Raw genomic sequence first — 40,451 nt, 5'->3', positions numbered from 1 at the left:
GGCTTAATACATTACTACGTTGATTTATAAATGGAAGAAAAGGGCTCTACAATAAATGTTGGGGTTTTAAAACCATTTCGTGCTAAAAAACACGCAAACTCCTTTATACTTGAATTGTCCAGAAACAAGAAAGGGCAGGAGTTGCGTGTCTATGCATTTTACCATGAATGTACCCGGTTTAGAAGAATTCAACGTGATGAAAACGGAGACGGTGGGCTCTAGGTATTATATCCATGTGGAAAAGGAACGAAAAGCGCATAGATGCCCGGCATGCGGGGAAAGGACCAACCGTGTTCATGATTACCGTATACAGAAAATCCAACATCTGAAGATGTTGGAACGGACGTCGTACTTCATGTATCGCAAGCGGCGCTATGCCTGTTCCTGTGGTAAGAAGTTTCCGGAAAAGACCCGTGTGGTGGAGCGTTATCAACGTCACACGGTGGAATGGAATCAAGCGTTAGGTCTTCGCACCATTCAGGGTAAGAATTTTAAAGATACCGCAGATCCGTTTCATACATCCCCTTCAACAGCTATGCGGCGGTTTGACCGTCTGGCGGGGCCCATGATCCAGGAAGTGAAAGAACTACCCGAGGTCATTGCCATCGATGAGTATAAAGGAGATACAGATCAAGGGAAGTATCAAGTCCTTATCGCAGATGGTCGGACCGGGGAACCTCTTGATATTCTGCCGGATCGCACCGCCGCCGCTATCAAACCGTATTTACGGGAAAAAGGGGCGAAGGTGGAGATCGTGGTGATGGATAGGAGCCCTTCCTTTAAATCCGCTTTCCAGCAGGCATTAGGATCTCCGATTATCATCGCGGACCGCTTTCATTTCTGCCATTATATTTACTGGGCCCTGGATCTGGTTCGCCGGAACGTCCAGAAAGACTTTCATGAATACGACCGCAGACGGGGGGGGTTATGAAAAAATATCACTTGTGCAACAGAGGACTTCTAAGGGCGGTAGGCTAATCTCCCGGAGGGGAGGTTGAGCCTATGGACATGTATCAGACATTATCCTTGATGGTGATGTTTGGGACGTTAATCGTGCTGCTTATGCCGCAAAAGAAATAGACCGCCCCTCGGCTTAGGTGTGCGGTCTATTTCCGTAACGGAAACCGGGCAGAGCCCATCCGCTCTTAAAGCGGCTGCTGTGCAAGGCCGCAGGTGTACCAGCACCTGCGGTTCCTTTTCGTTTTATGCTGCTGCTCAAAAAGTATGCATGTTTAATCAAATCATACCACAGGAGCCCCAAACGTAAACATTGAGACGGTATAATATTAATCGGAGAGAGTTTTGAACCACGGAAAGCAAAAACAGGATCCAGGAAGACTATAACTACTACTCACGATAATCATTCTGTTCAGAGTGACAGATCACCGCCGGTTCATCCCCGGCAGTTATAAATGGCCGCATCCTGATTCATGATCATTTTATCTGCCTGTATTTGAAAAGCTGTGCCCGGTTTCTTTTCTGGGGACGGCTTTTTGGTTGGTGGTTATTCGATGGTTTCTCCGCATTGGAAACGTTATAACGACGTTTACACCTGCTCGGGAGGGTGCAAACGTAACCATGAATCAGCCATAGTGACGTTTCTTCCTTCTCCGGTCTTCGTAAACGTCATTATGAACCTGTCTATGTTGCGTTTGTCTCTTTTACTCCGGGATAAACGTAACGTAGAGGTGTTAAACGCTGTTTTTAGGCGGTGCTTCAGCTCCTGGATCAGGGATGTGATCCTCTCCAGACACTTATTCTACAATAATGCCGGGCTCTTGAAACACTTTGATATATCCTGCAGCCGATACCGAAGTCATAACCATTTGGTAAAACAAAACGAAAAGAATCTTCTTCCTGTATTCTCATTATCAATAATTCAATGAGTCAACATGTGAGAATTTTTTTAGTATAAGTAGAAAAATTCTCGATCGTGCCGATAAAAGATACATATAGTTCGAAAGTCATTGAATGATGAGGGGATAGAGGGATGATGAACAAGTTGAAGGCCAAAAGAATGGTAATGGGGGGTATACTGCTTACTGGTCTGTTATTAAGCAGCAACACGGAGGCAGCGGAAACATTCATGGATGTACGCACGGATTACTGGGCAGAAAGTGCGATTGAATGGGGTAGTCAAGAAGAACTGATCACGGGTTATGATGATCATACTTTCCGCCCGAGTGAGAACCTGACCGAAGCCCAGTTCGCCAAGGTCATTCTGGCCTATTATGGTGCTGATCTGGGAAGCGCCGACGAAGCATCAGGCGGTCACTGGGCGGATGGTATTTATGAGACGCTCGAGAACTATGCAGTGCCGCTGCAGGGCTATGAAAACAATACTGTACGGAATGAGCCGGCAACACGAGGTACCATTGCGCAGGTGATTGCTTATTTGAATGGAGACAGTCCGAAAGAAGATGCGGCCATTGATTATTTATTTGAAGAAGGGTTAACGACGGGAAAAGTAGAGGGGGCAACGAAACAGGAGCAGTATGCTCCGGAATTAGGACTGAGCCGTGCGGAAGCGGTGACGTTTTTACACCGGGTGGACAAGCAGGGGAGAAACTATGTGGATGTCGATGGTTTAAGATATGAGGAAGCCTATAATGAAATGCAGAGATTGAATGATAATCTTACCGTGGACGATAAACCGTGGAAAAATGAGATGGATCATACCGGTGAAGCAGACGCAATTGGGAGCAGTAAAGATAACAAGGCAGAAGAACAAACAAATGAGCAGTTAAGCAGCAAAGAAGCTGAGCTGGCCCGCTTAATCAATGACTACCGCACATCGTCAGGGCTCGATCCGATGCCCGTTTCAAAATCATTAACGAAGGTTGCGCGTACTCACGTAGAGGATTCCAATCAATACGTGCCGGAAGACGGAACGGATGACCGCGGCATGGAATGCAACCTTCACAGCTGGTCGGATAACGGGAGCTGGTCTCCGGTTTGTTATACAGGGGATCACAAGTACAGTGAAAGAATGTGGGAGAAACCAAAGGAGCTGACAGAGTACACCGGAAACGGTTTTGAGATTTCCTACATGAACACTCTGGGACCCAAACCAGCACAAACTCTGGAAGCCTGGAAGAACTCGCCGGGCCATAATACCGTTATTATTGGAGAAGACAGCTGGTCCGACTTAAAAGTGATGGGAGTTGGTATAAAAGGAAACTATGCCCACGTCTGGTTTGGCAAGAAAGAAGACCCGGCCGGATATTACATGGAACCTTAAGATTCTGTCTGCCAGAATGAATCTAAAGCTTTCTATGGAAAGAAGTTATTTAATAAGCATTACGGGCTCAAAACAGCCTCAGAAATTTCTGCGGCTGTTTAAGTGCTTTTCCACCAATGTTTCATTTCTGCATCCCCCTTACATATATTGAATATTTATATATTGTTTCGGAAGACTTATGTCATTGTTAACATTTTGTATCTGTTATTCTTCTTGTAAAACTTCAAGATGTCCTGTTTCATAATAAAAAGGAATATGGTACCCTCATTTTATGATGCTAAGGTCTTAATTCAAAGCATATTACTATATCCGCTGATAGGAAATGAGTGGGTATAACTGTGTTCAATGATGTTATTTTTTATAACTTTTTTTAAAAAAAGTAAAACAATAAGCGGTATTGAAACTTTTATGTATGAACGGAATGTGGGGGAAGAGAACGTATGAAGCATTGTCCATCATGTGGAACAAAGGCCAGGCAGGAAGCACTTTTTTGCCCTTCCTGCGGAACATCGATGTCTTCAGAGAAGAAGCCGGCGAAATCACTGAAAGAAAAGTGGGGAGATATTCCGAAGATGTATCAAATCGGAATCTACTCCGCGGCGGCTGTTATTATTATTGTATTCGCATTCTTTCAAATTGCAGGTATGCTGTTCAGTCCGGAGAGAACGGTTTCTGCTTTTGAAGAGGCATTGGAGGGAAAAGATGCTGAGCGTCTCAGCAGTATGCTTACAGCAGAAGATGAACGTATGGAGGTGAAGACTGAGGATATAGAATCTATCTTGACTTTTTTGAATGACAATCCTTCTGCTTCCAAGGAGATTATATCTTCACTGGAAGCCGAATCAGCAGCGCTTCAGGAAGATAATCAAACGGAAGAAACAGTTTCTGGAGAAGGTTGGTTGGAATCAGGAGATGGATCGATGTTTTCTTTAGTAGAGGACAAGGGGACATTCTTTGATCAATATAAGGTGCAGATGCCTTCGTATTACATAGAACTTTCAACGAATATGCCTGGAGCTGAATTACTGGTAGATGGAGAATCAGCAGGGGTCGTGGAAGAAAGCGGGGAAACGATAGAATATGGTCCTGTTCCGCCTGGAGAGTATGAGGTATCGGCTGTTTTTGAAGGGGATTATGCCAACCTTGAGACGGTGGAAGAACTTTCTACCACGAATAGAGAAGAGCGGACAGTGAAGGAGCATGTAAATCTGGAAGGCGGCGAAACGACTATCACGTATGAGGATGTCTGGCAGAAAACAGAATCTGTCTCGCCTGTAATGAAAGTGAATGGAGAAGTTGTCGAAACAAATGAATCCATGGAGAAAGATATCTTCCCTGTATCTATGGATGGCTCTACTACTGCCTCTATGGAAGTGGCATTCCCATGGGGGACAAGGGAATCGGAACCGGTCGCGATTGACAGCCGGAGCACAGAACTGACGCTGGATCCTGTTGGGGAAAAAACACAACAAGGACTGGCGGATCAGGCTTACAGCGTTCTTTCTGCATTTGAAGGGTCCGCAGAGGCAGAGAACATAGGCAGTATCGAACATGTATCTGAAGCCGCGGTCAGCGATATGAAAGAAGCATTTGAGGATTCCACTAAGGTACAGCAGATACAGGTGAATGCCTTGGCTTATGAAGATACTTTTAACTTGATTGAAAATAATAATGGGGAGACAGCGCTGGCAGCGCGATTCGAGATGGATTATGATCAAACCCATTTGGAAGATGAGAAGGAATACCAGGATAACTTAACGGATTACTACACCCTTTACTACGTTTACAACAAAGATACGGATTCATGGGAAATTGATGAATTCACGAAAGAAAATAGTTTCTTTAACCAACTGGACAATCCAATCGAATATAAAGAGGGGGACGAAATATGAAATGTCAATCATGTGGAAGCGAGTGGGAAGAAGGTGCCGTCTTTTGTGTGTATTGCGGAACCAGAGAAGGTGAAGAACAAGAGAAAGAAGTATCTCAGGAACAGTCAGCTGCCACGGTTGCAGGTGCTGTCGGTAAAGAAACAGCAGCATCCTTTGGGAAAGGGTATCTGGATTTTGTGAAACATGGACTCCAGACACCCGTGAAAATGGCTGCGGGATTGACGGAGAAAGAATGGGTCTACGGACTCGTCTCATTGCTTCTATTCATTATTTTTCTTCCGTTAACATTTTTTGTTCATCTAAGCAGTATACCTATGGGAATGATTCAAATTTCCTTTGGCAGTGGTTTCATGCAGCCTGCATTTATTCTTCTCCTGCTATTTGCAGTGATGCTGGCTGTGATATTCGGTGCACTTAAGCTGATGCATTCCGGTACGTCGTTTCAGCAGATCATTGCTGTTTACGGCAGTTTAGTAACAGCAGGTGCAGTTTTAACAGCTGCCAGCCTCCTGCTGGCCTTGATCCATGTCGTTAGTCTGTCATTTTTGTTTTTATTCGTAAGTTTAAGCGTTACAGCAACAGCGCTTGTCACCACCTATTATCTTTTGAACAAAACCCAAAGCGGTCTGGATTCTTTCTATGCGTCCCTGGGTACGTTCTGCGTTATGGGTGCTGTAACATACTTTATTGCAGAAAGTATTGTCCGGAACATACTAAATCAAATGAACGGCATGAATATGTTTTTCTAATGAGTAGAAGGGGGATCAATCACCAGCAGGGAGACAAACCGATTGTCTCGTGCCGGGCTGTTTCCGTCGGGGTCATGTAGAGACGGGGGCCTATCTTGGCGATCATAAAATCGACCTGGATTCTCCCGTCCGCCTCGCCGGCCGGAGACAGCGCCCCTTTTTGTAATGGCAGTATTGATATAGTGAAACATTTGGAACGTAAACATCCGGATGAGTATCCGAAGAGCCCTGCGCGGCCGTCGGTACCGTCCGGATTTTTGTGTTTATCGCGGTGTGCATGTGCGGGGTTTGTTCGGTGGGCTGGGTGTTACCAGCGGACTTTTGTCGAATACATGCCAAACCGCATGCTTTACCAGCTAAGTGCACCGTAATACAAGCGGAGGCCGCCGGTACAGGCCAAATAGGCTGGAATACAGGCCGAATCAGCACAAATACATGCCAAACAACCGCCTTTACCGGCCAAACCTTGAAGCACCTGCCGACGTTAAAAGGCACAATTTTCTGTGTCGATAGACAAACCGGTCCAGTTAATGCGGCAAAGAAAATATAGATTAGTTTGGATATGGGTTTATTGCTGAGAAATATTATTATATAGTAAGATAATTGAAAAATAGGAAAAGGAGATAGAAACATGTATAAGTGGATGTTTCTTATGGTGAGCGTAATGCTTCTTCTGGGAGCATCTCCTGTCTCTGCTGAAAAAGGTGAAGAGCCGAAAGTACTGCTCATATACTCATCCAGCAGTCAGGAACAGATGAAAGAAGTGAGAATGCTCGATGCGCTGATTGGTCAGTTCAGCTCTGATATAACATGGACAACAGACGAAAATATGCAGCAAAAAGATGTGGATTCCTACAGCCATCTTGTGTACTACGGCGGTGTTCAAAAGCAGCTGCCTCAAAGAACGATACATACTCTGAATAACTATCAGGGAAAGATTTATGCGGCCGGACACAATGCAGATCAATTGATGAAACAGTTTTCTTTCCTGCAATGGCAGGGGGAAAAATTGATTCAACGTGTTTCTTTAAGCGGGACGGGAACAACACTTTCTCTGCCGGAAGAACGGATTGTTTACGCGGTTAAAACGAATAGGAATGCATCCGTCACGGCGGAAAGCGGGGACTCGCCGGTAGCGGTACACTCCGGGAATAGTTACTACTTTTCGGGAGAAACAATTTCTCCGCCTTTCGAACAGGTAGTCAGTGAGTCATTGACATCGTTTTTTGACGACCAACATAAAAATGTAGTGAAATATATGAGACTTGAAGACATTGATCCGCTCTCAGATCCGGAAATGCTCCGAAAACAGGCAGAATATCTGGCGGAAAAGAATATTCCTTATTTAGTGGCTCTTATCCCGGTGTATTCCAATGAAGAAGGGGAGACCATTCATTTATCGGACTCGCCCCAATTGGTTGAAACCCTGCAGTACATGCAGGATAACGGAGCAAGTATCGTTCTGCATGGGTATAAGCATCAGTACAGACGTTCAGAGACTGGAGAAGGTTTTGAGTTTTGGGATGTTAAACATGACAGACCGATATTCCAGCCTGCTGAGGAAAAAGGAAACGTAAGGGGGGACTTTGAATCAGAGAAAGCGTACCGGGCGTATATGGAAGAGGGGACGGCCTTTGAACGGCAGTATATAAAAGACGCCTTAACCAGCGGTATCCGGGAGCTGACTGCCCACAACTTATATCCATTAGCGTTTGAAGCCCCCACTATGCCATGTCGCAGCAGGGATATGAGATGGTGTCCCATCATTTCAGTTCCTATGTGGGACAGCTTCAGTTAATAGTTGACACGTGGCAGAGCCAGGACGCCCCGACCTATGAATCTCAGCCATCTTTTCTCCATGGCATGACAGTTTATCCGGAAACACTGGGATATATCGAAAAGGGGGAGCAGGCTTCCTTCGAGCGTATGAAAGAGGAAATAGGAAAGCGGTCTACTCTTACAAAATCCTATTTGTCTGCTTTCTATCATCCATATTTAGGACTTGAAGGTTTGAAAAAAGTTGTGCAGAACCTTGAAGCCGTGGAAGGCGCAGCCTGGTTGAACTTGAAAGACCGCCATAACACGGTTCGCGCAGGAGATATCAGAATTACTTCGGACAACGGAAAGATAGAAGTCGACAAGCCGGTCGTAACCGGACAGTATGAACGAAAATTAGTCCGGAACAGCGCGCTTCGATACGGAACAGTACCGGTTCTCGTATTAGTCATTGCCGCGGCAATCTTTATAAGAAAAAGAACGGCTAAACGACGAAAAGAGCCCCGGTAATATACCGAGGCTCCTTTTTACGATATTAGGTCATATATTTTGTAATCTCTTCGACAATCCGCCGGGAAGCGCTGCCGTCCCCATAGGGATTCGCGGCATTTGCCATTCTTTGATACAGTTGCTGATCCGTCAGCAGTTGATGCGCACTTTCGAAAATATCTTCTTCCCTCGTGCCTGTGAGCTTTAAGGTCCCGGCTTCGACGCCTTCCGGTCGTTCTGTGGTATTGCGTAATACAAGAACGGGAACACCGAGGGAAGGAGCTTCTTCCTGCACACCGCCGGAGTCTGTCAAAATGAGATGGGTGCGGGCGGCGAAATTGTGGAAGTCGATGACATCGAGTGGTTCAATTAAACGGATTCGGTCCATATCACCAAGAACGTCGTTTGATAACTTCTGAATGGCGGGATTCAGGTGTACAGGAAAAAGAACATGAATATCAGGGTGTGTGGCGACGAGCCGGCGGACCGCCTGAAAAATGCGGTACATGTTCTCTCCCAGGTTTTCCCGGCGGTGGGTCGTCATCAGAATGATTCTTTTGTCCGTTAGTTCATGCAGCACAGAGCTTGCGTATGTGCTGCTGACTGTTGTGTGTAAAGCATCGATAGCGGTATTGCCGGTGACAGTAATCTGTTCCGGACGTTTATTTTCACGTAGAAGATTATTTCTGGACATTTCTGTAGGGGCAAAGTGGAAATCTGCCATCACTCCGGTGAGCTCCCGGTTCATTTCCTCCGGGAAAGGGGAATATTTATTGCTTGTGCGCAGCCCTGCTTCGACATGCCCGATCTGGATATGGTTGTAGAAGGCGGTGAGAGAAGCAGCCATGGACGTAGTGGTATCACCATGAACGAGCACAATATCCGGTTCTGTTTCCTTGAAAATCCGGTCCATTCCCTCCATGACTCTGCTTGTGATTTGAGAAAGTGTTTGTCCGGCTGTCATCATATTCAGGTCAAAGTACGGATGAATGTCAAAAATGTTGAGTACCTGATCGAGCATTTCGCGGTGCTGGGCTGTCACAGCAACCACCGTCTCAAAAGAATCGGAATGTCTTTCCAATTCCTGCACGACCGGCGCCATTTTAATGGCTTCCGGCCTGGTGCCAAAAACAGTCATTACTTTTATTTTACGATTCATTGCGGTTTCCTTTCTTTTTCATAATGGCCGGCCAGTTTATCATATATATAATCAAAAAAATGGAGATTGTCCGGATTCATTTCGTCTTTAAGCGCCTGCATTCTTTCTTCCACTTCCTGCGCTTTGCCTGGTGCATTCGACTCCTGCAGGTACATGACAAACAGGGCGTATACAGCGAGTGCCTCGTATTCCACAGCTGGATCCAGGGTATCCCGGTCATACCTTCCGTACAGGCGGTTCTGCTGCCATTCCTGTATGATCCATTTATGGAATGCGGGAGAAGAGGCGCCGGCATGCAGACGGTTCAGGGCAATAAGCAGCTGATCGATCATGTTGACTTCATCCTGCCTGTGATACGACTTCGTGCCGGTATCATAATATTTCGGGAAGAAAACGCCGGAGCGGTCCAGATTTGTCAGTATATGTTCCGTTTTCCTGGTATCCGGAAGGACGGAAGTCAGTTCAGGAGTGATGTAGCTGAGTGTAATCCGGGAAGCTGCATTATCCCGCTTCCAATCGTAGTAGTCTACATAAATCCCGTTTTGCTGCTGGGTATCTGCGAGAACGCCGGTCCATTGATCGGCAAGATCCTTATATGCCGGGGTTTCAAATAAGGAAGCGGCCGTTACCATGGCGTCTATGATACGGACATCATCGATGAGGGCGTTGGCGGTGGTGTTCTCCAGACGCCATTTGATGTGCTGCTGTTCGGTGTCTTGTGTGACAAAATACTGTGATACAAGATCAGCCTGCTCGGCGAAAGCTTTTTTGTTTTTGGTCTGATTGAGATACTGCATATAGAGACCGGCACTTTCTGAAAGATAAGAGGAGGCGGGATCATCCGGGTATGCATGAATCATTCCATAGTCATTGGTATAGTGTTTTTCCACCGTATCAACTGCCTTCTCTGAATCCTTCGGTGCATAGATCAGACCCACCGCCGTAACAAAAAGCAGCACAGTCCACAGCGTTATCCTTTTTTTCGTCATGTCTCGTCCCCTTTGCTTTTATAACGCTGTGTTTTGTCCCAGGCGATTGTTTTGTTTCGGATACGCCCCCAAAGATAAACAAATAGACTTCTTGTCAAAAGAATAAGGAAAATCTGTGCATACGTAAAATACATAATAAGTATATATCCGACGTTTTTCAGCGAAATATTTTCATCCATGACAATGGCGCTGAAAAAGTGGGAAATATATACGACGTAACTGATGAACCAGATTAAAAGCAGAGGAGCTGCGAACTCAGGAAGCGGGAAGCCGGCCAGCCCCATGACAAAGAAAATGTCGGAAAACAAAAGCAGCAGGATAAATACTAAATACGTAAGAACATGCTGTATGGAAAGGAAGAAGGTCCTGCCTTTCCAGTGAGTGAGCTCGTGAAATGATTTTTCCATGATATAAATATTTCCGGTGAGCCAGCGGGTTCTTTGTTTAATAAATGCACGAAGCTGCTCGGGCTCCTGTTCCCACGTACGTGATCCGGGTACGACCGGAAGCATGTAGCCGGATGAGGAAACCCGGACCGTCAGCTCGGCATCTTCTGCAAGGGCCTGCTCATCATATCCTCCAACTTCCTCCAGCACCGAACGTTTCAACAGCATGTTCGTACCGGCAAGCGAGCCCAGTTTAAACAGTGTCCACCGGCCGCTTTGCATGAGAAGCTGGAATACCTGGAATTCCAGACCAATCATCCGGGTGAGCCAGTTATTGAACATGTTTTTTGTTTTGACGTAGCCGACCGCTCCGGCTGCGTTCTCCGTCTGCTCCGCCTGTTCCACGAGTTTACGGACGGCATCCGGTTCTGGTTCGTTATCTGCATCGAACACAACAAAGTAATCAGAGTCGGAAATATGCAGCCCGTAGTTTAACACTCTCGATTTACCCTTATATTTACCAGCAGGTACTGTGATGTGATGAATAGACGAAAATACGCGGGTGAACCGGCGTACCACTTCCGCGGTGTCGTCCGTTGATTGATCATCGAGCACATAAATATTGAGTTTTCCCGGATAATGGAGCCGCTGCATGGCGCGAAGTGTATCTGCCATGACGACTTCTTCATTAAACGCCGGAATCAGTACAGCGACGCTTGGGTACGAAGAAAGCGGCGGCGCGGAGCTCAAATCCGACCGCTGTTTGACTCCTGCAATAGTGACGATAGAATAATACAAGAGTAACAGCCAGAACATCAAAGTGGATAAGTAGAGTAATGTGGTCATAACTGTTCTTCTCCTATCTTTTCAAGAAATGTCTCGTTTTCAATGATAGACATAGAAGCAGAGAACGGATGCTCAACGAGATTCAGTCTGTTCCGGGAATGTTGTTTGATACGTTCCAGTACAATTTCTGTTCCTTTTTCATGTGTATCTTTAAGCAAAATATAAATATGATTCCGCGAGGACGTTACTAAGTCAAAGCGGCTTCTGATAGCTTCCAGTGCAATGGATTCCATTGTTTCCTGTAAGTTCTGCTGCACAAGCTTGTCCACATTGCCAATCTGCAGTTCAATGAGCCATGCTTGTGTCTGGTTTCTGCGAACGGAGGTAAGTGCCCACCGTGCCTGTTCCTGAAATTCAGGAATTGTTAGTATGTTCGTATATTCGGTATAACGCTGGAGTTTTTGAACCTGTTCATGAAGTTTTTCATTGGCATCACCGATAGATTTGCTGTAACTGAACAGAATCCATGTACAAATAATAATGCACGAAAACAGGAGGTGCACATAAATGTAATCGATTTGGTCATATCGGGATGTCTGCACCATCAGAAACGCATGTACAATCAAAAATAGTCCAAAGCCCAGAATGAGCGTTACAGCCAGAAAGTAAACGAGCCGGCGGCGGATTAGACTCATTGTTGCAATGACAACGAATGTATTGAAATAGAGGAGCTGTTTGAAGGGAAAATCGCCCTTGTGCATCATCCAAAATAGTCCAACAATAAGTAGAATCAATATTCCTATAATAAAATTTTTGTTCATTGCTTTCACCTTGTTTTAGTTTAGAATGATAGTAAACCAATATAATAGTTTACAAGCCGAAGAGCGTTTTGTCACCTTACAGCAAATAAGTAATAAAAAAGTTATGGTCCAAATTTATAATAAGTTGATATTTTTAATAATTTATTCTGAGATTGCGTATGATCAGGGTACTGATTTAACACTCCATTTTCGTGCAGTGTTGAGGGTGGTTGTTTCAAAAGATGAAATAGTAGAGTTAATCAATCACTGCAGTGGTTATGCAGGATTTCCTTAAGCCATGACAGTGTTATCTGTTTTTAAAGAGATATATGAGAGTAGTAAATAAAATTTCTGCCTGTATGTTAAAATATAATTACTTTTTGTAGTTTCATTATTTAAGCTGGCGTTTTTTATTCGCTGGCTTTTTTCGTGAATTTAATTTTATCTAAAGCTGCTTTTTTATTTACAATATGATGAGGCTGAGCGTGGTGTGGGATATCAACTATTGATAATGGATGAACAGCACTATCGGAATATTAGTCGAAGCTCTGCTTTTTGCCATTATTAGAACTATAGAGCTTTTCCCCCTCTTGTTCCTATGATGTATAGAAAAGCATTTCCCGCTCGTGTCCAACGAACCGTTAAAAGGAGTACGACAACCTTGACATCAACCCGAAACAAATCGAAAAGTATCATTATATTAATCGTAATCATGTTGGTTTTAACAGGATTTCGTTTGTTATGGGCTGAGTATCATATCCCCTCAGAGAAGCCTGCAGTCGAAAAAGGGGTATTGGACCTTCGGGAATACAATGTGAAGAGTGAATCTCCTGTCTCCTTTGAGGGGGGATGGGTGTTTTTCCCCGGAACATTGGCCCAAAATCCTCAAGAGCTTCCTTTTGATGCAGGTACACACAGCGATAATACAGCGAAGGAATCAAGTGAAGACTCTTCTACTAAATTTGGAACTTATCATTTAAAGATTCTTATTGATAAAACTATTGATTCAGAGCAATCGTTTTCCCTAAGCATTCCGTCGACAGATACAGCTTCCTCTCTGTTTGTGAACGGGGATTTAAAAGGATATTCGGGTCATGCCGCGAAAGAAACAGATCAACATCTAGGCAAGGGCAATCCCTACACTGTAACATTCACCTCTGAAAAACAGAAAATCGACATTATGCTGCAGGTTTCCAATTTCGATACCCCTGGTGGTGCTGCAGTAAGCAGTCCGATAACATTTGGTGCCGCGGAGCAGGTGACGCAGGATAGAAACTTTGAACATACGTTGTTAATCAGCTTAGTCGTTATTCTTCTCCTGCATAGTATTTACAGTTTGCTTATTTATCTTTTTGTCTCCCGGACGAAAATCATGCTTTTCTTTGCTGTTGGTTTTGTGTTTCCGGCTGTAGATGAACTGCTTACCTACAATAGCAGCTTTATGGAGTGGCTTCATTTTAATTTTGAATGGTCGTTTAAGTTTAAAGAATTTATTTACCTTGGAGCGGCGTTTTTTCTTGTGCAAATCATGCGGAATCTATTGAAAAATGCACAGAAATATAAACGCTTTCGTTGGTTTACGATGCTGTACGGATTTTGTACCCTGCTTATTTTCATTCTCCCGCTTGACTATTTAACGCGGGTGAACAGCCTGTTTTTTATTCTTTATTTTGTATCTTTTATTGGCGTTGTGCCATTAGCTTTAAAGGACTACTTCCAATATAAAGATGAATCTATATTTATCGCTATCGTTGTTGTGAGTACGACATCTGGTATATTGTGGGGGTTTATTAAAGAAGTCACAGGGATAAACATACCATTTTATCCGTTTGATTATCTATGTGCTTTTTTCAGTTTTGCTATTTTTTGGTTCAAACGTTTTTACAGACAGAATCAGCAGGTAGTAGAGCTTGTGGAGGAACTGGAGCAAGCTGATAAGAAAAAAGATGAATTCCTGGCAAATACCTCTCATGAATTGCGTAACCCTCTTCACGGGGTGATTAATATCGCCCAAACGATACTGGAGGATAATCAAGAGCCCTTAACAAACAGGAGTAAAGAAAAACTGGAGCTGCTTGTTAATGTTGGCAGGCGGATGACCCATACCCTGAATGACCTGATGGACGTGACTCGACTGCAAGAACAGCGGATTCGTCTCTATAAGAAGAATATAGATCTTCATCCCGTGGCTGTTGGTGTTATTGACATGATTCGCTTTATGACGGCAGAAAAAGATTTGCGGTTATCTATAAACATCCCGGAAACTTTTCCTATGGTAGAAGCGGATGAGGATCGCGTGGTGCAAATTTTATTTAATCTTCTTCATAATGCAGTGAAGTTTACAGAGAAAGGGACTGTGATCATAGAGGCCGAACATCATTATGGTAAGGCAGCCATTTCTATTACAGATACGGGTGTCGGCATGAGTGAAGACTTACAGGATCGTATTTTCAAAGCTTATGAACAAGTGGATGCCAATGCAGCGGAAAATGGCATTGGGCTGGGGCTTACGGTTTGTAAACAACTTGTCGAACTGCATGGGGGGGATATCACTGTAAGCTCTGTTGTCGGAGAAGGTTCTGTTGTCACATTCACACTTCCACTGGCTGAGGACGCTCCAAATGAACGAGAAGACAGTCAGGAGGTCGCCGTTACGAAGGAAGAAAAAATAGAATCGTTTCATCCTTCGTTACCTCTCATCAAAGCAAACGTTGGGGATCAAACAGAAAACAAAGGGAAAATACTAGCCGTAGAAGATGACCCGGTTAACCTGAATATATTGGAAATGATACTTGCTGCTGAGTATGAGGTCACCGCAGCCAAAAGCGGACAGGAAGCATTGGAAATGATAGATACACAAGATTGGGATTTAGTTGTTACAGACGTCATTATGCCCCGCATGTCAGGGTATGAACTGACAAAAAGAATCCGGAAACAGTTTAAAATCTCGGAGTTACCTATATTGCTTCTTACGGCACGTAATCAGCAGGAAGATATATATACCGGATTCGACGCCGGCGCCAACGACTACATCGCAAAACCTGTAGATGCTAAAGAATTGAAAGTCCGTGTTGAGGCCCTTGTCAAACTGAAACAGTCCATTAGAGAACAACTGCGTGTGGAGGCTGCTTGGCTGCAAGCGCAAATACAACCACACTTTTTATTTAATACATTAAACACCATTGTCTCATTAAGTGAAGTGGATACCGACAGAATGGTTACACTGATCAGTGAGTTTGGCAACTATCTCCAAAGAAGTTTTCACATTCATAACACGGAATCTCTCGTATCGCTCGATGTAGAATTTAAATTGATAAACTCCTATTTGTATATTGAGAAAGAGCGATTTGGCGAAAGGTTACAAGTTAAATGGGACATTGAAGACGGTTTGAACATCACAGTTCCACCCCTGTCTATCCAAACCCTCATCGAAAATGCCGTCAGACATGGCATACTTCAACGAGTGGGTGGAGGTACGGTCTGTATAAAAGCGGTAGAGCATCAAAATGATTACGAAATAGCCGTTATCGATGACGGCGCAGGTATGGATAACCAAGCTGCGCAGCAAATGCTGAACATACATTCGAATCGGCAGAGTGTCGGCATCCCCAATACAAATAAAAGGTTGAAAGAACTCTACGGAAAAGGGTTGGATATTGAAAGTATGCCGGGGAAAGGAACGACAGTAACATTTAAAATACCGAAATAAAGAAATGGAAGCTGGTGACTTATTCCAAGTCACCAGCTTCCATTTCTTTAAGTTTTAAGTACTGTTGATTTGAAGAATAATGGTCTCCTTTTTTCTCGTATAAATGCATCAGCTTGTAATAGCTGTCTTCCATAAAAGGATAGCGTTTTTGTATCGTGTGGAACATGGTGATAGCAGGAGTGTAGTTTCCTTTGCTGATTAAGAAATCAGTGATTTGTGCTGCAAGATTCAGCCATAGAGACCGCAGCCTTTCTCTTTCTGCTTCCACCCAGATATAATCCACTTCTGCCAAGTAATCACCATGATACATGTCGAAGTACTTCTGATATTCAGAGAGCGTGTCGTCGGATATTACGGGTAATGCTAATACTCCTTTTTCCCACTCATCGACATCTACTTTCGTTCCATTCAGATTAAGTATGTAACTGTCTTCGTGACTATTTACTTTTATATCAATATCATTCGATTTTAACGTTTTTCGAACCTGATAAATGGTAGAATATAGTAAGTCCATACCTTTTTCGCTATCGTGTCCAGGCCAAAGCGTTTCTATGAGCACATCTTTTCGAACGGGTACCTGTCTATAATGCAGCAGCAGCATAAACAATTCTTTGGCTTTTGATGTTCTCCAGTGTATTTCAGTGGTTGGAAATTTTGCTTTCGATCTTTTGAATTGCAAGCATTTTAAACAATATACGAAAGAATCACCATTTTTACCTGAAATTGCAAATGGTAAGAACTGCTTAATACGCTGAATGGTTTTATTTAACCGTTCACGTTGAATTGGTTTTACAAGGTAATCAACGGCATTCAATTCGAAGGCGTCTACGGCATATTGGCTGTATGCTGTAACAAAAACGATTTGTGTTTCAGGGGAGCCCTCCTGAATTTTCCCGGCAAGTTCTATCCCTTGTATGTCAGGCATTTCAATATCAAGAAAAGCAACTTCAGGTTTATATTTCAGCGCTTCCTCTATAGCTTGATACGAATTGAAGTATTTACCGACGACCTCTACACCCTTTTTTTCTTCTAACAGTCTTTCTAAATAATGAAGGACGTGAGGTTCGTCATCAACCAGCATAATTCTCAAATTCAATATCCCCCTTTAAAAAAATAGCAGATGACAAACATATTATAACTTTTATTTGAGTTTTTTGATAAGCTTGGATGATGACATCCAATGTTCAGAATTTGTTTAGATTGTTTATTTAGAATCAACATAAATGGATAAAAAAAGGAGGAAGAGGTATCTGCGGTGCAAAAGTCCCATAGCTTCCTAAAAGAGATAATGAATTTTTCGATGAGCTTTGTGCAGTCTTCCATGGTAGCTTTAACAGATGCAAATGGAAATCTTTTATCAGCCAATGATGTGTTTTTGGATATAGTGTATGGATCAAAAAATGACTTAATGTCAGCAAATATTACAAATATCCTGAGGCAGGACGTGCCTTGGTGGAATCAAGTAATCTCCAACGTCAAACAAAATGGCTTATGGTTTGATTATATATATCTAAAGGATAAAAACGAACAAAAAGTTGAAACATTTTTTCAAATGTCAGATTACAGTGAAGATAGAGATATTTATATGATACTACTTACACCGATACAAACCTTCCATGAATGTGAGGAGCTGCAGCGTTTAGTTTATATAGATGAACTTACTGGAGTCCCTAATTTAAGAAGCTTTAGGGAACTTTTAGCGGAAAAGATGAAACAAAGCAAATCGAAAATAGGTATATTATTTATTGACATTGATAATTTCAAGAAAATAAATGATCAATTTGGTCATGTAGTAGGAGACAGTTTATTACAGAAGTGTGCCGAAATAGTAGTGAATGCCTGTAAGGGAAAAGGAAAAGTTTTTCGAAAAAGCGGAGATGAATTTCTCATGATCATCGATCAAACTATGGATATCGATGCGGTCAAAGATAGTATTGATCTCCAGTTTAGTAAAGAAGTAATGGTTGGCCATCAATCTTTTATGGTTGACATAAGCATGGGATACAGCGTGTACCCAGACGATGGGGAAGCAGAGGAAGATTTATTAAGATTCGCAGATATGGCGATGTATAAGGAGAAGAATAGAAATAAGCTTAATAGGGACGAATGAGATATATCGGAACAACACCAAAGAAACAATAATAATCGTTAAATTTGAGGTGAAAATACCTGCAAATAACCTGGAAGCCCAAGGGTGGTACGGGTGCTCACAATACTTGACGAACGGTTTTGTTACATTCCCGGGTCCAATCCTGACCACCATAAACCCTGATTCTGTCATGGGACCATTTATGGAAATGAGTCTCCGATAAAACGGGTCAGTTGATAACATCGTTATACTACTATTTGGATACAAGGGGAGATGCCAGTGACAATATCCAACTCAAATCATACTAAAGTAAATGAACTTATTTCGATTCTATCAGACATGACAGGTCTCGCTGCTGGGTATTATTCGAGTGCATGCCATGAGAAATCTGCATTCCAGTTTGCAGCACCTTTCTCCAAAGGACAGTCCATTTTTGAGTTTTTGTACAATCGGGTGGAGAACGTGGAATGTTTTTTGTACGATGAAGGAGAGGGGTGCTACTTTTTCTCTGTGTGGATGGAGACGCTGCAGGGATTTTTCATAACAGGTCCGTACCGGGCGGCTGACGCGGTTCCTGATGAATGTCTGGTATATCTGCCTGACGGGCTGCAGGCCGAGGAAGCACACGCACCTTATAAGTACAGGCATCACTATGTACGTACGATGGTCAACAGTATGATCCGCCATTATTTCTACTATTATCCCGGCATCGCGTACGAATATGACTGGATCACGCAAGGGATGAATGAAGCGGGTATGGACTATGTCTATCATCCATATGAACAGGAAAAAAAGTTTCTGGAATACTTTAAAAACACAGATCCCGAAGGATTTGAAATGCTTAAAAATCTGGAGCAGGAGACAGACATGACATTTGGTTCAGAAGCTCCTGTCAGAGAATTAAAAAACTACCTCATTGTTTTATGCGCCATTTTGACCAGGCCGCTGATTGAAATCGGGGTGACTTCTACTGAAGTGATGACAATGAACCGAAGCTTGTTATCAAAGATAGAAAACAGCGATACGTTGAATCAGCTGAATGAACAGAAAACGGAGATACTGAACTCTTTTTACTATATTATGAAAAAAGAACGCAACAAGGGGTACAGTCCGTTTACCCGGCAGGTACGTGAGTTTATTCAGAGTCATCTTCGGAAACCGGTGGATGTCAAAACAGTTGCTGATTATATGAATCTCACACCTGGGTACGTCTCCACGATGTTCAAAGAAGAATGCGGCGTGACTCTTAAAAGGTACATACTGGAGTCAAAAATAAGAGAAGCGGAGAGGCTGGTTATTTATTCTGATATGCCGCTGTCCGATATCGCGCTGATGCTGTGTTTTAATGATCAAACGTATTTTACAAAGGCCTTTAAGCGGATTACCGGACGTACTCCGATGCAGTACCGGAAACAGGGTTCATAGATTTTATTAAGAAAACCGGGAGCTTTGCCTCCCGGTTTTTTTATGTATATAATCCATATATTTTTAATTGTTAATTACCGCAAATTAATAATGATTATCACCATACAACGGCAGTACATTTTAAGATACTGAAAAAAGTGGTGTGCTTCTTATACTAAAAGCACAGGCATAGGGTAACCACGGGGACCATGCCCGATTAGTGGTGTTTTTAAACGTTCATCGAAGGGATTGAACGATTTTTGTATGTTTAGAGGAGGAAGGATTTTGGTTAGGAAACTCAATATTTCTGCTATCATCTTTATTTTGATCTTTCAGTTGGTAGGGAGTGGAGCAGGACTCACGTCGTCTGTCATGGCGCAGGAGTCCGGTGATGCGGACGTGACTGCTGCCGCCGAACAATCGGGAACCGATGATACGCAGACCGAGAGCAGCGGAACGGACAACCAAACAACAGAGCCGGACACCAGTACTGAAACCAGCGGTGACACATCCGGTACAAATGACACTCAGGACAGCACTGACAGTACAGATGGTTCCAGTGGTGGAGATGACACTACCCAGGAAACCAACACGGACGAACAGACCCAAGATGGAAATGGAAGTAACGATTCTACCGATAATCAAGACACAACAGACGATGGAAAAAATAGTTCCGGAAGTACCGACGGATCCACGGACGGCACAGGAAGTACGGATGGATCTAAAGACGACTCATCAGGAAGCAGTACAGATGAAACCGCGGATCAGTCGCCTGACAGTGGAGAACAAAACAGTGATACTACCGTTGATGATGGAAGCACCACTGGCAGCGAAGGGGACGAAACGACAACGGATAAAACTGGTGTCCAAGATGGGAAAGGAAGCTCTGCAGGAAGTGAAATGAATGAGCAGCAAGCCATTGAGCCATACGCTGCCGATATCAAAGACAAAGTTGACAATCCAAGTCAGTACTTAGACTCGTTCAATATGATGACTGATGAAGGCGAAGATGTTTTGGAAAACGGCATAGATTCGGATTCAGAATACGAGGCTCAATATCAGTTTAGTTTCGGCAGCGATCACAGTTACGGGGAAGGGACCACTTTAACATTTAATGTACCTGAAGAATTCGAAGTTTATGAACAAATTACTGAGGTACCCATCTCTTTCGGCGAGCAGGAAATAGGATCCTTTACCGTCACTGAAGGCGGGGAAGTCACAGTAACATTTACGGATAATATAGAAGGAAACTCTGTAGACTGGAATATCAAGTTTCAGTCTGGTATATCCTCAGACCAGGAAGTGAACAAAAACAATGAAATCGAGGTTACACCAATTGAAGGTGGGGACCCAATATTTGTCCCGGTAAACTTAGGGGATGTAAACACTGAGATGAGTAAAACAGGCGAGGCCTCATCCAATTATAACGCTGATACTGCAGATTGGACGGTACGGTTTAACAAAAGCCGGGCCGAAATAACCAATCCCGTATTTAAAGATACGTTAGGCGACAATATGAGTCTTCAAGAAGATACGCTGCAAGTGAATTATCTTAATCTCAATGCAGATGGAACATGGAGTATTGGTGATGCAGTTAACGTTTCTTCACCAGTGAATGAAAATGGTGAAATAGAAATGAACTTAGGTGCTGACACAAGCAGAGCCTATCAAGTAACTTATACAACCAATCTCGAGGGACAGAATGCAACAGAATATGAAAACAATGCAACGCTATCCGGAAATTCGGGAGCTATAGAAGAAAAATCCGGAACAGTCACTACCAAACGCGGCAAGCCGCTTGAAAAAGTAAGTTCAAATTACGATTCAAGTACTCAAACCATCGAATGGACAATTCGGTACAACTACAACCAACAGGATATTCCGGCAAATGAAGCTTCTATCTCAGATACACTTAGTCATGAAGGAAACACAGACAATTTTGTCATGCCTGATAATGTAACAGTCGAACAGGTGGACTCCTTCGATAACAGCGATGGAAGCGCAGCCGAAACAACTGAAGTTTCATCTTATAAGTACTCGTCTGATACTACATCGTTCAACTTGGACCTCGCCGGCTTGACTGAAGATGACACTGTATCGGATGCGTACAAAATAACATATACTACTGAGGCATCAGACCGAGTTATTAATAGTAAAACCGTAACCAACAGTGTTTCCAGTAATTATTCAGGGCACACGGAAGGGGATGAAGCTACGGTAGGCGTTGAACAGGGCATTATCGGCAAGAGCAATCCTGATGAAAACGTCAATTATCAAAACAAAACCGTTGATTGGACTATCACTCTCAATAAAGACGACAGGACAATGACAGCTCCAACCATCACCGATACCATGCAGGGAGGATTCACACTCCAAGAAGATAGTATTGAAGTAAGTGGTTATGACGACAATCAATATAGTCTCACGACCGATAGTAGTAGTTTCACTATCAAATTTAACGACGGTGTTACGGTTAATCAAAATACAACAATCGAGTACACTACCGACTTTGAATTTAATCCTGGCAATAATGAATCGTTTGAAAATGATGCAAATGTAAAATGGTCCGGTGGAAACCAATCCGTAAGCCGTGAGTTTAATCCAAACAATAATACGAAAGATAACGGATTTAAAAACGGCAGTTACAATGCGGAGAATCAAACGATTACTTGGAACATAGGTGTCAACTACGATACCAGATCACTAAACAACGTCGAGGTAACGGACACCGTCAAAGGCAATCAACAACTGCAGGAAGGTACTATCGAAGTATATAATGTTGATCCGGGAGTAACCAGTGTTGATGAAATAAGTAAGAAGCCTGTCGCTACTCTTGATAGTGGGGATATAGACATTAATGCTTCAGAAGATGAGTTCACAGCTGACTTTGGAGAACGTGAAATCACAGATTTCTACTTGATTACGTACAAAACAAGTTTAGATGGTTTGAACTATGTTCAGGACACTTATTCAAATGATGTGACTGTTACCACAAATGACACTGAACATTTTAATACTACCGCTACGGAAGATATTAATTACGGCGGAGGATATGCAGCCAAAAGTGGTAATCAGCCAGAAGACAGCAAAATTGTTGACTGGAAAGTAGTTGTTAACGGGGCGCAGGCTGATATTAATAACGTTCAAGTAGAAGACAGTTTGACTGGTCCGCAAATGCTTTTAACGGATACTATCAAAGTTTATAACACTAATGTAGCTGCAGATGGAACAGTCACCAAAGACTCAGAAATAACCGAAGATGAAACGTACGAGATGCTTTCGGAAAGCGAAGCTGGCTTCAAGCTTGACTTCATTGGTGATAAAAACAATATCAGCAGTCCATACATCATTGAGTATCAATCTTACATCCAGACCAATCAGGAAACAGAACTGACCAATGATTTAACAGTCTCTGGCGAAGAAGTAGAAGAAGACTCCAACAATTCAGGAACATCAGTTCAAACGAGATGGAGTTCCGGCGAAGGTTCCGGATCAATTGGTGATGGCAGCGGAGATCCTGCAACGTTAACTATAAACAAGCAGGATGTTGGAACCGAAGAAAATAATCCTGCAACCGGCGGTCCTATTAATGGTGTTGAGTTCACACTTATTGATCCGGATAGCGGCGTAGAACTTATGTCTGGTGTAACAGGAGAAGGTGAGAATCAAGACGGCCAAATTGTATTCAATGACGTTGTTCAAGGGACTTATGAATTACGGGAAGACAGTGCCCCTGAACGTTATAAGGAAAGTGACAGCCCTCGTACTATAAACGTGGAGGGGACAGAACAGTCTATAACGATAGAGAATGAATTGAAAAATCCGAAATCAATTAAATTAGAAAAAGTCGATGCTGATACTGAAGAAATAATCAAGAGAAATGCCGTTTTCAACGTAGAAAAGCAAAACGGAGATCTTATACGTGAGGGTGTGAAAACGGGAGAAGACGGTACGGTAACCGTAGAGAACCTTACTCCTGGTAATTACCAGTTCGTTGAAACCACCCCTCCAACAACCTACCAAAAGGCTGAAGACCCGGTGGAATTCACGATAGAAGACAGTCAAGAAGGGACTAAAACAGTCGAGGTAGCAAACAGTCTGATACAGGGATCGGTTCAACTAACGAAAGTTGATACTGACACCCCGGACATTACTCTTGCGGGAGCAGTGTTTGAGATTTACAAAGAGGGAGCGGAAGAACCGCTTGAGATTAATGGCAAAGACGAATTTGAGACAGGTGAAAATGGAAAGATCGTTGTAGAAAACCTGGATGCCGGGACATACGAGTTTGTTGAAACGGAATCTCCGGAAGGATATAAACCAAATGAAGAACCAGAAGTCTTTACTATTAAGCAATACGAAACAGTAGAAGGTGTCGAGCAGGAGACTGTTACAGTTGAAAATGAGCTGTATCCGGGAAGTGTCCAGCTCATAAAGACGGAGCAGAACAATCCTGACAATTACCTTGAAGGTGCTGTGTTTGAACTCCAGACAGGAGACGGTGAAACCCTTGAGGAAGGGCTCACAACAAATGAGAACGGCCGCTTGACGGTTAACGAACTGGCTCCGGGTCAGTACCAGTTCATTGAAACGGAAGCTCCATATGATTACTGGAGAAACACAGATACTTTTTCTTTTGAAATTGAAGAAGGCGGCAATGAATCAGCTGTGGTAAGGGTGGAAAACAGCCCGCTTCCTGATACGTCCAATCCTTCTCCGAACCCTGACCCAGAGGAAGAAGAAGGATCGGTTGTCTTAACAAAAACAGCGGAAGATACAGATGAAGCACTCGAGGGTGCTGCGTTTGATCTGGAAGATTCCGGCGGCGACGTCATCGAGGAAGATTTGACTACAGATGCAGACGGTGAAATTGAAGTAACCGGACTGGAGCCCGGTGATTATGAGTTCGTAGAAACCGAGGCACCGGAAGGATATATTCTGGATGATTCACCGGTGGATGTTGAGATCCAGAACGATGAAGAAACCACTGTCACGGTGACGAACGAGCCCGCTAATGAACAAACGGAGGGATCGGTTCTACTGACGAAAACAAATTCCAGTGAACAGCCTTCCACCCTTCAGGGAGCTGTATTTAACCTTGAGAACGACGAAGGGGAAGTTGTGCAGGAAGGTCTTACTACCAATGAAGACGGCGAGATATCGGTAACTGGTTTGGAGCCGGGAGATTATCAGTTTGTAGAAACCGAGGCTCCGAATGGATATGAACAAAGTGATGATCCTCTGGACTTCACTATTGTGGAAGGTCAGCAGGAAGCAGTGACGCTTACGGCTGAAAATGAAGCACAGCCGGGTACGGTTCAATTGACAAAGACAGCGGCCGATGACAGCAGTACACTGCTTGAAGACGCAGTGTTTACCCTTGAGCAGCAGGACGGTACGGTTGTGGAAGAAGGGCTGACAACCGGTGCGGCTGGAACAGTCACGGTTTCAAATCTTGAACCGGGAGACTATCAGTTTATTGAAACAAAAGCCCCGGAAGGGTACGAACAAACTTCCGACCCTGCAGCGTTCACCATGGAAGCTGGCAGTACAGGACTGGTGGAAGTAACGGTGGAAAATGAAAAATCGCAGCAGGATGAAACCACACCGCCTGAAGAAGCGGAAGGATCGGTTGCGCTGACGAAAGTGGATGAAACGGATGGAGATGAACTGCTCGAAGGAGCGGTGTTCACGCTTCAGACCGAAGAAGGAACCGTTGTGGAAGAAGGACTTACCACGAACAGCTCCGGTAAGATTTTCGTGAACAATCTGGAGCCGGGTACGTACGAGTTTGTCGAAACAAAAGCGCCGGAAGGATATAAACGGAATAACAGTCCTGTCAGCTTCACTATAGAAGCTGATCAGAGCGAGGCAGTAAGCGTGCTCGCGGAGAACGTACCATCATCAAATGATACATCTTCTGATGAGAACCCATCGGATGAGAATGTGGATACCCCAACCAGTCCGGGAGATGACAAAGAGGCGGGAGACTCCGCAGATGGCCGGGAGGAAGACAACAATGCTGAGAAAGGGCAGGCGCTCCCTGACACATCAACGTCTACTTTCAATTACGGCCTTGCGGGTATCATCGCCCTTCTGGCAGGATTGTTTATCCGGCGTAGAAGAAAAGTATAATACAGATTCAATGAAAGCTGCCGGTATAGTGGATATGCTCCGGCAGCTTTGCTTTCCATTGCCGATTAATTAGACATTATGAGAGAAGGAGGTTGGCATGAAAGTAATAGGCAATCTACTCATTGTGACTGGTATTGTTTGTATCGGCATATTCGGCTATCAATTCTGGGACCATCATCAATCCCGCAATGAAGCTATGATAGAAGCGGAAGAAAAAGTGCAGGATGGAAGAGAGGATTCGTCCTCCATAGATAACGGCCAAGAACGACAGCAGAAGATTAATCAATATGAGCCCGAAGATCAAGAAGCGTTTGGAACGCTTGAGATTCCAAAGTTAAACCGTACAATCCCTATCGTGGAAGGGGCAGACGAAGAATCGTTGAAAAGCGGGGTCGGTCATGTGGCTCAGACTACATTCCCCGGGCAGGGGAATCAAATTGTATTATCCGGACATAGGGACACCGTTTTTCGAGACTTTGGTAAACTTGAAATCGGCGATCGTTATATTATAAGAATGCCGTACGGCACCTATGAGTATGAAATTAAAAAAGAAGAAATCGTTTCTGCAGATAATACCTCTGTTATCGGACAAACCCGTGAAGAAAAACTGGTAGTAAGCACATGTTATCCCTTTGATTACGTAGGATTTGCCCCGGAACGCTATGTGACATACGCCTCTCCAGTGCAATAGTGCATCATAACATGCCGGAGACACCTTCCCTATGGTCAGCTGGTAAAGTACTTCGGTTATAGTAGATGGCTCCGCAGAGCAGGGTAAGGAAAAGGTCGGAGTAAAAAATTTGATGCAGATAATTCACCCTCTATTATATACGGCGGGGAAGGGTCTATTTATTGAAAAAGTCCGGAAGTAGTCTCCGGACTTTTTGTAATAGGTATAAAAAGTACATATATTAAGTTGTGAATTATCACCAAATTATCAATATTAGTACCATACAAAACATGTATGAATTAAGACAATGAGTAATTAATATGTACATTTTTTAAAATCTTTGTTTACACTGTATAACGTAGAGATTCCCTCTGATACTACCAATGACTTGAAGTCGGCTGATTTACGTGAATTTAGAAAACCACGATAGACGTAATGAAAAAGTTGGACAATTTGCTTTTCTTCCTATTTCGTTACAATTTTTATAATAGGTTCAATAATATGACATCATATGATAAAATATTCAGTGAATTCATGAAATTTAAACTACGAATTCTAAAAACAAGGAGGGCAGTGAAACGAACCATTTTTGAAGCAAAACCACGATTAACCCTGAGTAGAGGAGGCTTCTGAATGAGAAAAGTGTTCTCAATTTTAGTATTATTTGTTATGGTATTCTCTCAGTTTGGGCAGTCTGCGCTTTTTGTCCAACCCGCTGATGCTGAAAAGAAATATTTTAGTGTTTCAATGACAGAGAACATTAACGAGAACCGGGCATCTATCGACGTTTCAACACAAACAGAAATGAAAAGTATGGTAGCAGATCTTCCTGAACATGCTTCTTTTGATAAACAGGCTTCGAAGGCAGAGCAGGGAGAACTACATTATGATAAAGAGAATCATCAGGTAACGGTAACAGGAATAGACAAACCTTCAACGTTACAGGCGGATCTTGTAATGACAGATTTTTCGGAAAAGAACGAAAACATATCTCTCCGTGGTGAGATGGACGGAAGTATGACAGAATCTGAAACATATTCTATTACTGTTTCGGACGAACTGGTTGGACAAGCTGAAACAAATAGTACAGAGAAAAAACAGAAGGCAGATGAAACCCAAGCAACAAATGACAATGGCACAACGAGCGATGTGGAAGATACAAACAATGAGACACAAAATGACGATCAAATCACTCCGTTTGCGGGAAATTTGAATGTCGATGTCGATATTTCTCCTCATACAGATACAACGATTTCAGGGGAAGCCGCCGCTTATGAACTGGCTGTGAAAGTAACTGGTTCGAAAGCGGAATATACGAATGCAGGAATAACTATCGATCTTCCGATAAAGGACTATACGAGTTTTACCCAGGATACAAGTGAATTAGCCATTGCAGGCGTGAGCCCGGTCTATGAAGAAAGCACGGACCAATTAATCTATCAGTTTGATTCCATTGAAACGGGGCAGACATATGAAACGATGCTGGAGGTGGACACTGAAAACGGCACCTCGCCGAATAATGCAGAACTGGAAGCGTCGGCGTCTTTTTCTGCCGACCAGCAGTCTTCTATTACGGATAACGCAGTAGTAAACATTACGACATCAAGTGCGGTTGACGTATCCAAAAGCTTTTTGGAAGTGGAGAACAACGACTTAAATATACCATCCCCTGGAGCCAGAACGTTATGGGAAATTCAGGTTGACCTGCCGAAAAACGAAGACGGACAGATGTACATGAAAGAAGGATCACAGGTTGTTCTGGAAGATACCATACCTGACGGACTGAGCTTCGATGGCATGGAAACAGGGCCTGCTCCGCAGCAAAACGGCAAAACATTAACGTGGAATTTCGATGCACCGACATTGAATGAACAGCAGAATGCGGACACGGAGCTTTTTTCCGAGGCGGTCAGAGTATGGCTGACCGTAGATGATGGTACAACTGGTACGACACAACAGAACAATGTTTCTGCCAGTGCTACGTTTATTGACGATTCGACACAAACATCGAATGGTTCCGACCAGGTACAAATATCGAGTTCAGAAGCAGCCGATGGCGAACTGGAAGGAAATTATTATGTGCCGGCTCATATCGGACCGGTCGATGGATCAGGGGACCAGGGAAGCTTCAATAATAAAAATCCCAATCCTACGGTATATGACGATGCGCTACTCGGATTCCGTCATGGGATTGCCCCTCTGTCAGAAAGCCAGGAAGGAGACTTCGATGGCTACAATACCCTTTACAGAGTGGACGAAAACCTGACGTTTGATGAACTCATCACACCGGACAATTTTAAATACCGGCCGAGTGCCGATTATCCAAATAATATTCCATTGGATGAAGAACCGGTATTCAACATTCTTGTCAGAACCGAAAGTGCTTCAAGTGCAAGCACGGTGGTAACGGATGCAGAAAAAGGGGAAGTCTACACGCGGGAAGAGCTAGGTTTGGATCCCGGAGACAAGGTGGACAGGATAAGATATCAGTTTACTAATGCGCCATCTGGTATGCTGAATGGCAGTATGGCAAAATACTATTTTAATGTTGAACCCGGCTATACGGGAGAGGTGGAGAATACTTTTAACGTATACGGGACAGACGGAGCGGGAAACAGCTTTAACTATACCTATCATCAGGAAGATGTTGATCATATTGCCGGACCTAGAACGGCAAATATCGCTCCCGAACCAACTGACCAGCCGCCCACGGGTTATGTCGGGGTGGAACTGCTTGACCGGGATAACGGAGAAGTAGTACATGGGGAAAATCGGATGAGAATCAATCTGAACACCATCGATACATCTACGCTTGCGATGGAAGCTCCGCTTGAGACAGTCACCCTGCTTCCTCCGGGTATAACGGTAAACGACAGCCCCAACGCATCCTATACCAATACGGATGGAAGGACGAGTGCTGATAATGGGTCCTATGAGGTATTGAGTGACAACTATAATGGAAGCGGACGCCAGCTTGTTAACGTGAGTTGGAATGACGATTTCGCACGCCCGGGAACCGGGACGTCTGCTGAACTGGATGTAACCATTGCAGAGAGTGCTCCGACTTCGCTTCCATTTGATGTGTACGGTTTCTCAGGGGATCAGGCATTACAAGCCCCGGAAAGCAGTGGAACAGCCGTGACAGATACGACGCTGCAGACAGATACAGACGATTTAAATGGGGATGGAGTAAGTGAGGAGCCGCGTCTGAAATCCGGGAATCATTATATTATTCAAGGGCAGTATGATGTTCAGACTAAAAAGCTGGTAAAAGGCGAACTGGATGACAGCTTTGGTGCATTTGGAGAAACTGTACCGGATGGATCTATCGATTACAGGCTAAATCTTACAAACACGTCCGGAACGGATATTTCCTATATGACGTTCATGGATGTGATGCCTTCCGTCGGTGATCTTGGTATTACAGACAATGTGGACAGAGGCAGTCAGTTCACACCGGAACTTACGGGACCTATTACCATGCCTGCACCATGGCAGGACAAAGTGAATGTTTTCTACAGCACGGCTGAAACGCCGGAACGGGATGATTTAACGAGAAATACCGATTATCCCGAAACAACCGAAACCCTCAGCAATCCGACTGTAGCAGAAGCCCCAAACTGGATGACGGCTGGAGAAGTAGGCGACTGGAATTCCATTCACACTTTTAAAATAGAGCTGGCGGATGATACGCAGTGGATTGCCGGAGAAGATATTACCGTGGAATTCTCCATGCAGGCACCGTCCGAGTCAGAAGTATCGGAAGATGTGCTTGATCCGTCAATTGATCCGACATCCCGGGCAGCGTGGAATTCCTTTGCTCTGGCAACGGATGAAGGACAGCCTGTCGAACCATCTCGTGTCGGTGTTTATATGAATTATGATAATACGGTCGAACTGACAAAAACGGATGAAAACGGTGATCCGCTGGCCGACGCCGAATTTGCGCTGCAGGATGCAGATGGAAACAATCTTCAGACGGAGTTAACGACCGGAGACGACGGTATTATCACGGTAGAGAACCTGCAGCCCGGTGACTATCAATTTGTGGAAACCGCGCCACCGGAGGGTTACACATTCGACAAAACACCTGTAGAGTTCACTGTGAATACTGACCAAACGGAGACACTGCAGCTCTCGAAAGAAAATAGTTTAGACCTTGGTTCTGTTGAGCTGACAAAAGTAAACGGAGAAGGAGAGACGCTTGAAGGAGCAGTCTTTGAACTTCAGGACAGCAATGGAACGACGCTGCAGACAGACCTTACGACAGGAAGCGACGGAACACTGACAGTTAATGATCTGGCGCCGGGAAGCTTTCAATTTGTGGAAACGGAGGCGCCTGATGACTATGAATTGAACGAGGAACCCTTGTCCTTTGATATTGTCCCCAATCAGGAGGAGACCCTTGAAGTAACGAAAGAAAACAGCCTCATTCCAGGGACGCTTGAATTAACGAAGATTGGAATAAATGGTGAAGTACTGGAAGGTGTGGTCTTTGAACTGCAGGATGACTCTGGAAGTGTGCTGCAGGAGGGATTGACAACAGATGAGAATGGGAAACTCGTGCTCGATGACCTGACACCTGGTTCTTATCAGCTCGTCGAGACGGAAACGATTGAAGGCTACCAGCTGGACGACACCCCAGTACCATTTGAAATAGGAACCGGTCAAACGGACACGAATGAAATCGAAGTATCCAATCCACCGCTTCCGGGATCTGTTGAGCTGACAAAGACAGACCAAGAGGGTGAAACGCTGGAAGGAGCGGTCTTTGAACTCCAGGACAGCAGCGGGGAGACGCTGCAGACAGAATTGACGACCGGAACCGACGGCACCCTTACTGTTAATGACCTGGCCCCGGGTACTTATCAGTTCATAGAAACGGAGGCTCCGGAAGACTATCAATTGAATGAGGAGCCAGTACCTTTTGAAATAACCTTCAATCAGCAGGAGCCTGTAGAAGTAACAAAAGAAAACAGCCTCATTCCAGGAACACTCGAATTAACGAAAACCGGGGTAGATGGTGAAGTACTGGAAGGTGTAGTATTTGAGCTGCAATATCAATCCGGTGCTGTTATAGATGAAGGACTGACAACAGATGAGAATGGACAGCTTATTCTGGATGACCTGCAGCCCGGCTCCTATCAGTTGGTTGAGACACAATCAGTCGAAGGATATCAGCTCGATGACACTCCGGTCGAATTTGAAATAGGAACCGGGCAGAATGACGCGAACGAAATGGAAGTATCTAATCCACCGCTCCCGGGATCTGTCGAACTGACGAAGGTTGATGAAGAAGGAGAACCGCTTCCTGGTGCTGAATTTGACTTGCAAAATGCTGAGGGTGAGATTATCGAAGAAGGTCTGACCAGTAATGAGAATGGCATCGTTATGGTGGACAACCTTGCCCCGGGAACTTATGAGTTTGTAGAAACAGCGGCTCCAGACGGTTATCAACTGGCAGAAGACCCTGTTTCATTTGATATAACCTTTAATCAACAGGAAACCCTGGAAATCACACAGGATAACAGTCTTATTCCAGGGACGCTTGAATTAACCAAAACTGGAATGGATGGAGAGGTGCTGGAAGGTGTGGTCTTTGAACTGCAGGATGACTCTGGAAGTGTGCTGCAGGAGGGATTGACCACAGATGAGAATGGGAAACTCGTGCTCGATGACCTGACACCTGATTCTTATCAGCTGGTCGAGACGGAAACGATTGAAGGCTACCAGCTGGACGACACCCCGGTACCATTTGAAATAGGAACCGGTCAGACGGACACGAATGAAATCGAAGTATCCAATCCACCGCTCCCGGGATCTGTTGAGCTGACAAAGACAGACGAAGAGAGTGAAACGCTGGAAGGAGCGGTCTTTGAACTCCAGGACAGTAGCGGGGAGACGCTGCAGACAGAATTGACGACTGGAACCGACGGCACGCTTACTGTTGATGACCTCTCACCGGGCACTTATCAGTTCATCGAAACAAAGGCGCCGGAAGGTTACCAATTGAATAAAGAGCCTGTACCTTTTGAAATAACCTTTAATCAACAGGAACCTGTGGAAGTAACAAAAGAAAACAGCCTCATTCCAGGAACACTCGAATTAACGAAAACCGGGGCAGATGGCGAAGTACTGGAAGGTGTAGTATTTGAGCTGCAATATCAATCCGGTGCTGTTATAGATGAAGGACTGACAACAGATGAGAATGGACAGCTTATTCTTGATGATCTGCAGCCCGGCTCCTACCAGTTGGTTGAGACAGAAACGGTGGAAGGCTACCAACTGGATGACACCCCGATTACGTTCGAGATAGGAACGGGAGAGTCTGAACGTACACAGGTGGAAGCAGTGAATGAGCTTACCCCCGGATCAGTGGAACTAACCAAAGTAGATGAGGACAATTCGGACAACACTTTGGAAGGCGCTGAGTTTGAACTTCAAAATGAGGAAGGGGATGTCATCGAAGAAACGTTGACAACCGATAGCAGCGGAAAGCTTATGGTAGAAGGGCTCACTCCCGGCAGCTATCAGTTTGTTGAAACGAAGGCTCCGGATGGCTATGAACGAAATGATGACCCTGTTCCATTTGAAATTGAAAGAAATCAACAGGAAGCTGCGAGGGTAACCGTGGAAAATGACGATCCACCAAATGACACTCCGTCCCCGGAAGATGATGGTTCTGTTACACTGACAAAAATGTCGTCAGAAGGAACGGATGAAGCACTTGAAGGAGCAGTTTTCGACTTAGAAGAAGCCGATGGAGATGTAGTGGAAGAAGACTTAACCACAGACGGGAACGGAGAAATCACTGTAACCGATCTGGATCCCGGCAACTACCAGTTTGTTGAAACCGAAGCCCCTGACGGGTATCAGCTGGATCCGGCACCCGCAGCAGTAGAGATTGATGAGGATGAGAGAACCACCATTACGGTGGAAAATGAAGAGATCCAGGGATCTGTTCTGCTGACAAAAGTAAACGAGGAAGGAAACAGATATCTTGAAGATGCCGTTTTCGATCTTGAAGCAGACGACGGTGAAATGGTTGAAGAAAACCTGACTACCGATAGAAATGGAGAAATAGAGATAACGGATCTCGCCCCCGGCGATTACCGGTTTGTAGAGACCGAGGCTCCGGATGGTTATCAGTTACAGGAGAAGCCGATAGAATTTACCGTCGAGGAAGACCAGCAGGAAACCGTGACAGTAACGGCCGAAAATGAAGTAAAGCCGGGAGCTGTTCAGTTAACGAAGAAAGCTGCAGGGAATACAGATGAGGTTCTGGAAGGTGCTGAGTTTACTCTTGAGGAGTCAGATGGCACTGTCGTTCAGGAGGGACTGACTACTGGAACAAATGGAACGATAACGGTTACGGGTCTCGAACCCGGAAGTTATCAGTTTGTGGAAACTGAGGCCCCGGATGGTTATGAACAAACGGATTCACCGGCTGCGTTTGACATTGAAGCGGATGAAACGAGTCTGGTGACAGTGACAAAAGAAAATGAGGAAATCACGTCTCCGGGTGAACCGACAGAACCGGAAGGATCAGCGGCCCTGACGAAGGTGGATGGAACAGACCCTGATCAGCTGCTGGAAGGTGCGGAATTCACCCTTCAGACCCAGGATGGTACAGTCCTTGAAGAAGGTCTTACTACCAATGATTCCGGTAAAATCTTTGTGAATAACCTGGAACCGGGACACTATGAATTTGTCGAAACTGTGGCACCGGAAGGTTACAATCCTGACAAAGAGCCGCTGTCATTCCAAATTCAGGAGAATCAGGCAGAGACAGTAGACCTTACCTTTGAGAATGAACCTGCAACGGAAACAGATAATCCACCTGTGGAGGAAGAATCTGCAGTGATTCTAACAAAGGTGGATGAAGAGAATCATGACCGTTTGCTGGAAGGTGCTGAATTTGAACTCCAGGATGCATCCGGCAACACTATAAACTCCGGTTTGACCACCGATGAATCCGGTGAAATTAGAATCAATGAGCTGAGTCCAGGTAATTATCAGTTCGTTGAAACCCAAGCGCCGGACGGTTATACAGTCGGTAACGAGTCTGCCTCTTTCCGAATAGAAGAAGGCCAAACGCAGACAGTGGAACTAACGGTGGAAAATGAGCAGGAGAACGAGAGACTCCCGGACACATCCACTGCTATCTTCAATTATGGCCTGGCAGGTTTTTTACTACTGACAGCCGGGTTCTTTGCCCGCTGGAGGAGCAGAAAAAAAGAGTAAGCACAGATTATGTATAGGTGAAAATAATTGTAGACTGTGGATTAACTGATCCTTTTCACCTCAGAGGATGGAATATCAAAGATGTAATCCATCATAAAGAATAATCCTCCCATAACGTAAGAAGCCCTGAGCACCAGTGTCTGAATGGTGTTCAGGGCTTTTCTTTTTAATCAGACCGCTTACACATAAGATTTTTTCACCATTTTACTTCATTTTAACCTTTTCTTGTTACTTTGGACATTGTTGGAGATTCGTTCACTATAGTTAACAACGAATGTTGAAAAAAGGAATGAAAGGATGATCATATCATGCCGTTTATCGGAGAGGTCCGTTTATTTGCGGGGAATTATGTGCCGGAAGGATGGGCGTTCTGTGATGGGCAGCTGCTTTCGGTGAACACAAATGAAGCTCTGTATTCGTTAATAGGTACTCAGTTCGGTGGAGACGGGAGGCAGACGTTTGCGCTTCCGGATTTCCGCGGCAGGGTAGGTATCCATCAAGGGCAGGCGCCTGAGAGTGGAACGGAGTTCACTATGGGGAATGCGGGAGGCCGTGAAGAAGTTGTTCTGCAGACAAATCATCTTCCAAGTCATACCCATAAAGCGGCAGCCTCTTCTTCCCGCGGGACCACTTCAAATCCGGAAGGGTCTGTATGGGCGGACGCGCAGTATCTCCAGTATATCGAAACAGAACCGGATGAAACGATGGATGCCTCGATTGTTTCCTATGAAGGTGACTATGGCGCGCATACCAATATGATGCCTTATACAGCAGTTCATTATATTATTGCGTTAACCGGTGTCTATCCGTCGCGCAGTGATCAGGAGGAGGTAGAAAAACATGGAATTTAATACTTTTATCGGTGAGATCCATTGCTTTGCGTTTCCGTTTGAACCGAAAGGATGGATGTACTGCGATGGGAGACAGCTCTCGATTTCCTCCTATTACAACTTGTACACCATTTTAGGTACGACGTTCGGAGGAGATGGGACAAGCACATTTGCCCTGCCTGATTTGCGTGGCCGGACAATGGTACACGCCGGAGGAGAGGTATCTCCCGGCGAACGTGCCGGTGAAGAAACGCATGAGCTGACAATCGGTGAGATGCCGGAGCACCGTCATCGTGTGTCGGCCAGTACTGTAAACACAAATACAGCTCAGGCGGCCGGTCATGTTTGGGGAGATAACGACGGTGCTGCGTATGCTGCTTCTTCGGACAACTGGATGCGTTACAATGCCGTGGCAGAGGAAGGAGGAGGAAGTCCTCATTCGAACATGCAGCCGTATCTTGTTTCTAATTATTGCATCGCGGTGGAGGGCATCTATCCTTCCAGGGATACGACCGCTTTTCAAGCTATGGCAGGTGATATTCGAATGTTTGCCGGAACGTTTTCCCCGGCTGGATGGGAATTCTGTAATGGACAGTATCTTTCGGTCTCGGACGATACTGCCTTATATTCAGTGATACAAACGATTTACGGTGGAGACGGCAATCATGAATTCCAGATTCCCGACATGCGGAACCGGACGGCGATACATGCAGGATGCGGTAATGATGTGTCGCAGCGGAAATTGGGAGAACAAGGAGGTTCATCTAAGGTAATTTTAACCATTGAAGATATGCCCCGGCACAACCACCATATCCGGTGTTACCAGGGGAGCTCGGATACTTCTGAACCATCAGGGGCTGTATGGGCCGATGCAGGAGGTTTCTCGCCGGATAAATATACCACCGATTCTCCAGATACACAGATGAAAGAGGAGGCCTTGGCGCCGACTGGATCAAGCAGGCCGCATAACAACCGACAGCCGTTTCTCGGTGTACATTTTATCATTGCGGTTAAAGGAGAAGTGCCGCCTCGTTCTGCAGCAGAGGAGGAATCTGTATGAGAATCATTAAAAAGGGTGCAGGGATAAGCCTGTTTCTTTTATGTATAACCGGTATGGGAATCACGGCTGAAGCGAAGGCGGTTGTCCATGACTACAACGACGAACCGTTTCCGACAGATGGTGCCGATTCCTCTGTTGTTGAGGTGGATGGACACGAATTTGTGTATGAGGTTATGGAGAGGAGTTCTTCTGAAGTAGAAGGGCTGAAGGTAGATAATTATGGAGAAGCGGCATCCGGTTACGGCAATAGTGCTGTATTCCGAAACAGTACAGGAGATGCCCTTTCAATTCGGCGAAAGGATGGAGAGACTTTTCAATTTATAAGCTTGGAAGCAGGTATGGTGAACTCTCATTCTTTTTATATCCGGGGTTATAAGGATGGGGATATTGTCGAAGGTGCAGAAGTGGAGATAACAAAAGTCGACGGATTCGAAAATTATGCCTTTCCTGAACCAGTAGAAGTAGATGAGATTAAGTTGGAGCACGATCATTCTGATACCAATACACTTATATTTGATAATTTCACATTTGATCCAATGACGAACGAACCGCCGGTGATTACTTCTGCTGGTACGGTAAGCGTTGAAGAAAACGAGACAGACGTGACAACAGTGGAAGCCGAAGACCCTGATGGTGGTGACGTAACATATGGTGTTTCCGGAACGGATGCCTCCCACTTTGATATAAATCCGGAAACCGGTGAGCTTACCTTCCGCAACCCGCCGGATTTTGAGGAGCCGGCCGATGAAAATAAGGATAATACGTTTGAAGCAGTAGTCACAGCAGATGACGGGGAACATACAGCCCAAAAGGATATCATGATAGAAATGTTAAATGTTAATGATAATGTCCCGGTTATCAAGTCAGGAGCAGATGTGTCCTTGGCGGAAGGGGACACTGATGTGACGACAGTGACGGCAGAAGATGATGACGGAGACACTTTGAGCTATGGTTTGGATGGTGGTGAAGATGTTTCATATTTTGAGATAAAAGAAGATACCGGGGAGTTAACCTTAACGGAGAATTTGGATTTCGAAGCACCGGTGGATGAGAATAACGATAATAAATACGAGGTAATAGTAAGTGCTTTAGATGGAAGGTATAAAGCAACGCAAGATCTGACGGTGACAATCACGGATGAAAATGAAGCTCCGGAGATTACATCGGAAGACGCTGTGACGGTGATGGAAAATAAGGCTGACGTGACAACAGTGGAAGCTGAAGATCCGGAAGGGGACACGCTGGCCTACTCCATTACCGGCGGCAGCGATGATGCGATGTTCCGCATGGATGCTTCGACCGGGGCATTGCAATTTAAAAACACACCGGATTATGAAAGGCCGGAGGACAGCGATGCAGGCAATGATTATGAAGTAGATGTCCAGGTTGATGATGGGGACATGGCAGTAGAACAGAGCATAATGGTGGAAGTGGAAAATATCAATGACAATGCACCGGAAATCACTTCGGATGACAGTGTGCTTTCGCCGGAAGACACATCAAAAGTTATGACAGTGACAGCCGAAGATGTAGATGGTGGAGCGCTTGGTTATGAAGTAACCGGTGGCGCGGATGCGTCTTATTTTGAGATGGACACAATAACCGGGGAACTTCGTTTTAACGAAGCTCCGGATTTTGAGGAGCCGGCCGATGAGAATGGAGATAACGAGTATCAAGTGGAAGTCAAAGCAGATGACGGAGAGCTCCAGACCACTCAACAGATAACAGTTCTGGTAACCAACAAAAATGATCATCCGCCGGTAGTTGCAGAAGAAACCTTTCAAATAAACGATGATGTAACAAACGGCACGGTCATTGGTACGGTTGACGCCTCTGATGCTGATGGAGACGATGTTCATTATAAGATTGCTTCGGGTAGCAATGGGGATGTCTTTTCCATCGATAAATCCACCGGTTCGCTTACCCTGTTGGATACAGATGCACTTGAATCCGGTTCTTCTTACACGTTAACGGTCGAAGCGGATGACGGAAAGCACCAGACTCAAGCGGATATTACCATTCAAACAGAAACCGGAAACATTTATCTGAAACAACTGGAGATAAGTACCGGAGCTCTGTCGTTTGAACCCGAAACGACAAATTATTCATTACAGCTCGCCGGGGACGTGACGGAGGTTAAGGTCACGCCGTATGCCGCGGCAGATAATGAAACAATATCTGTGAACGGAAACATCGTGACAAGCGGCCAAAAAAGCGGAGGCATCCCACTTGATGCGGGAGAAAATACGATTACAATTGACGTGAGCGGAAAGAATGGGGCGAAAACAACGTATAAGCTTTCTGTAACCCGGGCTGATTCTGAGAATGAGGACGAAGATGAATCCAATGACGGAAGTTCAGGTGGAAGTGGTGGATCCTCCGGCAGCGGTACGGACAGCGACTCAGAAGGTGAGTCCGAAGACGTCGGACCGGAAGGCGGTTCTGTAGAAATGGATGGAATATCTTTGTCTCTTCCGGAAAACGCTGTGAGCAGGGACGAAGAAATTACGGTAGAACGGGTTACAGAAGACCTTCCGGAAGAACAACAACCAGAAGGACAGATTATAATGAGTGACGTCTTTCAGCTGAAAAAAGAATCAGAGGCGCCGTTTGATAAGCCGGTGACAATCTCCGTTCCCTATGATAAGGATAAAGTCCATCCTCTGCAGCAGAAAGTCAGCCTGTACGGACGGAATGAAGAGAAAGAATGGATGGAACTTGACGATATTGTCATTCAGATTGAAGATGGCGTCGTAACCGGAAAAACCAATGAAGCCGTCACCGTAGCTGTGCAAGCTTCTGCGCCGGGAGAACGATATATGGATGAATGGCGATTGTCTGCTCTTCGATTTTTATCCATGATTCAATAACATGCATGCTGGAAATAACAGATCCTTACGCAGGGTCATCTCTCAAAAGAAACAGACCGTCCCATCGGTAAGGTGGGCGGTCTGTTTCTTTAACTGAAATCGGGCAGCCCCCGCTCTTAAAGCGGCTGTTGTACAGGATCGTAAATGTTAGCGCACCTGCGGTTCCTTTCTCAACTGACCAGCTGAAAGGTCTTAAACACACCGAATAATCTCGTTTTTTGAAACCAGGTTGTCGGTCAATAATCAGACTTATAACCAAAAAGCCGTTCATACAGCCGGGGACGTATGCTATTCCGCCTATTATCAAAACAGCCGCAGGCTGGGTTACCACACGGTCTAAATCTTCTATCCAGGGCAGAGATAAGTAGACCACAAATATAATCCAACATACAGCAAAACTATGACTTAACCAGAATGTTGCCTGAACTGGTATATAAAATATTTTATGAGCGGTTTGTTTCCTTTGTGAGTTTCTTGATGTTTTCATTTATATGTTCTCCTTGATCCTGATTCAGAAGTGTCTATCTAATCATCAATTATCTACTATTCGTATACTATACCCTCTGAAACTGTATAATTGCTGACAGGAAGAGCCAGCAAGAAAAATATCTCGTACTCATTTTTTCAGAAGCCTGCAACGAGATGGTCTTGGAATACATGAATAGGCGTGCCGGTTAAAAGTAGTACACAATGAATGAAGTAACATAGATTCCGTTTCCCCTGTCTTTACCTATTATACTGAGCAATGTTGAGAACAATCCGCAACCGCTGCCCCAAATGCGGCGGGTTCGGAGCCCGTCTTCCGTTCTATGTATCAAACAGCCGGGACGTTTGACTACAGATTTTGAGGTTAAGGGCGATTTCTCTTGAATGCATCATTTTCTCGTACTAATATAAGTAGATGTGTGATAAAAAATGGAGATTCTCAGTGACACGCGACCTAACGATACCAGCATAGTTGACGAAATGGGTGACAAGTTAAATTCCTGTCTTCCCGCCCATTGGAAAAGGGGAATCAGCTCAGTGATTCGATTCTAAAAAGCTTTGCCAAAAAGAATTTTTAAAAAGTGTTGACTATGATTTGGGAAGCTGATAGTATGGGTTTTGTCGCTTTGAAAGGCGGCATACAAACTGCCCTTTGAAAATTGAATGAAAGTCAAGCGTCTGTCAATT

General features: G+C 44.6%; 19 protein-coding genes and 3 pseudogenes. 16 read left to right on the top strand and 6 right to left on the bottom strand.

The genetic code is table 11. The features are described from left to right. Positions 1 to 145 precede the first annotated feature (145 nt). The 7 genes and pseudogenes from ACFSUB_RS16045 to ACFSUB_RS16015 all read left to right on the top strand — a co-directional run. Positions 146 to 919 (top strand): annotated as a pseudogene (locus ACFSUB_RS16045) (ISL3 family transposase); the annotation flags it as partial. An 83-nt stretch (positions 920 to 1,002) separates the two neighbouring features. Beyond that, positions 1,003 to 1,080, top strand: a complete 78-nt coding sequence (locus ACFSUB_RS16040; protein WP_380714576.1) for a putative holin-like toxin — start codon at positions 1,003 to 1,005, stop codon at positions 1,078 to 1,080. Between the two features lie 910 nt (positions 1,081 to 1,990). Beyond that, on the top strand, positions 1,991 to 3,241 hold the full coding sequence (locus ACFSUB_RS16035; RefSeq protein WP_380714293.1) for a CAP and S-layer homology domain-containing protein: 1,251 nt from the start codon (positions 1,991 to 1,993) through the stop codon (positions 3,239 to 3,241). A gap of 440 nt (positions 3,242 to 3,681) precedes the next feature. Then, positions 3,682 to 3,747 (top strand): annotated as a pseudogene (locus ACFSUB_RS16030) (zinc-ribbon domain-containing protein); the annotation flags it as partial. Between the two features lie 6 nt (positions 3,748 to 3,753). Further along, on the top strand, positions 3,754 to 5,133 hold the full coding sequence (locus ACFSUB_RS16025) for a TcaA 3rd/4th domain-containing protein (protein ID WP_380714575.1): 1,380 nt from the start codon (positions 3,754 to 3,756) through the stop codon (positions 5,131 to 5,133). After that, positions 5,130 to 5,882 carry a zinc ribbon domain-containing protein gene (locus ACFSUB_RS16020; protein ID WP_380714292.1) on the top strand — a complete coding sequence of 251 codons (753 nt, stop codon included), beginning with the start codon at positions 5,130 to 5,132 and terminating at the stop codon, positions 5,880 to 5,882. Before ACFSUB_RS16025 ends, ACFSUB_RS16020 begins: the two co-directional genes overlap by 4 nt. A gap of 631 nt (positions 5,883 to 6,513) precedes the next feature. Further along, positions 6,514 to 8,168: pseudogene (locus tag ACFSUB_RS16015) on the top strand (DUF2334 domain-containing protein). Positions 8,169 to 8,193: 25 nt separating this feature from the next. Here ACFSUB_RS16015 and wecB read toward each other — a convergent pair. From wecB to ACFSUB_RS15995, 4 genes are read right to left on the bottom strand one after another with little or no spacing between them, the layout of a single operon-like run. Beyond that, positions 8,194 to 9,306 (bottom strand): non-hydrolyzing UDP-N-acetylglucosamine 2-epimerase, encoded by a 1,113-nt coding sequence (gene wecB, locus ACFSUB_RS16010; RefSeq protein WP_380714291.1) that lies wholly within the window; start codon positions 9,304 to 9,306, stop codon positions 8,194 to 8,196. Continuing rightward, the gene (locus ACFSUB_RS16005) at positions 9,303 to 10,295 is read right to left on the bottom strand and encodes a hypothetical protein (protein WP_380714290.1); all 993 of its coding nucleotides are present in this window, start codon (positions 10,293 to 10,295) and stop codon (positions 9,303 to 9,305) included. Before ACFSUB_RS16005 ends, wecB begins: the two co-directional genes overlap by 4 nt. Continuing rightward, positions 10,292 to 11,527: a glycosyltransferase family 2 protein gene (locus ACFSUB_RS16000; protein ID WP_380714289.1), complete on the bottom strand. Its 1,236-nt coding sequence runs from the start codon at positions 11,525 to 11,527 to the stop codon at positions 10,292 to 10,294. The genes ACFSUB_RS16005 and ACFSUB_RS16000 overlap by 4 nt, the downstream gene beginning before the upstream one ends. Beyond that, positions 11,524 to 12,288 (bottom strand): hypothetical protein, encoded by a 765-nt coding sequence (locus ACFSUB_RS15995; RefSeq protein ID WP_380714288.1) that lies wholly within the window; start codon positions 12,286 to 12,288, stop codon positions 11,524 to 11,526. Before ACFSUB_RS15995 ends, ACFSUB_RS16000 begins: the two co-directional genes overlap by 4 nt. A 640-nt stretch (positions 12,289 to 12,928) precedes the next feature. Here ACFSUB_RS15995 and ACFSUB_RS15990 point away from each other — a divergent pair. Then, on the top strand, positions 12,929 to 15,976 hold the full coding sequence (locus ACFSUB_RS15990; RefSeq protein WP_380714287.1) for an ATP-binding protein: 3,048 nt from the start codon (positions 12,929 to 12,931) through the stop codon (positions 15,974 to 15,976). 19 nt (positions 15,977 to 15,995) lie between these two features. Here the strand turns inward: ACFSUB_RS15990 and ACFSUB_RS15985 are convergent, their stop codons facing one another. Further along, a complete protein-coding gene (locus tag ACFSUB_RS15985) occupies positions 15,996 to 17,057 on the bottom strand; it encodes a response regulator (RefSeq protein WP_380714574.1) in 1,062 nt (353 codons plus the stop codon). A 174-nt stretch (positions 17,058 to 17,231) separates the two neighbouring features. Between ACFSUB_RS15985 and ACFSUB_RS15980 the strand changes: the two genes are divergently transcribed. From ACFSUB_RS15980 to ACFSUB_RS15945, 8 genes are all read left to right on the top strand, one after another. Then, the gene (locus ACFSUB_RS15980) at positions 17,232 to 18,086 is read left to right on the top strand and encodes a GGDEF domain-containing protein (protein WP_380714286.1); all 855 of its coding nucleotides are present in this window, start codon (positions 17,232 to 17,234) and stop codon (positions 18,084 to 18,086) included. A 258-nt stretch (positions 18,087 to 18,344) separates the two neighbouring features. Further along, the gene (locus tag ACFSUB_RS15975) at positions 18,345 to 19,490 is read left to right on the top strand and encodes a helix-turn-helix domain-containing protein (RefSeq protein WP_380714285.1); all 1,146 of its coding nucleotides are present in this window, start codon (positions 18,345 to 18,347) and stop codon (positions 19,488 to 19,490) included. Positions 19,491 to 19,754: 264 nt separating this feature from the next. After that, the gene (locus ACFSUB_RS15970) at positions 19,755 to 25,604 is read left to right on the top strand and encodes a SpaA isopeptide-forming pilin-related protein (RefSeq protein ID WP_380714284.1); all 5,850 of its coding nucleotides are present in this window, start codon (positions 19,755 to 19,757) and stop codon (positions 25,602 to 25,604) included. A gap of 97 nt (positions 25,605 to 25,701) precedes the next feature. After that, complete coding sequence (locus tag ACFSUB_RS15965) at positions 25,702 to 26,295, top strand: class D sortase (protein WP_380714283.1); 594 nt, start codon at positions 25,702 to 25,704, stop codon at positions 26,293 to 26,295. 612 nt (positions 26,296 to 26,907) lie between these two features. Next, positions 26,908 to 34,518 (top strand): SpaA isopeptide-forming pilin-related protein, encoded by a 7,611-nt coding sequence (locus tag ACFSUB_RS15960; protein WP_380714282.1) that lies wholly within the window; start codon positions 26,908 to 26,910, stop codon positions 34,516 to 34,518. A 308-nt stretch (positions 34,519 to 34,826) separates the two neighbouring features. Beyond that, a complete protein-coding gene (locus ACFSUB_RS15955; RefSeq protein WP_380714281.1) occupies positions 34,827 to 35,369 on the top strand; it encodes a phage tail protein in 543 nt (180 codons plus the stop codon). Continuing rightward, positions 35,359 to 36,408, top strand: a complete 1,050-nt coding sequence (locus ACFSUB_RS15950; RefSeq protein ID WP_380714280.1) for a phage tail protein — start codon at positions 35,359 to 35,361, stop codon at positions 36,406 to 36,408. Before ACFSUB_RS15955 ends, ACFSUB_RS15950 begins: the two co-directional genes overlap by 11 nt. Then, on the top strand, positions 36,405 to 39,278 hold the full coding sequence (locus tag ACFSUB_RS15945) for a cadherin domain-containing protein (RefSeq protein ID WP_380714279.1): 2,874 nt from the start codon (positions 36,405 to 36,407) through the stop codon (positions 39,276 to 39,278). Before ACFSUB_RS15950 ends, ACFSUB_RS15945 begins: the two co-directional genes overlap by 4 nt. Positions 39,279 to 39,303: 25 nt before the next feature. Here the strand turns inward: ACFSUB_RS15945 and ACFSUB_RS15940 are convergent, their stop codons facing one another. After that, positions 39,304 to 39,765, bottom strand: coding sequence for a hypothetical protein (locus tag ACFSUB_RS15940; RefSeq protein WP_380714278.1), 462 nt, complete (start codon positions 39,763 to 39,765; stop codon positions 39,304 to 39,306). Positions 39,766 to 40,451 lie beyond the last annotated feature (686 nt).

This window comes from Salibacterium lacus, assembly GCF_042684865.1.
GTDB lineage: Bacteria > Bacillota > Bacilli > Bacillales > Marinococcaceae > Salibacterium > Salibacterium lacus.
Note: the sequence above shows the minus strand (reverse complement) of the source record. Positions and strands in the feature narration are given on the sequence as shown.

Excerpts from the sequence above, each read along its gene's own strand:
- ACFSUB_RS16040 (WP_380714576.1), top strand. The coding sequence starts at position 1,003 with ATGGACATGTATCAGACATTATCCTTGATGGTGATGTTTGGGACGTTA.
- ACFSUB_RS16035 (WP_380714293.1), top strand. The coding sequence starts at position 1,991 with ATGATGAACAAGTTGAAGGCCAAAAGAATGGTAATGGGGGGTATACTG.
- ACFSUB_RS16025 (WP_380714575.1), top strand. The coding sequence starts at position 3,754 with ATGTCTTCAGAGAAGAAGCCGGCGAAATCACTGAAAGAAAAGTGGGGA.
- ACFSUB_RS16020 (WP_380714292.1), top strand. The coding sequence starts at position 5,130 with ATGAAATGTCAATCATGTGGAAGCGAGTGGGAAGAAGGTGCCGTCTTT.
- wecB (WP_380714291.1), bottom strand. The coding sequence starts at position 9,306 with ATGAATCGTAAAATAAAAGTAATGACTGTTTTTGGCACCAGGCCGGAA.
- ACFSUB_RS16005 (WP_380714290.1), bottom strand. The coding sequence starts at position 10,295 with ATGACGAAAAAAAGGATAACGCTGTGGACTGTGCTGCTTTTTGTTACG.
- ACFSUB_RS16000 (WP_380714289.1), bottom strand. The coding sequence starts at position 11,527 with ATGACCACATTACTCTACTTATCCACTTTGATGTTCTGGCTGTTACTC.
- ACFSUB_RS15995 (WP_380714288.1), bottom strand. The coding sequence starts at position 12,288 with ATGAACAAAAATTTTATTATAGGAATATTGATTCTACTTATTGTTGGA.
- ACFSUB_RS15985 (WP_380714574.1), bottom strand. The coding sequence starts at position 17,057 with ATGCTGGTTGATGACGAACCTCACGTCCTTCATTATTTAGAAAGACTG.
- ACFSUB_RS15965 (WP_380714283.1), top strand. The coding sequence starts at position 25,702 with ATGAAAGTAATAGGCAATCTACTCATTGTGACTGGTATTGTTTGTATC.
- ACFSUB_RS15960 (WP_380714282.1), top strand. The coding sequence starts at position 26,908 with ATGAGAAAAGTGTTCTCAATTTTAGTATTATTTGTTATGGTATTCTCT.
- ACFSUB_RS15955 (WP_380714281.1), top strand. The coding sequence starts at position 34,827 with ATGCCGTTTATCGGAGAGGTCCGTTTATTTGCGGGGAATTATGTGCCG.
- ACFSUB_RS15950 (WP_380714280.1), top strand. The coding sequence starts at position 35,359 with ATGGAATTTAATACTTTTATCGGTGAGATCCATTGCTTTGCGTTTCCG.
- ACFSUB_RS15945 (WP_380714279.1), top strand. The coding sequence starts at position 36,405 with ATGAGAATCATTAAAAAGGGTGCAGGGATAAGCCTGTTTCTTTTATGT.
- ACFSUB_RS15940 (WP_380714278.1), bottom strand. The coding sequence starts at position 39,765 with ATGAAAACATCAAGAAACTCACAAAGGAAACAAACCGCTCATAAAATA.